At 59.4% G+C, this 57,204-nt stretch carries 55 protein-coding genes, 1 pseudogene and 1 riboswitch (1 of these 57 only partly in view); of the genes and pseudogenes, 32 read left to right on the top strand and 24 right to left on the bottom strand.

All coding sequences use genetic code 11. The features are described from left to right. From MED193_RS01455 to MED193_RS01415, 10 genes are all read right to left on the bottom strand, one after another. Positions 1-562, bottom strand: partial view of a toprim domain-containing protein gene (locus MED193_RS01455; RefSeq protein ID WP_009807846.1) — the 5' portion only. 485 nt of this gene lie to the left of the window's left edge; only the first 562 of its 1,047 coding nucleotides appear in the window; its start codon is at positions 560-562; its stop codon lies beyond the left edge, outside the window. After that, positions 559-4,956: a strawberry notch-like NTP hydrolase domain-containing protein gene (locus MED193_RS01450; RefSeq protein ID WP_009807845.1), complete on the bottom strand. Its 4,398-nt coding sequence runs from the start codon at positions 4,954-4,956 to the stop codon at positions 559-561. Before MED193_RS01450 ends, MED193_RS01455 begins: the two co-directional genes overlap by 4 nt. A 515-nt stretch (positions 4,957-5,471) precedes the next feature. Beyond that, positions 5,472-6,101 carry a hypothetical protein gene (locus tag MED193_RS01445; RefSeq protein ID WP_009807843.1) on the bottom strand — a complete coding sequence of 210 codons (630 nt, stop codon included), beginning with the start codon at positions 6,099-6,101 and terminating at the stop codon, positions 5,472-5,474. 105 nt (positions 6,102-6,206) lie between these two features. Beyond that, positions 6,207-6,683 carry a hypothetical protein gene (locus MED193_RS01440; protein ID WP_009807842.1) on the bottom strand — a complete coding sequence of 159 codons (477 nt, stop codon included), beginning with the start codon at positions 6,681-6,683 and terminating at the stop codon, positions 6,207-6,209. 1 nt (position 6,684) lies between these two features. Continuing rightward, complete coding sequence (locus MED193_RS01435) at positions 6,685-7,068, bottom strand: DUF6878 family protein (RefSeq protein WP_009807841.1); 384 nt, start codon at positions 7,066-7,068, stop codon at positions 6,685-6,687. A gap of 77 nt (positions 7,069-7,145) precedes the next feature. Continuing rightward, positions 7,146-7,442 carry a hypothetical protein gene (locus tag MED193_RS01430; RefSeq protein ID WP_009807840.1) on the bottom strand — a complete coding sequence of 99 codons (297 nt, stop codon included), beginning with the start codon at positions 7,440-7,442 and terminating at the stop codon, positions 7,146-7,148. A 116-nt stretch (positions 7,443-7,558) separates the two neighbouring features. Next, positions 7,559-7,735 carry a DUF3768 domain-containing protein gene (locus MED193_RS23185; RefSeq protein WP_254655414.1) on the bottom strand — a complete coding sequence of 59 codons (177 nt, stop codon included), beginning with the start codon at positions 7,733-7,735 and terminating at the stop codon, positions 7,559-7,561. Between the two features lie 213 nt (positions 7,736-7,948). After that, entirely contained in the window at positions 7,949-8,983 is a 1,035-nt protein-coding gene (locus tag MED193_RS01425; protein ID WP_009807839.1) for an IS110 family transposase, read from the bottom strand. A gap of 18 nt (positions 8,984-9,001) precedes the next feature. Next, a complete protein-coding gene (locus MED193_RS01420) occupies positions 9,002-9,352 on the bottom strand; it encodes a DUF3768 domain-containing protein (protein ID WP_009807838.1) in 351 nt (116 codons plus the stop codon). Between the two features lie 126 nt (positions 9,353-9,478). Then, on the bottom strand, positions 9,479-11,638 hold the full coding sequence (locus MED193_RS01415; protein ID WP_009807837.1) for a ParB/RepB/Spo0J family partition protein: 2,160 nt from the start codon (positions 11,636-11,638) through the stop codon (positions 9,479-9,481). A 298-nt stretch (positions 11,639-11,936) separates the two neighbouring features. Between MED193_RS01415 and MED193_RS22455 the strand changes: the two are divergent. Then, positions 11,937-13,003, top strand: a pseudogene (locus MED193_RS22455) (hypothetical protein). Positions 13,004-13,068: 65 nt separating this feature from the next. Here MED193_RS22455 and MED193_RS01400 read toward each other — a convergent pair. Then, a complete protein-coding gene (locus MED193_RS01400; protein ID WP_039965717.1) occupies positions 13,069-13,974 on the bottom strand; it encodes a LysR family transcriptional regulator in 906 nt (301 codons plus the stop codon). Between the two features lie 144 nt (positions 13,975-14,118). On the opposite strand from MED193_RS01400, the gene MED193_RS01395 reads away from it, so the two are divergent. Genes MED193_RS01395 through MED193_RS01385 form a run of 3 tightly spaced genes read left to right on the top strand, consistent with a single transcriptional unit; the run spans position 14,119 to position 16,399 of the window. Continuing rightward, positions 14,119-14,550 carry a DoxX family protein gene (locus MED193_RS01395; protein ID WP_009807833.1) on the top strand — a complete coding sequence of 144 codons (432 nt, stop codon included), beginning with the start codon at positions 14,119-14,121 and terminating at the stop codon, positions 14,548-14,550. Positions 14,551-14,608: 58 nt separating this feature from the next. Continuing rightward, a complete protein-coding gene (gene ygiD / locus MED193_RS01390; RefSeq protein ID WP_009807832.1) occupies positions 14,609-15,430 on the top strand; it encodes a 4,5-DOPA dioxygenase extradiol in 822 nt (273 codons plus the stop codon). Between the two features lie 12 nt (positions 15,431-15,442). Further along, entirely contained in the window at positions 15,443-16,399 is a 957-nt protein-coding gene (locus MED193_RS01385; protein WP_009807831.1) for a glutathione S-transferase family protein, read from the top strand. A 326-nt stretch (positions 16,400-16,725) separates the two neighbouring features. Here the strand turns inward: MED193_RS01385 and MED193_RS01380 are convergent, their stop codons facing one another. The 4 genes from MED193_RS01380 to MED193_RS01365 all read right to left on the bottom strand — a co-directional run bounded on the left by MED193_RS01380 (position 16,726) and on the right by MED193_RS01365 (position 20,839). After that, a complete protein-coding gene (locus tag MED193_RS01380) occupies positions 16,726-18,018 on the bottom strand; it encodes a TRAP transporter large permease (protein ID WP_009807829.1) in 1,293 nt (430 codons plus the stop codon). After that, positions 18,015-18,515 carry a TRAP transporter small permease gene (locus MED193_RS01375; RefSeq protein ID WP_009807828.1) on the bottom strand — a complete coding sequence of 167 codons (501 nt, stop codon included), beginning with the start codon at positions 18,513-18,515 and terminating at the stop codon, positions 18,015-18,017. Before MED193_RS01375 ends, MED193_RS01380 begins: the two co-directional genes overlap by 4 nt. A gap of 67 nt (positions 18,516-18,582) precedes the next feature. Then, a complete protein-coding gene (locus tag MED193_RS01370; protein WP_009807827.1) occupies positions 18,583-19,620 on the bottom strand; it encodes a TRAP transporter substrate-binding protein in 1,038 nt (345 codons plus the stop codon). Positions 19,621-19,648: 28 nt separating this feature from the next. Beyond that, complete coding sequence (locus MED193_RS01365) at positions 19,649-20,839, bottom strand: M20 family metallopeptidase (protein ID WP_009807826.1); 1,191 nt, start codon at positions 20,837-20,839, stop codon at positions 19,649-19,651. A 146-nt stretch (positions 20,840-20,985) separates the two neighbouring features. Here MED193_RS01365 and MED193_RS01360 point away from each other — a divergent pair, with 146 nt between their 5' ends. From MED193_RS01360 to benD, 10 genes are all read left to right on the top strand, one after another. Beyond that, positions 20,986-21,474 (top strand): MarR family winged helix-turn-helix transcriptional regulator, encoded by a 489-nt coding sequence (locus MED193_RS01360; RefSeq protein ID WP_009807825.1) that lies wholly within the window; start codon positions 20,986-20,988, stop codon positions 21,472-21,474. A 49-nt stretch (positions 21,475-21,523) separates the two neighbouring features. After that, a riboswitch (glycine riboswitch) is annotated at positions 21,524-21,609 on the top strand. A 100-nt stretch (positions 21,610-21,709) separates the two neighbouring features. After that, entirely contained in the window at positions 21,710-22,993 is a 1,284-nt protein-coding gene (locus MED193_RS01355; RefSeq protein WP_009807824.1) for a D-amino acid dehydrogenase, read from the top strand. Next, on the top strand, positions 22,993-23,946 hold the full coding sequence (gene bhcB, locus MED193_RS01350) for a beta-hydroxyaspartate dehydratase BhcB (protein WP_009807823.1): 954 nt from the start codon (positions 22,993-22,995) through the stop codon (positions 23,944-23,946). The genes MED193_RS01355 and bhcB overlap by 1 nt, the downstream gene beginning before the upstream one ends. Before the next feature lie 14 nt (positions 23,947-23,960). Continuing rightward, positions 23,961-25,127, top strand: coding sequence for a 3-hydroxy-D-aspartate aldolase BhcC (bhcC, locus tag MED193_RS01345; protein ID WP_009807822.1), 1,167 nt, complete (start codon positions 23,961-23,963; stop codon positions 25,125-25,127). Between the two features lie 115 nt (positions 25,128-25,242). After that, a complete protein-coding gene (bhcD, locus tag MED193_RS01340; protein WP_009807821.1) occupies positions 25,243-26,208 on the top strand; it encodes an iminosuccinate reductase BhcD in 966 nt (321 codons plus the stop codon). Between the two features lie 190 nt (positions 26,209-26,398). Beyond that, a complete protein-coding gene (locus MED193_RS01335) occupies positions 26,399-27,547 on the top strand; it encodes a muconate/chloromuconate family cycloisomerase (RefSeq protein WP_302621663.1) in 1,149 nt (382 codons plus the stop codon). Between the two features lie 71 nt (positions 27,548-27,618). After that, positions 27,619-29,007 carry a benzoate 1,2-dioxygenase large subunit gene (gene benA / locus MED193_RS01330; protein WP_009807819.1) on the top strand — a complete coding sequence of 463 codons (1,389 nt, stop codon included), beginning with the start codon at positions 27,619-27,621 and terminating at the stop codon, positions 29,005-29,007. A gap of 12 nt (positions 29,008-29,019) precedes the next feature. After that, entirely contained in the window at positions 29,020-29,547 is a 528-nt protein-coding gene (benB, locus tag MED193_RS01325) for a benzoate 1,2-dioxygenase small subunit (RefSeq protein ID WP_009807818.1), read from the top strand. A 72-nt stretch (positions 29,548-29,619) separates the two neighbouring features. Then, positions 29,620-30,642: a benzoate 1,2-dioxygenase electron transfer component BenC gene (gene benC / locus MED193_RS01320; RefSeq protein WP_009807817.1), complete on the top strand. Its 1,023-nt coding sequence runs from the start codon at positions 29,620-29,622 to the stop codon at positions 30,640-30,642. Beyond that, positions 30,639-31,418, top strand: a complete 780-nt coding sequence (gene benD / locus MED193_RS01315; RefSeq protein ID WP_009807816.1) for a benzoate diol dehydrogenase BenD — start codon at positions 30,639-30,641, stop codon at positions 31,416-31,418. The genes benC and benD overlap by 4 nt, the downstream gene beginning before the upstream one ends. 118 nt (positions 31,419-31,536) lie before the next feature. Here the strand turns inward: benD and MED193_RS01310 are convergent, their stop codons facing one another. Further along, positions 31,537-32,436: a LysR family transcriptional regulator gene (locus MED193_RS01310; protein WP_009807815.1), complete on the bottom strand. Its 900-nt coding sequence runs from the start codon at positions 32,434-32,436 to the stop codon at positions 31,537-31,539. Between the two features lie 96 nt (positions 32,437-32,532). Further along, entirely contained in the window at positions 32,533-33,408 is an 876-nt protein-coding gene (locus tag MED193_RS01305; RefSeq protein ID WP_009807814.1) for a dioxygenase, read from the bottom strand. Positions 33,409-33,458: 50 nt separating this feature from the next. Here MED193_RS01305 and MED193_RS22815 point away from each other — a divergent pair, with 50 nt between their 5' ends. The 10 genes from MED193_RS22815 (at position 33,459) to MED193_RS01265 (ending at position 42,009) form a co-directional block, all read left to right on the top strand. Then, positions 33,459-33,650: a hypothetical protein gene (locus MED193_RS22815; RefSeq protein WP_157041248.1), complete on the top strand. Its 192-nt coding sequence runs from the start codon at positions 33,459-33,461 to the stop codon at positions 33,648-33,650. Between the two features lie 3 nt (positions 33,651-33,653). After that, on the top strand, positions 33,654-34,055 hold the full coding sequence (locus MED193_RS01300; RefSeq protein WP_009807813.1) for a hypothetical protein: 402 nt from the start codon (positions 33,654-33,656) through the stop codon (positions 34,053-34,055). Next, the gene (locus tag MED193_RS01295; protein ID WP_009807812.1) at positions 34,052-34,909 is read left to right on the top strand and encodes an alpha/beta fold hydrolase; all 858 of its coding nucleotides are present in this window, start codon (positions 34,052-34,054) and stop codon (positions 34,907-34,909) included. The genes MED193_RS01300 and MED193_RS01295 overlap by 4 nt, the downstream gene beginning before the upstream one ends. A 29-nt stretch (positions 34,910-34,938) precedes the next feature. Beyond that, entirely contained in the window at positions 34,939-35,082 is a 144-nt protein-coding gene (locus MED193_RS22810) for a DUF1289 domain-containing protein (RefSeq protein WP_157041246.1), read from the top strand. A 60-nt stretch (positions 35,083-35,142) separates the two neighbouring features. Beyond that, positions 35,143-36,003 carry a 3-keto-5-aminohexanoate cleavage protein gene (locus MED193_RS01290; RefSeq protein WP_009807810.1) on the top strand — a complete coding sequence of 287 codons (861 nt, stop codon included), beginning with the start codon at positions 35,143-35,145 and terminating at the stop codon, positions 36,001-36,003. After that, positions 36,000-36,704, top strand: a complete 705-nt coding sequence (locus tag MED193_RS01285) for a CoA transferase subunit A (RefSeq protein WP_009807809.1) — start codon at positions 36,000-36,002, stop codon at positions 36,702-36,704. The genes MED193_RS01290 and MED193_RS01285 overlap by 4 nt, the downstream gene beginning before the upstream one ends. Next, the gene (locus MED193_RS01280; RefSeq protein WP_009807808.1) at positions 36,704-37,327 is read left to right on the top strand and encodes a 3-oxoacid CoA-transferase subunit B; all 624 of its coding nucleotides are present in this window, start codon (positions 36,704-36,706) and stop codon (positions 37,325-37,327) included. Before MED193_RS01285 ends, MED193_RS01280 begins: the two co-directional genes overlap by 1 nt. Beyond that, on the top strand, positions 37,320-38,528 hold the full coding sequence (locus tag MED193_RS01275; RefSeq protein ID WP_009807807.1) for a benzoate/H(+) symporter BenE family transporter: 1,209 nt from the start codon (positions 37,320-37,322) through the stop codon (positions 38,526-38,528). The genes MED193_RS01280 and MED193_RS01275 overlap by 8 nt, the downstream gene beginning before the upstream one ends. An 82-nt stretch (positions 38,529-38,610) precedes the next feature. Then, the gene (locus tag MED193_RS01270) at positions 38,611-40,878 is read left to right on the top strand and encodes an NADP-dependent malic enzyme (protein ID WP_009807806.1); all 2,268 of its coding nucleotides are present in this window, start codon (positions 38,611-38,613) and stop codon (positions 40,876-40,878) included. Between the two features lie 69 nt (positions 40,879-40,947). Further along, entirely contained in the window at positions 40,948-42,009 is a 1,062-nt protein-coding gene (locus MED193_RS01265; RefSeq protein ID WP_009807805.1) for a 3-carboxy-cis,cis-muconate cycloisomerase, read from the top strand. 83 nt (positions 42,010-42,092) lie between these two features. Here the strand turns inward: MED193_RS01265 and pcaG are convergent, their stop codons facing one another. From pcaG to pobA, 4 genes are read right to left on the bottom strand one after another with little or no spacing between them, the layout of a single operon-like run. After that, positions 42,093-42,713 carry a protocatechuate 3,4-dioxygenase subunit alpha gene (gene pcaG / locus MED193_RS01260; protein WP_009807804.1) on the bottom strand — a complete coding sequence of 207 codons (621 nt, stop codon included), beginning with the start codon at positions 42,711-42,713 and terminating at the stop codon, positions 42,093-42,095. Between the two features lie 3 nt (positions 42,714-42,716). Next, positions 42,717-43,445, bottom strand: coding sequence for a protocatechuate 3,4-dioxygenase subunit beta (pcaH, locus tag MED193_RS01255; protein WP_009807803.1), 729 nt, complete (start codon positions 43,443-43,445; stop codon positions 42,717-42,719). Then, positions 43,442-43,825: a 4-carboxymuconolactone decarboxylase gene (gene pcaC, locus MED193_RS01250; RefSeq protein ID WP_009807802.1), complete on the bottom strand. Its 384-nt coding sequence runs from the start codon at positions 43,823-43,825 to the stop codon at positions 43,442-43,444. Before pcaC ends, pcaH begins: the two co-directional genes overlap by 4 nt. A gap of 21 nt (positions 43,826-43,846) precedes the next feature. Further along, complete coding sequence (pobA, locus tag MED193_RS01245; protein ID WP_009807801.1) at positions 43,847-45,016, bottom strand: 4-hydroxybenzoate 3-monooxygenase; 1,170 nt, start codon at positions 45,014-45,016, stop codon at positions 43,847-43,849. Between the two features lie 93 nt (positions 45,017-45,109). On the opposite strand from pobA, the gene pcaQ reads away from it, so the two are divergent. The 7 genes from pcaQ (at position 45,110) to MED193_RS01210 (ending at position 51,942) form a co-directional block, all read left to right on the top strand. Beyond that, positions 45,110-46,039 (top strand): pca operon transcription factor PcaQ, encoded by a 930-nt coding sequence (gene pcaQ, locus MED193_RS01240; RefSeq protein ID WP_009807800.1) that lies wholly within the window; start codon positions 45,110-45,112, stop codon positions 46,037-46,039. A 112-nt stretch (positions 46,040-46,151) separates the two neighbouring features. Beyond that, positions 46,152-46,415, top strand: coding sequence for a DUF6455 family protein (locus MED193_RS23370; RefSeq protein ID WP_368072265.1), 264 nt, complete (start codon positions 46,152-46,154; stop codon positions 46,413-46,415). A gap of 403 nt (positions 46,416-46,818) precedes the next feature. Then, positions 46,819-47,865: a TRAP transporter substrate-binding protein gene (locus tag MED193_RS01230; RefSeq protein WP_009807798.1), complete on the top strand. Its 1,047-nt coding sequence runs from the start codon at positions 46,819-46,821 to the stop codon at positions 47,863-47,865. A 60-nt stretch (positions 47,866-47,925) separates the two neighbouring features. After that, positions 47,926-48,510 (top strand): TRAP transporter small permease, encoded by a 585-nt coding sequence (locus MED193_RS01225; RefSeq protein ID WP_009807797.1) that lies wholly within the window; start codon positions 47,926-47,928, stop codon positions 48,508-48,510. After that, positions 48,507-50,006 (top strand): TRAP transporter large permease, encoded by a 1,500-nt coding sequence (locus MED193_RS01220; RefSeq protein ID WP_039965690.1) that lies wholly within the window; start codon positions 48,507-48,509, stop codon positions 50,004-50,006. The genes MED193_RS01225 and MED193_RS01220 overlap by 4 nt, the downstream gene beginning before the upstream one ends. Before the next feature lie 14 nt (positions 50,007-50,020). Continuing rightward, positions 50,021-51,757 (top strand): FAD-dependent monooxygenase, encoded by a 1,737-nt coding sequence (locus MED193_RS01215; RefSeq protein ID WP_317961379.1) that lies wholly within the window; start codon positions 50,021-50,023, stop codon positions 51,755-51,757. Then, complete coding sequence (locus tag MED193_RS01210; protein WP_009807794.1) at positions 51,754-51,942, top strand: hypothetical protein; 189 nt, start codon at positions 51,754-51,756, stop codon at positions 51,940-51,942. The genes MED193_RS01215 and MED193_RS01210 overlap by 4 nt, the downstream gene beginning before the upstream one ends. Before the next feature lie 20 nt (positions 51,943-51,962). On the opposite strand, the gene MED193_RS01205 is transcribed toward MED193_RS01210, so the two are convergent. From MED193_RS01205 to MED193_RS01195, 3 genes are all read right to left on the bottom strand, one after another. Further along, positions 51,963-52,886, bottom strand: coding sequence for an AEC family transporter (locus MED193_RS01205; protein WP_009807793.1), 924 nt, complete (start codon positions 52,884-52,886; stop codon positions 51,963-51,965). Between the two features lie 113 nt (positions 52,887-52,999). After that, positions 53,000-54,931: an FAD-binding monooxygenase gene (locus tag MED193_RS01200; RefSeq protein WP_009807792.1), complete on the bottom strand. Its 1,932-nt coding sequence runs from the start codon at positions 54,929-54,931 to the stop codon at positions 53,000-53,002. Between the two features lie 165 nt (positions 54,932-55,096). Continuing rightward, on the bottom strand, positions 55,097-56,023 hold the full coding sequence (locus MED193_RS01195; protein WP_009807791.1) for a DMT family transporter: 927 nt from the start codon (positions 56,021-56,023) through the stop codon (positions 55,097-55,099). 358 nt (positions 56,024-56,381) lie between these two features. Here MED193_RS01195 and MED193_RS01190 point away from each other — a divergent pair. Further along, positions 56,382-57,204 (top strand): site-specific integrase (locus MED193_RS01190; protein WP_009807790.1); only part of this gene is annotated, 823 nt, incomplete at its 3' end.

The raw sequence follows: 57,204 nt of genomic DNA, 5'->3' as shown, positions 1-57,204 counted from the left end.
TGATTTTTGCGAGCAGGGCAGGGGCACTTTGCGGCGGATCGGAATCGTCCTCGCCCCGCCACAGGAATATCCGCGGGTGATAACGCAGGGCCGGACCCAGCCGCGTGATACCGCGCGCTTGCAGATAGGTGGCAGCCAAGGTGCCAAGCACCGGCTTGCCTACGGCAAAGAGCTTCCGCGCTCGCGCAATGCGTTTGCCGGAGGCGGCATCCGGGGGCTCGGGGTTTCGAGTGGCATGCGGAACGGCAGGGCAGGGGGCTTCGCCCAGGAAGGACCGAGCCTCCCTCAGCGTTTCCTTGAGCGTGACCGAGCCAAGTCGCTCATGCAGCAGGTCGATCAGGTCGCCATACTCTCCCGTCGCGAAGTCTTGCCATGACCCGGCTTTACGACCACCCTGCGCCTGCAGCCGGATGGCGAGGCTCTGGCCCTTCGCGCCCGAGGTATCGCCAACCTGCCAATAGTTGCCCTGCCTGCGCCCCTCGGGGAAATACTGGCGGCAGAAACTCTCGGCGCGATCAGCCACATCGGCCGAGAGGTCTGCGATACTGCGACGCGCGTTCATGCGGCGGTACCCGCTGCGCTGGTTCCAACCGGATGTTCGGAGAGCACCCGTGCCAACACGTCGGTGCCGTCCACAGGGATGAACACCCGCGTCTTCCACTGGATCACCTCGGTGAAACAACCCATCGCTTTCAGTGCGGGCAGGACCGCGCCCGACGCGCCGATGAGCTCAAGCCTTGGCTGTCCCATCACCAGCGACCGGCGCAGCTGGTAGCCACCAAGCAGGTTCAAGGTCGTCTTCGCATGCATCACCGCAGCAAAGACCTCTTGAGGCGTCATCTCGATCTGACAATCGAGCCCGAGCCGCGCATAAACGTTCAAGAGCTGCTCCTGGCTGACGAGACGCCCGATGGCGCGTTCCCCATCTTCGGTCTGAAGACGGTAAATGCGCATGTTGTCCGAAGGGAGCCTGTCCCAGATCGGCAGGAGAAGCCCACAGATCAACGTGATCTTCGATGTGGTAAACTTCGGCACCGCGTCGACCTCGGCCTGCCAGAGATGCTCGAACATCGCGTCATCGATCTCCTCCCAATGCGATCTCGAGAACTCGGAAAGGGCGAGGATCTCGGTGGCCATGGGTCGCAGAAGCTTCACCCGCAGGATCGGCACGCCATCCTCGTCCATGAAGGCCGGCGCCTTCACCATCAGCGCCGCACGCTTGGAGGTCTTGTTCCAACAGAGCGTCGCACCCTTCATATCGGCGCAGATTGCTTTGACGCGGGGCAGGGTCAGCGGATCGTTGCGATCCGTGCGTTCCACCGTCAGCGCAGTCGCCGTCGCCCCCGTCGCCTCGTGCTCGAAGATGACCCTGCGGTCGGTGATGACGAACTTCTCTGCGCGCAGGGTCTCTAGCCCGACATCGAGCGTGCCTGCCTGACGCGCGTCCTCGATGATCGCCGAAAGAAACCCACCAAAGGCCTCGAAAATTGCGTCCTGCATGTCGATCCTCAGCGCAAGGCAGCGGTTCAGGAACTGCCGGATCGGCGGCAGATTCTCTTTCATCGTGCCGTCCGCCTCATCGAGCGTCAGCCCGGTCATCTCCTGGAATTTGGCGTAAGAGCAGGCCTCGATCTTGCCCGCACGCAGCTTGTAGAAGAACTGCCGCAGCGCAGCGCGTGCGTAGGGACTCTCAAGGTTGTCCTCGGCGCGGAACATGTTCTGCCCGCCGGTCTCGCGTTGCCCCTTGGTGATGGCACCGAGCGTGTCGAGGCGGCGGGCGATGGTGGAGAGAAACCGCTTCTCACCTTTCACATTGGTCGCGACGGGGCGAAAGAGCGGCGGCTGCGCCTGATTGGTGCGATTGGTGCGCCCCAGCCCCTGGATCGCATTGTCCGCCTTCCAGCCGGGCTCCAGAAGGTAATGCACCCGCAGGCGCTGGTTCTTGGCCTCCAGATCGGCATGATAGCTGCGCCCGGTGCCCCCGGCATCGGAGAAGATCAGGATGCGCTTAGCATCGTCCATGAAGGCCTGCGTCTCGCCGAGGTTGGAGGAGGCGGCGCGGTTCTCGACCTTGAGCCGCCCTTCGCGCGTTTTCACGATGCGCCGCTTGCGCCCCGTGACCTCGGCCACCGCGTCCCCGCCGAAATGCCAGAGGATCTGGTCGAGCGCACCCTGCAACGGGGCGAGGGCACCCAGATGCTCGACGAGCTCATCCCGGCGCCGCTCAGCCTCGCGGCAGGTAATCGGGTTGCCATCCGCATCGAGAGCGGGGCGCGAGCGCAGATCGCCATTCTCGTCGGTGTAGGGCTCGAAGAGCTGCGTCGGGAACGAATGCATCAGGTAGTCCATGATGTTCTCCCTCGGCGTAAAATCGACCTGCAGATCATCCCAGTCCGAGGGCGGGATCTCCTCGAGGCGGCGTTCCATCACAGCCTCGCTGGTCGAGACCACCTGGATCACCGCCGCATGACCCGCCGCCAGGTCCGCCTCGATCGCGCGGATCAGCGAGGGGCATTTCATGGCGGTGATGAGATGATTGAAGAAGCGCTGCTTGTTGCTCTCGAAGGCTGAGCGCGCGGCGGATTTCGCCTGGGCGTTCAGCGTGCCGGTCTCGGAGGAAATACCCGAGGCCTGAAGGGCCGCCTCGAGGTTGGTGTGAATGATCTGATAGGCGTCGGCGTAGTTGTCGTAGATCGCGACCTGGGCGGGGGTCAGGTCGTGCACCAGCATCTCGTATTCGACCCCGGCATAGGAAAGGGACCGCGCCAGATAGAGCCCAAGCGCCTTCAGGTCCCGCGAGATCATCTCCATGGCCGCAATGCCCCCGGCCTCCATCGCGGCGACAAACTCGGCCCGCGTCACGAAGGGGAAATCTCCCGTACCCCAGAGACCGAGGCGGGAGGCATAGGCGAGATTGCCGACAACCGTCGCCCCGGTGGCCGAGACGTAGAGCACGCGGGCATCAGGAGCCGCGTTCTGCAGTGCGAGGCCGGCGAGACCTTGCTGCGACGCCTTCTTGTCGCCGCGGTCGGACTTTTCGCCGGCGGCGTTCGCCATGGCGTGGCTTTCGTCGAAAGCGATGACCCCGTCGAACCCCTCGCCGAGCCAGGACGTCACCTGGTCGAGGCGGGAGGCTTTCCCCTCGCGTTCGGCCGAGCGCAGCGTGGCATAAGTGACGAAGAGGATGCCCTCGGGCAGGCGGATATCGCTCCCCTGACGGAACTTCGAGAGCGGCACGATATCGCTTTCGCGCCCACCGAGCGCCATCCAGTCGCGACGCGCATCCTCGATGAGCTTGTCGCTTTTTGAGACCCAGGCCGCGCGGCGGCGCCCTTTGAGCCAGTTGTCGAGGATGATGCCCGCGACCTGCCGCCCCTTGCCGCAGCCGGTGCCATCGCCGAGGAACCAGCCCTTGCGCAGGCGGAATGCACCCTCGTCACCCTCGGCGGCTGCCATCAGCTGGCCTTCGATCTCGCCGCGTTTGAACCAGCCCTTCAGATGCGTCTCGTGGGCATTGCCCGCATAGATGACGCTTTCGAGCTGCGGCGCGGAGAGGAGACCGTCGGCGACAAGAGTCTTCGGCAGGACGGGGCGGTAGGTCGGGACGGGCGGCGGGACCGAGGCCATGGCAGCAGATTGCACAAGTGCAGTGGGATGCTCCACCGCGCTGTCGATCCTGATCGCCTGAAGGTCATAGGCCTCGTAGACCGTATCCTGCAATACGCCGTCCGGTTCACTCCAGGCTTTCGGCAGATAGTCGAGCGGGGCCATCTCGATGTCGTCAAACGGATGTCGCGCGCGTTCCTCGGCGAGGGCACGGGTTTCCTGGCGGGCGGCGTTGCGCAGGGCATGGAGGTTGGTGCGGGTCGGGCGGGTCGGCACCGACAAGGCCGAACTGGTAGGGCAGGGCGGGGGGCTGCGGCGCTCGGGACAATGGGTCAGCACGGCGGAGAGAAGAGCGGCCGTGGTCGCGCAGGTCGGATGATAGGCGCCATCGATGTTGACAGGTGCGGTCTCGCCTTCGCCCATCGCGCGCTTGTCGATCACCGTCAACCGGGTGTCGATCGAAGTGCCATGCCGCGAAAAGACCTTGCCGTCGATGGCGGCGGAAAACACCACCTCTGAGCTCTGGCCTATCCGCTGGAACGTCGACTGGAAGCACTTGGTGGAGGGACGGAAACTCTCGCCGGTGATGACAAGGAGACGCCCACCGGGCGCGAGGCGAGCAAGGGAAGACAGAACATGTTGGCTGGTCGCCTGCCGGAACTGACCTTCGACATGGTTCGCAGCCGAAAACGGCGGGTTCATCACGATGACCGAGGGCGTGATCGACCTATCGAGACGGTCGTCGATCGACGCGGCATCGTGATCCGAGACGACTGCCTCCGGAAAGAGTTGTTGCAGCAAATTGCGGCGGGTTTCGGCAAGTTCATTCAGCGACAAACGCGCACCTGCGATACGGGCGAAGATCGCCAGCATGCCGGTGCCTGCGGAGGGTTCCAGAACCAGGTCGTCACCGCGAAACCCCGCCGCCTGCGCAACAATGGCCGCGAGCGGAAGAGGGGTCGAGAATTGTTGCAAGCGCACGCTGTCTTCGGAACGCCGCGTGTGCGACGGCGCCAGACCGGCGAGATGTTCAATCATGTTGAGGAAGGCGTGCGGCGTGGCCGCTTGGCGTTGCATCAGCGCGCCGTAGCGCGAAAGCATCAGGATCTGGGCCACCTCAGCGGCCTCATAGGCGTCTTTCCAGACCCAGGTGCCACTGGTGTCATTTGCGCCGAAAGCCTCTTCCATGGCGGCACGAAGGGCGGCAGCGTCGATAGACCTGCCCGCTTCGAACAGAGGGAGGAGGGTTTTCGCAGCCTGCATCAGTTGCTCGGCGAAGCCTGCAGCCGCGGGCAGGGCAGGGGCTTCGGGCTCGGTTGCAAGTTGGACGGAATGGGGGTGAGCGTTCATCGGCAATCTCCGGGGTTGTGGGTTGGCCCCGAGCCCCGCGCGCACTCTCTCACCCGGGAGGGGTCACCCCTCCCGCCCTGCCTCTCGCTCTTTCATGGCCTCGAAAACTGAAGTCTTGGCAGCGAGAACTTTTCCACAAAATCTGGGGATGATGCTGTGGGCGTTGTCGCGCAAACCCATGCCAGGCTGCTGGGACACGGCCGTGCCTGCATTTTGGGCACCTCCAACGAAACGGAACCGACACAAAGCAATTTCGGGGACCGAATGGCCAACCAGGAGAAATCGCAAGAACTCAGAATGGGGATCTGCAAATAAAAAGGCGGCATCCGGGAGGAGGTGGATGCCGCCGATTATTCCGGATCGGCTCAGGGAGGAGGAGAGAACCGATCACAAGAGCAAACATAGGAGCAATGCTGCAGTCGCACAATGGGCGGGCCATGACTTCTCTGCAATGCAGCAATGCGTGCGCGCGATCGGGTGCTGCCCATAGTTCCGGTCTGTGGCGGCGAGTTATTCTATGGATATGCGGTCAATGCACCGGTCGCGGGTGGCGCATGGGGATCGGACCGAGGAACAGCATTCCGCGCCTCCGGCAAACAATGCGTCTCATAGCCGCCAACAAACCCCCAGCAAGCGTCGATCTCCTCGCCACCCTGTTCGACGACGTAACCATAGACCCTGCCGCCAAGGTAAGAATCGTAGTCGACGATCTCACCACGTAAAACGTCTACAGCCTTTTCGCGCAGGGCCTTGGTCACGCGTTTTACACCGAATTCGTTTCGCACATCTGCGAGCGTCATGTAGACAAAACCGACCTGGCCGGAATCCCAAGGGCAGTGAAACCCGATGGTGTTCATCGCGAGGCCGGAATGGTCATAGAGAAAGACGGGCAGGATGATTGCCTTGCATTCGGCGCGGTCCCGCAGACGGTCCATCGAGAGGTCGCTCTGATCCGAGACATCGGCAAGATTGCGCAGAAACGCCTCAGGGCTGTCGTGCTGATGGCTGTCACCCAGCCGATAGCGCCGGTGCCAGCAGATCAGCGTTCCGAGGTTGCACCACTCGCGCGGGCTCTCAGAATCGGGGTCGTGGTAGATCTTGATGTTGTGGCCCTGGTGGACCTCCTCGTAGACGGGGTCGTGCATGTCGATTTCCTTTCTTGAAACGCAATCGACCCGCCAAGCCGGTTGGGGCTCGAGCAGGTCGATTGGGACGTGGTCAGGTGGTTGGTGAGTTTGCCGCCCGGCGGATCAGGCGGCGGCGCGGTTCTGGCGATGCTGGACGTGCTCGACCGAGACCTTCAGAAGCCAATCTTCAAAGCCGAGAATGGTCTGGTGATTGGAGACCGCCGTGGCCCAGGCCGCACGCGGGTCGCTGCCAATCTGCGTCGGGTCGTTGTCGATCCGGCCATTGGCCATCCAGGGTTCGGGCTGAATGCGTCCGAGCCAGTCCGCCAGCGACGGGATCCGCCCCTGGCAGTCTTCGCGCACATGCTGCTCGCCGATCCAGCGGATCGGGACGACCCGGCCCGCGCTGTTGGTCAGGCTGCGACCAAACAACCGCTCAGCCTCAAAGATCCCGAGCGTGTGGTGCCGATGTGCTCTGTGAATGAAAAGACCTAGATGCTCTTTGGATGAGTCGAACCAATCATGCACATGCTGGTAATCATCTGGAATACCGCCGAATTTTCGGGCCGAGCTTTCGGCGTGATGGAGGGGGTGTGCCATGTCAGAGCCCCTCATGTTCGGTGGTGTCGGTCTCAATATAGCGGTTCGAGTGGCTGACATCGATCTTGTCGGTCTCGAGCGACCAGGTCAGTTCGCCATAGCCGCCCTCGTTGTTCTCGAAGCCGGGGCTCAGCGCATAGGCGAAGTCCCAGCCGAAGTCCTCGACGCGGCGCCGTAGCTCTTCCGTGAGGGTGATCGTGTCAGGCGTCACGACAACGTCCTCGACATTGCCGGCATCCCCATAGCCTTCATATTGCACCTCGATGCTGGTCACGCCGAGGGCGCGTAACTCGGAGAGCAGCGCCGCGCGCGTCTCGACTCGCTCTTCGGCTGCACGTTTCTGGGCTTCGAGCATCTGTGCGTAGAAATCAGTCGCTTGTGTCATGTCTTTGGTCCTTTGGAATTGACGGAAGGGGAGGGCGACCGCTCAGACAGGCCGCCCAGAATTTCCTGTGGGCGGTTTCAGGCCGCAGCGTCGCCGCGTTTCTCAGCCGTTCGGTCAACCAGGTTGAAATAGAGGTTCTCGGTCGCGCGCTTGAACCCGGGCGGTTTGCGCGGAGCGAGGCAGCGCACAGAGGCGCTACAGCTCTCACCATGCTCCATCGCGAATTGCGTCACCTTGTCGATGAGGTCGTCCATACCCGCAGCCTGGATGCGCTTTTCGGGGTAGTTCGCCATCATCTGGAACTCGGTGACGACGAAGGCGCCATCGCGATGTGCGGGATAAAGGGTGATCTGGTAGTCGAGTGTTTTGGCCATCTGAGGTCTCCTGTGGCGGGCAAGGCGCGGGTATCGCGCCCCTTGGAACCCGCCAGCGCGAAAGGACCGCCCTTTGTGCAAGGGCGGTCCGGGGCGGTGAGTAGGGATTGGAGGCGTCAGTATTCCGACGGGAGAAGCAGAGTCAGCACGCGGCGCGTCAGCGCGGGATCAGAGGGTTCGGGCGAACCATATGTGTAGTCGACGTCATATAGGTCGTGTGTGGATGCTCCCGGTTTCGCAAGGTGATTTTCAGACGGTTCTGGCTTGCGTGATCGGTACCGGTCGTGTGTCAGGCCTGTGCATGTGGCTTAGGTCTGCCACCGGCCGTTATGGTGTTCGTGAGCTCGGGGTCCAAATCGATCTTTCGGACTTTTATGTCCTTGACCTCTATATGGTTTTCCCAAAGCTGAACGTGATCATTGCGCCCATAATCGTCTGTTGGTCTCCTCACTTCACCGGTTCAGTCTGTTGCTGTTATGCAGGCCGAAACGGATCTTTGTTCTCGGTTACATCTTGGCGTATTGCACCAGACTGCCCGAGTAATCCTGCCCTTTCGTCATCATGGCCCAAAGGGCGCGCGCCATTTTGTTTGCCATCGCGACCGCCACCATCTTGGCGGGTTTGCGGGCCAACAGCCGACCCAACCAGCTTTGAGGGTCGATGCCTTTTGCAACAGCCCACCTGAGGCAGACGGTTGCACCTGTGATCAGGAGCCTTCGCATATCGGACTGTCCCATCTTACTGACACGGCCCAATCTGGTCTTGCCTCCGGTCGAATGCTGTCGCGGAACTAAGCCGAGCCAGGCAGCAAAATCACGACCCCGTTTGAAGCTCTCCATTGGCGGCGCAAACGCCAAGAATGCGGCGGCGTTGATTGGCCCGATGCCCGGCATGGTCTGAAGCCTGCGCGCCGTATCATTGCGCTTCGCTGTGTCTTTCATCTGCCGCTCGAAGGCGGCGATGGAATTGTTGAGTTGGGCAATTTGATGGAAATAAAGCCGCGCTGCTTCCAACACCAGATCGGGAACAAGGTCAGGCTCTGCCTCAAGAACCTTTTCGTAGGCGATTAGGGCCGCATTGCCCTTTGCAACGATGATCCCGTGTTCGGCCAAATGACCGCGCAGGGTGATCAGCAATTGTGACCGCTGGCGTGTGAAAGTTTGATGGGTTCGAAACAGCATGGCCTGCGCTTGTTGATCCGGGCTCTTGACCGCAACGAACCGCATGTCTGGCTGCCGCACAGCCACTGCAATCGCCGCCGCGTCATTGGCGTCATTCTTGCTGCGTTTGACAAATGGCTTCACGTAGATCGGAGGGATCAACCTGACGTCATGCCCGTGGCCCTGCGCCTCGCGGCCCCAATAGTGGCTGGTGGCACATGCCTCCATCGCTACCAGACATTGAGGATGATTGGCCAAAAGCTCGCTCAGCTTGCCGCGCGTATACTTACGATTGAACACGATGACGCCCTCGGCGGTCGTCGCACAAACCTGAAAACTGTGCTTTGCAAGGTCGATGGCTAAAATGCTAACGTCGGTCATGGATGCTTCCTTTCATTCTCACTGACTTCCAACAAAGCCAGTCTGGCACATTGCGATGCCGTTGTGGGAGGGAGCATCCACCCCATCAATCTTGAACCAGACCGTCGTGCCATCGAATTCGATGCCCCCCATTTCGTGCCATCCCTGCGGGTCGCTGTCGGCATTGAAGGCGTCAAACGCGGCTACATGGCGAGTGAGCTCCAGTTGGGCGTCGGGCCCAAGCGCCGCGACGCCGCGGGTCATCACGAACTGGCCCTGCGGGGCATCGGCAACGGGAGGATTGCCGAGGATGGAGCGGCGAAACGCATCATTCTGCGCGGCGATCATTGCGGCTTCCCGAAAGGGATCGAGATCGAGTGCGGTGGTCATGAGATGTCTCCGGGACGAGCCAGCCGATCCGGTATCGGCTGTAGGCAACCCGTCAGTCGGAAAGGGTCGCCCTCTGCGCGAGGGCGGCCCAGATTGTCTGTGGAATTCGGATAATGGCTTGCTAGATCAGGCCGCATCGCCGCTGAGGAAGGCGGGCAGGGACGACGGTTCTTCGTCCGATACGCCATCGGACATATCTGCTGCTGGTTCGGGATCAACCTGATCAGGCACCTCCACGACGTCAGAGCGGGACGCGCCAGCGAACACCATCCCATCGGGCAACCAGAGCGTGGTCTTGGCGACCGTTGCGGCGTCGAAACCTTCCGTCTCACCAGCGGTTTCTGCAAAAGCCCGCTCCATCGCAGCGGCAATGTCGCCTTTGCGCTCGCGGTTGCGCTCCTCGGCGTAGTCATCGCCAATCAGCTTACGCGCCGTGGCAACTGCATGCCCCTTGTTGACCCGGCCCCAGTAGTTCTGCGCAGTAGGGCGCCAACAGGCTGCCACATCGACATCAAGCCGCCCGCCGATCTCCTCGATGATCGCGGAGGGGCGATTGTCGGAGGAGAGCTGCGGCTTGACCGCCAGACCCGTCGCCCAGGCAAAAAGCGCCTGTTTGTCCGCAATCGGCAGTGCCGACATCGCCCGGAAGTCCTCAGGTTTCTCCAGCGTCATCCAGTCGGTGGCGAGGTCCTGTTCCAGCGCCTCGAGCATTTTCTGGGCGACGGTATCCGCATGCAGTACCTCGCGGTTTTGCGCCTGGAAAGGTCGGATCGAGATATCGAGCGCCTCGTTGTTGTAGGACCGCCCCAGAGCCTGCTCGCAGAGCGCATAGAGCATCGCGTCGAACGCCACCTCGAAATCCGCCGCCAGATGCGCCCGCAGGATGTGCTGGCGCGTGGCCCGGAGATCGTCGGCCAGGCTCGCCGAAATTCCGTCGGCTTTGCGCAAAGTCGCGGCCGGATCTGAGGTCGGCACCGGCGTCGAGGAGGTCGGCGGCGTCACGTTTGGTCGGGCAGGGGAGGCGGCCCCTCCCGCATCTTCGGTGGTCTCGTCGGGCTTAGGCGCGGCGGGAATATCCTCGGGCCTCACCAGGCCTTTCTCGACGCGCTGCGCTCCGTCATGGCCGATGGTCAGAACGACGCCAGCGATGGCGCGGTCTTCGTCCGCGTAAGGTTGCCGCTCACGTTGCAAGGCCTCGATCTCGCGAAGACGCGGCTCAATGGCGTAATATTCTTCCGTCTCTGCATCAGTCCAGTCTTCGCCGTCATTCTGCGCCGCCAGTTCTTCCTCGCGCGCGATGAGGCGGGTCTCTTCGGCGAGCAATTCCGGATCGGGATCGACATCCTGCGGATAGACCCGCCCGAAACTGCGAAACGCGCCGTAATCCACCGAAAGATGCACCTCGACCCATTTCCACGCCGCCTCGAAGGGTTTGGCCGCAGCCTGCAGCTTCTCGATAGCGAGGCGCTCTAGGAGCTCGGGGTTTTCCATATGGGCGCTGGCGCGATCGTCAAAGAGGTCGCGCAGCAGAACCCCGCCCGCCGCCTCATAGGCCTCGATGCCGACAAAGCGCCCGAGCGCCGAGTTCGCCGAATGCGCCGTCTCGGTCAGCTGGCGTTTGATGCTTTGCGGATGGATGTGATAGCCGCCCTTCACTGCGTTCCAGACCGCCAACTGGCGATCATGATCGTCGGTCAGGGTGAAGGCCATCACGCATTCGAGGGTCAGGTCGCCAGCACGGAACTGCTCGATGATCTCGGGCGCGACACGGGCGAGTTTGAGCCGACGGCGCACCAAGTCGACCGAGACGCCAAACTTCAGCGCGATTTCATCTTCACTGCGACCCTCGGCGATCATCGCCTCAAAAGCCTCGAACTGGTCGGCCGGATGCATCGCCGCGCGCTGGAGGTTTTCGGTGGTGGAGGTGAGGATGGCATTGCGCTCATCTTCGATGAGACAAGGCACCGGGTGATCAGCGGGGATGACACCGTCCTCGGCAAGCTGCTTCAACGCCTTGAGGCGACGACCGCCGGCATCGACGGCGAAACGCGTATCTGACAGCGCATGAACCACCAGGTTCTGCTTGATGCCGGTCTCGCGGATGCTGGCAAAAAGTTCTGCGTCATCGCTGGCGCTTGCCGCAACCTTGCGGACGTTAAGCGGGCTCGGCTCAAGTTGGTTGAGCGGGATCATCCGGATGTCGGCAGCGCCTTCAGGCGCGGCCGATCCGGCAGCTTCGGACTTCTTAACGGTGGTGGGTTTGGTTCGGGTTGTGGTCTTAGCCATGATTCGGATCCTTAGAAGCCGGGCCCGGATGAGGCTTTCTCTATCCTTTCAAGCCCGGCACCCGGGCTTCCCTTTCTCTGGCTCTTTACAAATCCGGAACAAGTCATCAATCGACTGTTTGTAAACGAGTGCAAGTAGGTGTTCTCTCGTCGCGCTGGCGCATAATCCCTTGGCTTCCTTGCGCTGAGCGCGATCTGAGAACTTCCGCCGACAGTCGCGCGCGCGTACAATATGAAGAGAGCGGACAATGGCCACCAAATCACTTGGGTAATGTGCAAAAGATTAGTATTTTGCACACATGAATCCACAAACATCGAATAACCCTGATTATTTCGACGATCCTCTCGTCACTACCGAGGGGGGTCAGGATGCTTCGGAGGACGACCTCTGGTTTCTTCCGGGACCCATCGAAGATGAACCGGATTACCTACCTCCCGGACCGCGGGCGGAACCGCCTGAAACGGGTGTCATCGACGAATGGGTGAATGCGGAAGCGTGCTGTGCTGCTCGCCTCGCAACAGTTGCCGGACGCTTGGGTGCGCTGGACGACAGGTTGTTGCGCGGCCCGGAAGGTTGGCGGCATCGGCTCGCACTGATCGAGGCTGCAGACCTGAGCTGGTTTGCGGGAGATCGGGTGAGTTCTGATCGCCTGGCACTTTGGATGTCCATGCGACTGTCAGGCGTTCAGGTCGATCCGGAGGACTGACTCGGGTCGGGTGGGCCGTTCGGCGCTTGACTGGTGGTCCGCGCCCGGAGATCGATTTGGCGGCCTTCCTCGACCGCCGCGATCCTGGGACCATCGAAGACAGCGCCGAGCGGCTTGAGGATCGCGCGCGCGGATGGTTGGAGGTGATGGCAGCCGCAGCCGATCTTCACCCGATCACGCGGGCTTGCATGGGCTTTCATCTCTGGAGCCTCGCGGGCCTCGGGCAACATGGAGACCGGATTGAGGCCGCTGTCACCGCAGCAAGGATCGCAGTCAGCGACGGAGACGGAGCCATCTTTGCACCGCTGGCTATGGGTGGGGCAGGGGGGCTGCGCGCCTCTGGCTTGCCACCAAAGAGGTTGACCGGCTGGCTGGATGGCATGAACAGCGCAATACTGACGGCGATGCGACATCTGAATGATATCGAGACTTGGACGTCCAAAACCGAAAAAGAGATGAGTCGGCTTTCCGGTAGAACGCCACCTGCCCTTCGCGCCGTGCTGACCGAATGGCCGATGATATCGGCCCCGATGGCCGAGAACCTGACCGGAGCTAGCCGCACTGCTGTTCAACGTAACCTTAGCTGGATGGAAGCGCAGGGCTTGATCCGGGAGGTGACTAGGCAGGGGCGTTATCGGATGTGGCAAGCTTCACATTAGATCTGCCGCACCCTGATACCGCGGGAACCGGTCTCTTCCTATCAGGACAAGCTTCCTAATCTTCGTCAAAGGGCCTGCAAGGGTTTCAACGACTTTATGTCGCTCAAAGCGAAATCGATTAGCGCTCGAACCTTGCGAGGCAGCGTGCGGCCTTCCAAATAGGCTGCGCCAACCGGGCCGCTTTCAGACCGGTATTCATCGAGAAGTGCGACGAGATCGCCGGACTTGACGGCCCCGCGCAAGGCGAAACTCGGCACGTAAGCGAGTCCGATACCACTGATCGCCAGCGCCACGGCGGCACTTGCGGAATTGACGTGAAATCGACCGGTCACATGCGCAATCGTCTCTGAGCCGCCTTTGCGAAACATCCAGCGGCGTGGGTTCCGCCGGTTCGTATCGACAATACACGCATGGTTTGAGAGCTCTTCTGGCGTCGTCGGCGTCCCGCATCTGGCCAGGTAATCCGGACTTGCGACCAGAACGCTGCGAAACTCTCCCAGACGGCGAACCTTGAGGGAGGCCTGGTCGAAGTGGCCAAGCCGGAAGGTCAGATCCAGGCCCTCGGATGCGAGGTCGAGATATTTGTCGTCGAGCCTCAGTTCAATTGACACTGCTGGATGAGCGGCGGCGAAACGGGCCAGCATGCCGACGACATAGATTTCTCCGAACGTGATAGGAGCGGAAACGCGCAGTGTTCCGGAGAACCCTTTCGAACTCTCAGTAACCTCACTCAAAACAGCGTCGAAGTCATCCAGTAGCGCGGGGGCGCGCGTGAGCAGGTCTTCGCCAGCCGGCGTTAAGCCGACCCTGCGGGTCGTGCGTTGCAGGAGGCGGACGCCGAGCCGCGCTTCCAGTTCGGCGACGTATTTGGATGTCAGCCGGTTCGAAATGCCCATCTGGTCTGCGGCAGCCGTGAAGGACCCGGTCTGGGCAGTGGCGACAAAGGCGCGGATCTGGTCGATGCGGTCCATGGCCCTATTCAGAACATTTTGAAGATAGTCATTCTCTAACATCTCAATTTTGTTGATGGTCTGCAAGGCTTAGGTTGTGGACATCAGAAACAATTCGTCACTTGTGCAGCAAGTGGCCTGATCAAACCCTTAGGAGCGACTGACATGTCCACCAATTCTGAAACTAACAATACCGATTACGCGGCACTTGTCCTTCGGGTCACAAGCGGCGTCGCCTTCCTCGCCCACGGCTGGATGAAGGTGAGCCTTTTCACCATCCCCGGCACCGTGGCCTTCTTCGAAAGCCTCGGCCTGCCCGGTTTCTTCGCTTACCTGACCATCCTCGGCGAACTGGGCGGCGGCCTGGCACTGATCCTCGGCGTGGGCGTTCGCGCCGTCTCGATTCCGCTCATCGCGATCCTGCTCGGGTCAGTTTGGGCGCATTCGGGCTTCGGTTGGACCTTCTCCAACGAGGGCGGCGGCTGGGAATTCCCACTGTTCTGGGCCGTTGTTCAGGGCGTGATCCTGCTCTTGGGCGCCGGTGCCCACGCGCTCCGACTCCCAGTCTTCGACCGCACCCTCGGCAAGTTTGCCTGAGGCCAATCACACCACCGGATCGCCTCTTGGCGGTCCGGCCCAACTCGGGAGACCTCTCATGCAAACGCAAAGCCTGCAGGACCTTCGCGACCGCCTCGCCCCCTCCGATCGGTTGCCGCTCGTTTTCCTTGGGCACGGCAGCCCGATGAACGTGATCGAGGACAATGCCTACAGCCGGGCCTGGTCTGTCCTTGGCAAGAGTCTCCCGCGACCCAAGGCCATTCTCGTGGTGTCGGCGCACTGGATGACGCGGGACACTACGCTGGTCGACGTCTCGGCCATGCCGCGCACGATTCACGATTTCTACGGCTTCCCTGAAGCCCTCTATGCGCAGGCATACCTCGCGCCCGGCCAGCCCGATCTGGCTCAGGAGGTCGTCACGCTCTTGAAGAGCCACCGGGCGCAGGAAGATGACCGCTGGGGGCTTGATCACGGGGCCTGGGCCGTCCTCAAGTTTCTCTACCCGGAAGCGGACGTTCCGGTATTCCAGGTCTCGATCGACATGAGCCGTGGGCTTGCACATCAGCTCGACATCGGTCGGACCCTGTCGGAACTGCGCAACCGTGGCGTTTTGATCCTGGGGTCTGGCAATGTCGTCCACAACCTGCGCGCCATGCGGCGCGGTGGAGAGCCTCTGGAGTTCGCGCTGGAGTTTGACGCCCTCTTTGCCGACCGCTTGGCCGACCGGGATTTCGCCGCGCTGGCGGATGCCAAAAATCTTGGCACACTTCTGCCCGCGGCGCACCCCACGGTAGACCATTATCTGCCCGCGCTGACCATCGCCGGCGCCTCAGACGCGCGCGACGACCTGACCTTCATGACCGATGCCATCGATCTGGGATCGGTGTCGATGCGGTCGTTCATCTTTCACGCAAACTGAGGGGACAGACCCATGCTTGTCGACGGGAAATGGATGGAAAACTGGCAACCGGTGCAGAAGGCCGACGAGCAAGGGCGCTTTGTGCGCCAGGTCTCGAGCTTTCGCAACTGGATCACGGCGGATGGTCGCGCCGGACCGACGGGGGAGGGCGGTTTCGAAGCCGAGCCCGGTCGATACCGGCTCTATGTTGCGCTGATCTGCCCCTGGGCATCGCGCACGCTGATCGCCCGGAAGCTGAAGGGCCTAGAGGACATGATCGAGGTGATTGTGGTAAACCCGACTTTGACCGATCAGGGCTGGAGTTTCGGCGGTTTTCCCGGCGCTGTCGAAGACCCGATGTTTGGCGCGCGTTATGTGCATGAACTCTACACCCGCGCCGATCCGAAGTTTACTGGACGTGCGACGGTTCCGGTCCTTTGGGACATGAAACGGAACGTGATGGTGAACAACGAAAGCGCGGATATCCTGCGCATGCTGGACACAGCTTTCGAGCACCTCGTGCCTTCCGAGATCCGCCTGTATCCCAAAGCGTACGCGGCAGAGATCGATGCACTCAACCCGCGTCTCTACAACCTGCTCAACAACGGGGTCTACAAGGCCGGATTTGCAACGACGCAGGCGGCCTATGACGAAGCGATGGATGGCATCTTCGCGATGCTGGACGAACTCGAGGAGTTGCTGACCGGTGACTTCCTATTCGGCGACACGCTGACGGAGACGGACATCCGGGCCTTTGTAACACTCATCCGGTTCGATGCAGTCTATCACGGTCTCTTCAAGACCAACCGCCGCGAAATCCGGGATTACCCGCGTCTCTGGGCCTATCTCGCGCTTATTGCACAGATCCCTGGCGTACGTGAAACCGTGGACATGGACCGCATTCTGCACGGTTATTACTCGATCAAGGCTCTCAATCCTTTGGGCGTGGTGTCAAAAGCGCCGGCGCATATTGCGACGCTTCTTGGGTGAGGGCGTCAACAAGAGTTCGAATTTGAGCGATCGCCCCACCATTCATAAGATTCCTTTGAATGGTTTTATGGCCATCTGTCTGGTCTTTTCTGTGTAACGCCAGAACCTCTTGCAAACTCGGGCAAGTAAGGTCGACTTTTCGTCAACTTTGGTCTGAGCTAGCCCTTCATCGGCATTCGGTAGCTTTGGCTCTTTAGAAACCATGATGTGCCTTCAAGTAGAATGTGTTTCGAGACGACGACGGGTGCTTCAAAGGTGTTGGAAACAAAGCGTACAGGCGGCAGGGAATGAATCGGGTTCATCTGCCGCCTGACTTGCGTGTCCCGCTAACCAACCGTTGTACCCAGCCAAAGAGTGATTGCAGGAAACGCCACCAGCAGCGCCAACCGCACGACATCGACCGCGATGAACGGAACGAGCCCCTTGAAGATGCGAACGACCGGTACATCAGGCAGCACAGCCTTCAAGACAAACACGTTCATGCCGACCGGCGGTGTGACGAGCGCGATTTCAGTGACCACGATCACGATGATTCCGAACCAAACCAGGTCGAACCCCTGCGACACGACGATCGGCGCGAAGAGCGGCACAAAGATCAGGATGATCGCCATGGAGTCCATCACGCAGCCCAGAACCAGGAACACCAGCATGATCGCGAAAATCAGCGCATAGCCTTCGAGACCTGTAGATTGCACCAGGGCAAGAACACCTGCCGCAAGTCCGGACAGGGTCAGAAGCTTGGAGAGCATCAACGCGCCGAAGAGGACCGTGTAGAGCGATACCGATGTGTAGGCCGTGTCGATGATAACCGTCCGCAGCACTTTCCAGGTCAGACGCCCGTGAAAGGTTGCGATCAGGATGGCCAGGCCTGCACCCATGCCAGCTGCTTCGGTTGGTGTGAACAGTTTGGCGTAGAGGCCTCCGATGATCAGGCCGAATAGCAGGACGAATGGCCAGATGCCCGACAGTGCCTTCAGCCGGTCCGGCCAAGCCGTCAGTTCGCCTTGCGGTGCATGTTCGGGATTGCGCGCGGCGACCACGCGAATGGCAATCATGTAAAGCGCAAGGCCGAGGAGCCCGGGAATGACCCCAGCAATGAACAGATCTCCGATATTTGTCTGGGTCAGGATGCCGTAGACCACCATGATGATCGATGGCGGGATCAGAATTCCCAATGTACCGCCTGCAGCGATCGTGCCTGCCGCGAGTTCGTCCGAATAGTTGTACTTTTTCATGCTGGGGTAGGCGACCTTGGCCATGGTTGCGGCCGTGGCATAACTGGACCCGCAGACAGCGGAAAAGCCGGAACAGGCGACCATCGTCGACAGCGACAGCCCGCCACGCACATGGCCAACGAAGGCATAGGCGGCACGGAAGAGGTCGTGCGCGATCCCGGTTTTTGAGATCACGTTGCCCATCAGGATGAACATGGGCACCACGGCGAGGTCATATGACAAGACTGCGTCCGAGATCGTCAGTGGAAGGAGTTGAAACGCGATATTCCAGTTGATTGCAAAACCGATCCCCGCGACCGAAACCGCCAGAAGAGAAAAGGCGAGTGGAACCCGCAGGAAGGCCAAAAGTATGGCCGAAATCATAGCGATGGAGCCGACAATCATAGCGCTTCCTCCTCATGGGTGTCTTCGGGGTCGACCATCGGGCCGGTGAATGTGACGGCCAGTGCGGCCAAGGCGGACAGGGCGCAGCTTGCGGCCATGAAGAAATAAAGTGGCCCCCGGGGAACGCGCAAAGCCTGGCTCACTTCGAAAATGCGGGAGGCGTTCAAACCGTGCTTCACGAAGAGCCATGCGATGACAGCAAGTACCACGGTCACAAGTATCGAGATCAGCACGCGCCACCACGCCATCCAGGGCTTGCTTACAAGCTTGTCGAGAAGGTCGATGGTGAGATGCGCACCAGCGGCTGTTACCAAAGGCAGCCCGGCAAATACGACCAGCGCCATCAGGTGCTCGGTGATGTCGTTTGCCCCGTAGATCGGCTTGCCCACAATGCGGCGTCCGATCACGTCGGCGAAGGTCAGTGCGACCATTGCCAGAAGGAACAGTGCCATGACCGTTTCGACCCCCCGGCGAATTTTCCATGCCATGGACTGCATGATCTTGTCTCCTCCCTAAAAAATCGGAGGCCGTTTTCCCGGCCTCCGCTAGTGCTTCACACTCGGCTCATTCGCCAGCGAGCGACTTGTAGGTGTCGTTGTAGAACGTCAGCATCGCCTGCGGATCCGCGACACCGGCGGCTTTCGCGGCTTCCACCCAGTCGGCGACCATTGTGTCGTAGATCGTATCCACCGCAGCGATCAGCTCCGGCGAGGCCTCCACGATGTCATGACCAGCTGCGCCCAGTTTCTCGGTTGCGGCAGGGTTCTGCAGGTCGAAGTTTTTGCCCCATGCCGCCGAAAGCTCTTCACCGATGATGCCTTCGATGGCGGCCTTGTCTTCGTCTGAAAGGCCGTCCCACTTGGCGCCATTCATGATGACAAAGAAGGTCGCGTCGTAGAAACCGTTCGGGAAAATCGTGTGGTGCTTCAGGCTGTCCTCGAGGCGGAAGTTCACCACGGATTCCATGGTGTGCAGGGAGCCGTCGATGACACCGCTTTCCAGCATTTCATAGGCCTTCGTCGCCGGTGCTGCGACAGGAACCGCACCAAGCGACGTCAGCAGTTTTTCCTGAATCGGCCCACCCATGCGGAACTTTACGTTGGCCACGTCCTCAGGCGAGGTCACAGTCTCGGACCCATGATGCAGTTGACCACCACCGAACATGCCGACGCCAAGCATTTTGACACCGTCAAAGGCTGCGTTGTCGGCAAGGTAAGTCTCGTAGGTTTGCCAAAGGGCACGGCTTTGAGCCTCGGCATTGGTGCCTGCATTGGGGAATTCGGCAAACCACATCGACACAAAGCGCTCGGGCTCATATGTGAAGTTGCCCCAGGTGATGTCCGCGACACCGTTGCGGGCGAGTTCCCAGTGCTGGGGCGGGCTGGCCAGCGGAGCGGGCAGGATTGTAACGGTCACACGGCCTTCGGTGACTTCGGCCACTTTCTCGGTGAAAGGCACCAGGAAATCGGTGTGGACGAAATGGGTCGGCGGCACCCAGGACGACATGGTCAGAACCTCGGCACTGGCGATCTGAGCCGTGGCGGACACGAGGGCTGTTGCGGCGACCGCGCCCTTGAGCATTTTTGTGGTGAAGTTGATCATCTGGATCCTCCCTAGGATGATATCTGATTCAGGTCAGTTTGTGAGAGTTGAGCGTCTTGCTCGTGCGGAGCTTTGCCAGATCGGCAAAGATAGCGGCTCCGACCGGGATGATGTCCGGGTCAAAGACGAATTCGGGGTGGTGCGGGGCGTAGCCGCCTTGGCCGATGAAGAAATACGCTCCGGGGACGATCGACGAGAGTTCGGAGAAATCCTCGGAGGCCATCAAGTTGCGTGCGTTTTCGACGACACGCTCCACCCCCACAACGCGAGTTGCGGATGAGACGGCAGCGGATACGCATGTGGGGTCGTTCAACGTGACGGGTGCCACCTTTTCGACGTCGATCTCAATGAGAACGCCAAACAGCAGCTCGGTCGCGCGTACAGCGTCCTGAAGCAGATCGGCGAGGCGGTCACGCACCGTTGAGGACGTCGTGCGCATCGTGCCTTCCAGCCGGACAGCCTCTGGTAGAATGTTCCGCGCAGTGCCGCCTTGAAACAGACCAAAGGAGATCACGCCTGCTTCCCGCGCATCCACCAGACGGGTCGTGGCCTGCTGGACGGATGTGATCAGTTGTGCCGCTGCGAGGATCGCATCTTCGCCGGTGTGTGGCATGGATCCATGCGCTCCGTTGGCACGGATCGTAACGTCGATATTGTCCGCCGAAGACAGAGCTGCCGTAGTAGGAATGCCTACCTGACCGGCAGGCAAGTCAGGTGAATTGTGAAGCGCGTAGATTTCATCGCAGGGGAAACGATCGAAGAGGCCGTCAGCGATCATGGCGCGGGCACCGGTCAAGAGTTCCTCGGCAGGCTGAAAGATGAAGCGGACCGTCCCGTCGAATTGCCGATGCTCTGCGAGGTAGGCGGCGGCCGTCAGCGCGGTGACCATGTGTCCGTCATGCCCACAGCCATGAAATCGGCTGGGGTCTTCGGAGGCGTAGTCTACCTTGGCCTTTTCCTGCATCGGCAGCCCGTCAAGCTCAGCGCGGAATGCAATACAGCGACCGGGTGACTCTGGTGACGCGTCCTGACCATGCAGTGTACCAACGACCCCGGTACCGGCGATGCCCGTCACAACCGTGTAACCTAATTCGCTCAAACGATCAGCTACAAAGGCAGCTGTACGCGCGACTTCGAAGCCGGTCTCTGGATGGCGGTGCAGGGTCTGCAACCAGTTCTGCGATGTTCTGCTTTGTGTCTCGTACCAGGTGGTGAACATCTTCTTAGACCTCCGGTTAGTCGCAAGATAAGAATGTTGCACGGCGATACTTGTCATGCAAGATAGTTTCTTGTTAAGACTATTTTGTGTGGAAAGCAGGGTAAGAGATGATACCTTTCCGGTATCAAAGACAGGGGCAGTGAATCGTGCAGAGCGACAAGACATTCAAAAATGAACGCCTGACTTACCGGCTGAACATCGTTGCGCAGGAGGCGATCCAAGCTAATGATGAGATTTTCCTGAGCGAGACGGGATGTCGAATTCGCGATCTGCGTGTCTTGCGACTGATTGACGACACACCCGGCACTACATTCGCGAAAATCTCAAAAATAACGGGTTTTGATAGAAGTTTGACCTCACGCATCATTCAAAATTTGATCGCTTCTGGATTGATTGAGCGCGAAAACTCTACCGAAGACGCACGCGTATTCCTGCTCTCTACAACGTCGAAGGGGAAAAAGGTTCGGCAAGTAGCCCGACGCTTGTCAGATCGATTAGAGGTAATCCTGACGGATCCACTGTCCGCACAAGAGTTGCGGGCTTTCAATGAGATTCTCGCACGTCTGGGCGCATGGGTGACCTCGGAAGACTATCAATCCGCGTTGACTCAAGAGACCAATAAAGGCTCACGCTAAAATAGTCTTGACATGAGAATACCTGCGATCTAGTGGTATTTCAGCCTACCAAGCTGTCACAGGAGAGGCCGACCCAGTCGGCGCCGAAGGAGCAACCCCCCGGCACCTCTCAGGCAAAAGGACTGTGATCAGCGCGGCGATCTGAAGTGCGTTTCGGGACAAAGCCCGTGACCTGCGACAGAGGGGATTGGACCTGCCATCCGGCAGGACGAAACCTGGGTCGCGGGAGGATACCATGACCAGAATTGCTGTAATCGGCGCCGGGATCACCGGCGTTACAACTGCGTCCAGCCTGATGGACCGGGGCTATGACGTCACCTTGTTTGATCGTAACCGCTATGCGGCGATGCAAACGTCTTTCGCCAACGGAGGCCAGCTCTCGGCATCGAATGCCGAGACCTGGACCCGCTGGTCGACAGTCTTTAAGGGCATGAAATGGATGCTGAGCCGCGGGGCACCGCTGCTGGTTAACCCAAAGCCCAGTTGGCACAAGTACAGCTGGATGGCCGAGTTCGTGGCCTCGATCCCGCAATACCGCGCCAACACGGTCGAGACGACCCGCATGGCCATTGCTGCACGTGGCCTGTTGCGCGACAAAGCCGAGCGCCACGGATTCGAGTTTGACTGCGAGAACCGTGGTATCTTGCACATTTATACCGACAAATCGGAATTCGATCACGCGACCGAGGTCAACACGCTGTTGGCCGAGGGCGGGCTGGACCGCCGCGCGGTTGCCCCCGAAGAAGTTCGGCAGATCGAACCCGCGCTCAGTGGAGAGTTTTACGGCGGCTATTACACCGAAAGCGACTTTACCGGCGACATTCACCGCTACACAACGGGCCTCGCCAAATCCATCGAGAAGGGTGGCGCGGTGCTGCGGTTCGGGACTGATGTCGAGGCGCTTGCCGTGGACAAGAAAGAGGTGCGCCTCACCTGGAGCCGGAACAACGAAAGCCAGACCGAGACCTTTGACGGCATTGTTGTCTGTGCGGGCGTAGAAAGCCGCGCCATCGCGGCGCAGGTCGGCGACCGGGTGAACGTTTATCCGGTCAAGGGATACTCGATCACCGTGCGGCTTGATGACGAAGAAAGCCAGAGCGCCGCACCATGGATCAGCTTGCTGGACGATGAAGCCAAGGTGGTCACCAGCCGCTTAGGTAAAGATCGTTTCAGGATCGCGGGCACGGCGGAGTTCAATGGATATAACATGGACATCCGCGATGACCGCATTCGCCCACTGGTGAAGTGGTGCGAACGGTTTTTTCCCGATGTGAGCACCGAGCACGCGATCCCGTGGGCGGGCCTGCGCCCGATGATGCCGAATATGATGCCCAGGGTAGGGCAGGGCGCGCGTGACCGTGTGTTCTACAACACCGGACATGGCCACTTGGGTTGGACCCTGTCCGCCGTCACCGCGGAGATGGTGGCCGAGACCGTCGCCGCGTCCAATACAGTCAACTGCTCAAAGACAACGTCGGCGAGAACGCCCACCACTCTAGCATCTCAGGGAGCCGTATGATGTACATCCCAACCTACGACGATATGCTCGCTGCGCATGTCCGGATCGCGCCGCATATCCGCCGCACGCCGGTGCGGACATCCGACTATCTGAGTGACCTGGCGGGTTGCCAACTCTTCTTCAAGTGCGAGAACTTCCAGGAACCCGGTGCGTTCAAAGTACGCGGGGCCACCAATGCGGTCTTCGGGCTGGATGACGCGCAGGCCGAAAAGGGCGTTGCGACCCATTCTTCGGGCAACCATGCGTCCTGCCTGTCTTATGCGGCAATGCTGCGCGGCATTCCCTGCAACGTGGTGATGCCGCGCACCGCACCACAGGCCAAGAAGGATACGGTGCGCCGCTATGGTGGCAAGATCACGGAATGCAAACCATCGACCACATCACGCGAGGCGACTTTTGCCGAAGTTCAAGCGAAGACAGGCGGCGATTTCGTCCACCCGTATAATGATCCCCGCGTGATTGCGGGACAGGGCACCTGTTCAAAGGAGTTCATGGAGCAGACTGACGGTCTCGACATGGTCGTGGCGCCAATTGGCGGCGGCGGCATGATCTCGGGCACATGCTTGACACTCTCAACCCTGGCCCCGCAAACCAAGGTGATCGCGGCCGAGCCAGAGCAGGCCGACGATGCCTACCGCAGCTTCAAGGCGGGACACATCATCGCCGATGACGCGCCCAAGACCATCGCCGATGGCCTGCTGGTGCCGCTCAAGGAACTGACCTGGCATTTCGTGTCAAACCACGTCTCCGAGATCTACACGGCGTCCGAACAAGAAATCATCGATGCGATGAAGCTAATTTGGAAGCATTTGCGGATCGTGATGGAGCCGTCATCTGCCGTCCCGCTCGCGACCATTCTCAAGAACCCCGACGCGTTCGAGGGCAAGCGGGTTGGCATCATCATCACCGGCGGCAACGTCGATCTGGACAAATTGCCCTGGGCATTGGGCTGACAAGGAGACTTCCCATGAAAGATTCTATTGATTTCGACGCCTACGAAGTTGGTTTCGATATTCCCGCCAAGCCCGGCATGGATGCGGCCGATATCCAGACACCTGCGTTGGTCCTTGATCTGGACGCGCTTGAACGTAACATCAAGAAAATGGGTGACTATGCCAAGGCGCATGGCATGCGGCACCGCGCACATGGCAAGATGCACAAGTCGGTCGATGTGCTGAAGCTGCAGATGGAAATTGGCGGCGCGATTGGCGTCTGCTGTCAGAAGGTTTCCGAGGCGGAAGTTTTCGCACGCGCGGGCATCAAGGAAATACTGGTCTCCAACCAGGTTCGCGATCCGGGTAAGATCGCCCGACTTGTCCAACTGCCGAAGTTCAGCGGCGGCGAAGTTATTGTCTGCGTCGACGATGTGGCCAGTGTTGCCGACCTTTCGTCGGCGGCGAAAAATGCCGGGACAGAGCTGGGCGTCTTCATCGAGATCGACTGCGGGGCAGGGCGCTGTGGCGTCACGACAACACCGGCGGTTGTCGAGATCGCCAAGGCCGTCGTCGCGGCCGACAATCTGACCTATCGCGGCATCCAGGCCTATCAGGGCGCGATGCAGCACATGGACAGCTTTGACGACCGCAAGGCCAAGATCGACACGGCTATTAGGCAGGTTCAGGATGCCGTGAACGCGCTGAAAGACGAGGGGATCGAGACCGATCTCGTGTCGGGCGGCGGGACAGGTTCCTACTATTTCGAGTCGAATTCGGGTCTCTACAATGAACTCCAGTGCGGCTCTTATGCATTCATGGACGCAGACTATGGCCGCATCCTTGACCAGGACGGAAAACGGATCGATGCCGGTGAATGGGAAAATGCCTTCTTCATCCTAACCAGCGTGATGAGCCACGCCAAGGCGGACAAGGCGATTTGTGACGCGGGTCTCAAAGCACAATCCGTCGACAGCGGACTGCCGTTCATCTACGGGCGCGATGATGTTGAGTACGTGAAATGCTCGGACGAGCACGGCGTGATCGCCGACCCCAAGGGCGTGTTGAAGGTCAATGAAAAGCTGAAGCTTGTGCCCGGCCACTGTGATCCGACGGCCAACGTGCATGATTGGTATGTCGGCGTGCGCAACGGCAAAGTCGAAACCGTCTGGCCTGTGTCCGCGCGGGGGCGGGCGTACTGAACCTGCCCGCTGGGGCAGGTCGGGCCAGCCCTCTCCCCGCTGGCCCTCCGCCCGTGCGCAACGCGATCCTCTCTGCGACAGCGTACGGGCGGATCAAGACAAATAGGAGATTGAAATGCTGATCATACCTGAACAGGAAATCGCTGATTTGATGACACGTGCGGCCGCCTTTGAGGCCGTTGAAAGTGTCTTTGCCGCAATGGCCTCTGGCGATGCCTACAATTTCTCCGTGGTCCGCGAAGCGATCGGTCACGAAGACGCGCTTTATGGCTTCAAGGGTGGTTTTGACAAAGCTGGCCTGACACTCGGGCTGAAGGCTGGAGGGTATTGGCCAAACAATCTGGAAAAGCGCGGTCTGATCAATCACCAGTCCACGGTGTTCCTGTTCGACCCGGATACCGGAAAGCCCTCGGCGATGGTGGGCGGCAACCTGCTTACGGCCTTGCGGACCGCAGCTGCCTCTTCAGTCTCGATCAAGCATCTGGCCCGTGAAAATGCGACGGTCATCGGAATGATTGGTGCGGGCCATCAGGCGACCTTTCAACTGCGCGCGGCACTCGAACAGCGCTCGTTCGAAAAGGTCATAGGCTGGAATTACCACCCGGAGATGCTGCCCAATATCGAGAAAGTGGCCCGCGAGGCTGTCTTGCCTTTCGAAGCAGTGGACCTTCCCGGCATGGTCGAGGCTGATGTGATCATCTCGATCACCAGCGCCTTTGCGCCGTCGTTGATGGCGGAACACGTCGGCCCTGGTACGCACGTCGCCTGCATGGGCACGGACACCAAAGGCAAGCAGGAGGTCGAGGCCGCACTGTTGGCCCGCGCTACGGTTTTCACCGACGAAGTGGCGCAATCGATCTCAATCGGCGAGGCCCAGCACGCGGTGGCGGAAGGGTTGATCGAACAGAGTGACATTCATCAGATCGGCGCGGTGATTAACGGGACAAACCCGGGCCGCATATCGGACGATCAGATCACGCTTTTTGACGGAACTGGTGTCGGCCTTCAGGACCTCGCGGTTGCGTCGGCTGTCGTAGATCTCGCGGTGGAAAAAGGCGTTGCGATTGAGGTGGATTTCTAACGCCGGTTGCCACCCCCAGAAAAAACCGAGATTTCTTCAGGCGTCGCGCGTTGCGGCGCCTGATGATTGCCGACCGAACTTAGGTTCTGTCATCCCAGGGTATCACCCAAGACCCCACCCATCATCGACAGAATCCAGCTTGGGCGGGCAATCTGCATCTCAACGAAACTTTGCAGATGTGGTGAACCCAGTGACCAAGATCGACCAGATCGAGACCCTGATCCTCGATATCCCGACCATCCGAGGGCACGTACTCTCAATGGCCACAATGCGGACGCAGACCGCGGTTCTGGTCAAGATCAAGTTTTCGGACGGGTCCGAAGGTATCGGCGAAGGGACAACGATCGGCGGGTTGAGCTATGGTGCGGAAAGCCCCGAAAGCATCCAGTCCGCAATTGATACCTATATCGCTCCGGCTCTGATCGGTCGCGGCGCTGACGATGTGAATGGCGCGATCCAGCTTGTCGACAAGATCGTCAAGGGCAACCGCATCGCAAAGACGGCGGTCGAAATCGCGCTTTGGGACGGATTGGGCAAACGCCTGAATGTCCCGGTGTCGCAGCTTTTTGGCGGTGCTGTACATGACAAGCTACCGGTCGCGTGGACACTGGCGTCGGGCAACTCCGACACAGACATCGCCGAAGCCCAGGAGATGATCGAAACGCGCCGCCACAACATCTTCAAGCTGAAGATTGGTAAACGGTCGGTTCGTGACGATGTGGCTCACGTGGCGCGGATCAAGGAAGCCGTGGGGGATGCCGCGAGCGTGCGCGTCGACATCAACACCGCCTGGTCGCTGCAGGATGCACGCTGGGGGCTGAAGGGTCTGCAGGACGCCGGATGCGAGCTTGTCGAACAACCCGTTCCCGCGCGTTATCGCAAGGCAATGGCCGAACTCACCAGTGGCTACGAGATCGCCGTCATGGCGGACGAGGCGCTGAATGGCCCGGAGGATGCTCTCGAAGTGGCAGCGGCACATGCCGCCGATGTCTTCGCTGTCAAGATTGGACAGTCCGGTGGACTCAAGCGCGCATCCGAGGTTATCGCGATCGGGCAGTCGGCGGGTCTTGGCCTTTACGGCGGTACGATGCTGGAAACCGGATTGAGCACCGCCGCAGCGCTCCAGCTGTTCTCAACGGTCGAAGATCTGGCTTGGGGAACGGAGTTGTTCGGCCCGCTTCTGCTGACAGAAGATATTCTCGCTGAGCCGATTATTTACTGCGATTTCTGCGTCGATATCCCCAAAGGAACAGGTATCGGCGCAACGCTCGACCCCGACAAAATCGATTTCTTCCGCCGTGACGGCGGGCGGACCATTAAGGCCGTCGCCGGACAGTAACCGAGCGACACGATATCAAACCCAGCCACAACGCACCAAAGGCGTCACGGCAGCCAGGAGGAGGACCACACATGTTTACTCAATCGAATCTCGATGAATTCGAGGCGCGCCTTGATGGCGCGATCCAGGACGACCCGGAGAACGGCATTTTCCGTTGCCGTAGGGACATCTTCACCGACGAAGAGCTGTTCGAGCTTGAGATCAAGCACATCTTCGAAGGCAACTGGATGTACATGGCCCATGAGAGCCAGATCCCGGAGCCGGGCGACTATTTCACGCTGACCATGGGTCGCACGCCCGTCGTTATCACCCGCGACAAGGACGGCGAACTGCACGCGCTGGTCAATGCCTGTTCACACCGGGGCGCGCAGCTCTGCCGCTTCAAGCGCCGCAACCAGAAGACCTTCACCTGCCCGTTCCACGGCTGGACCTTCTCGAACACCGGCAAGCTCCTGAAAGTCAAGGATCCGAAGGGCGCGGGCTATCCTGAGCAGTTCAACAAGGATGGCAGCCATGACCTGACCAAGGTCGCTCGGTTCGAAAGCTATCGCGGTTTCCTGTTCGGGTCGCTGAATGCGGATGTGAAGCCGCTGGAAGAGTACCTTGGCGAAGCCCGCAAGATGATCGACATCATGGTTGATCAGGCCGATGAGGGTCTGGAAGTGCTGCGCGGATCGTCAACGTATACCTATGACGGCAACTGGAAGCTGCAGGCCGAAAACGGTGCGGACGGCTACCACGTCTCGGCCGTGCACTGGAACTATGTTGCCACCACCGCGCACCGCACGGATGATGGCAAGGAAGACAACATCAAGGCGACCGACGCCTCGAAATGGGCCAAGCAGCGCGGCGGGTTCCACGCCTATGAGAACGGCCACATCCTGCTTTGGACCGAATGGGCGGACCCGACCAATCGGCCCGGCTATCCGCGGCTCGAGGAATGGACCGAGAAGTTCGGCAAGACCAAGGCTGACTGGATGGTTGGCGTGCTGCGCAACCTCTGCCTTTATCCGAATGTGTTCCTGATGGACCAGTTCAGTTCGCAGATCCGCGTCTTCCGTCCGATCAGCGTCAACGAAACCGAGGTCACCATCTACTGCATCGCCCCCAAGGGCGAGAGCCAGGAAGCGCGCACCCGCCGCATCCGCCAATACGAGGATTTCTTCAATGCCTCCGGCATGGCGACACCTGACGACACAGAGGAATTCCGGGCCACGCAGCGCGGCTATGCCGGGGCATCCCATGCAAAGTGGAATGACCTGACCCGTGGCGCAACCCAATGGATCGAAGGCCCGGATGAAGACGCCAAGGCCCTGGGCATCAACCCGGTCATGTCCGGTGCCCGCACCGAGGACGAAGGTCTCTTCGTCATCCAGCACAGCAACTGGTCCGAGCGCATGGGCGAAGCCATCGCCAAGGAACGCGAAACAGCACCCGGCGCGGCTGTCGCGGCTGAATGAAGAGGAAACGACATGAATACCGCAACACTTGAACGCAATGACGCCGCCACGGCCATGAGCTATGACGAAATACAGGCTTTTCTCTTCGCAGAGGCCCGTGCTTTGGACGATCGCGAATGGGACACCTGGCTGACCTTCTATCACAAGGACTGCCCGTTCTGGATGCCGGCGTGGGATGACTACGACACGCTGACGGAAGACCCGCAGAACGAAATGTCTCTCATGTATTACCCCAACAAGCAGGGGATTGAGGACCGTGTTTTCCGGATCAAGACAGACCGGTCGTCGGCGACCTCTCTGCCGGAGCCGCGCACCAACCACTACCTGTCGGGCATCGAGGTGCTGAGCCGGGAAGGCAGTGAAATCAAGCTACGTTTCAACTGGCAGACGCTGAGCTATCGCTATGGCAAGACCGACCAGCACTGGGGCACGTCGTTCTACACGATCGACACCAGCGGTCCCAAGCCACTGATCACCGACAAGAAGGTGGTCCTGAAAAACGATCACATCCACCACGTGATCGACGTTTATCACACCTGATCCCGGCAATCCGGAACAGATCAAATCCCCGCGCACCCGTTCAGGGGTGCGCGGCAAAGGGAGGAGCACGCCATGACGACCTACAACATTGCCCTGAATTTTGAAGATGGTGTGACGCGCATCATCCAGTGCGATGACGATGAGAAGGTGACCGATGCGGCCTTCCGTCAGAAAATCAATCTGCCGATGGATTGCCGCGACGGCGTCTGCGGTACCTGCAAGTGCTTTGTCGAGAAAGGCGAGTACGAGCTGGAATTCTACATGGACGAATCCATGAGCGACGAGGAAGCCGAAGAGGGCTATGCGCTCACGTGCCAGATGACGCCTGAAAGCGATTGCGTCGTGCGCGTCCCGGCCTCGTCTGCAATCTGCAAAACCGCGCCGGAAGCTGTCGAAGCTGAAGTGCAAGGTGTGGACCAACTCTCCGAGACCTCTTTCGGCCTTCGGGTGAAGTTGTCCAAACCCATCGGCTTTTTGCCGGGCCAATACGTGAACCTGACGGTTCCGGGAACGGATAAGCATCGGTCTTACTCTTTCTCGTCTGCGCCGGGTGCCGACGAAGCGACCTTCCTGATCCGCAACCTGCCGGGTGGTGTGATGAGCAGCTACCTCGGCGGGCAGGTCAAAGCGGGTGATGCATTGACGGCAACCGGCCCCATGGGTGCTTTCTACCTGCGCCCGATCGAACGCGCACAACTGTGGCTCGCGGGCGGAACGGGACTGGCGCCATTTCTGTCGATGTTGGAACAGGTGGCGGAGCAGGGCTCTGACCAACCCATTGTCCTCTACTATGCCGTGACCCGCGCCGCTGATCTTGTGGAACTTGACCGCGTCAACGCGCTTGCTGAAAAGATCGGCAATGTCACTGTGATAACAATCCTTGCGGCCGAGGAAGACGCCCACGAGCGCAAGGGCTTCGTCACCGATCACGTGACGGCCGAGGATTTGAATGACGGCGATTGTGACGTCTATCTGTGTGGCCCGCCTCCGATGGTCGACGCAGTGCGCACGCATTTCGACGAACTTGGCGTAGCGCCCGCCAACTTCTTCTATGAGAAGTTCAACCCGACCGAGGCCGCTGAGGAAGCCGCATGACACGTCGTTTCGAAGACAAGGTCATGGTCGTAACCGGTGCCGCGCAAGGCATCGGTCGCCGCGTTGCAGAACGCGCAGCCAGTGAAGGTGCCAGCGTGCTGATCGTAGACCGTTCGCCCGCCCGCAAGGACGTGGTCACCGCGATCCGAGACGCGGGCGGCACGGCCGAGGCGATCTCGGTCAATCTGGAAACATGGGCTGGGTGCGAAAAAGCCATGCAAAAGGCTGTGGACCTGTGGGGCCGGATCGACATTCTGGTGAACAACGTTGGCGGCACGATCTGGGCCAAGCCATATGAGCACTACGAGCCGAAACAGATCGAAGCCGAAGTACGTCGGTCGCTTTTTCCAACGCTGTTCTGCTGCCGCGCCGCGATCGAGCATATGTTGCCATGCGCAAGCGGTGTGATCGTCAACGTTTCGTCGATCGCCACGCGCGGTTTGAACCGCGTCCCTTATGCTGCGGCAAAGGGCGGGGTCAACGCGATCACGGCAAGTCTTGCCTGGGAAGTGGCCGAACGCGGGATCCGCGTTGTTGCGACAGCGCCTGGCGGCACCGAAGCGCCTCCGCGCGTCGTTCCGCGCAATCCGAATGCGGAGGAGGAACAGCGTGAGGATTGGTACCAGACCATCGTCGACCAGACCATCCAGTCCTCTTTGATGAAGCGCTACGGCACGCTTGACGAGCAGGTTGGGCCAATCCTGTTTCTGGCGTCGGAAGATGCGTCTTACATCACGGGCGTCACTGTTCCTGTTGGCGGAGGGGATCTCGGCTAGATCCGGAACTGTCTGGAAAAGATGCAACGACCTGCAACTTCTGCTTTTGGGGCTGGCGCGGATCTAATTGACCCTCGCCAGATGGTATTTGCAGGTTTCTGATCCGTCCGACCGGAGGCTATTTCTTCACAGGGCTCTTTCGCGCCACTTTCTGTGCGATGTTGACGAAATTCTTCACGTGTACACCCTGTTCATCGACACGGTAATTGACCGATAGCTCGGTGCGCGCGATCTCCGGCTCGATGTTGAGGAACTTCATACCTTTGCGCGGCGCGTTGGAGACGGACTCCGGAACGATGCATACCCCTTCTCCGACCGCGACGAGGCTCAAGGCGGTTTGAAGATCCATGCACCACAGGCGCATCGGTGCCTTGAAGCCCGCATCTTCAACAGCTTTGATCACCATATCCGCATAGCTCGGACGGGGGCGTTCTGGATAGAGGATCAGATTATGGGTCATGAGGCGTTCGAGTTTCGCGACCGTGCGGTTACCCGTGTCAACGATATCTGGCAAAGCGAGGATCAGTTTTTCCTCGACGAGATGTTTTGAAAGGAACTCGGGGTCCTTGAGCGTCGGGCGTGCAAAAGCCACGTCTATTTCACGAGAGACGAGCGCCCTGTAGAGTTGCGCGTTGTTCATCGGAGTAAGGCTGAGATTCATCTCCGGGTAATTCGCGCGGTATGACCGGATGATGTTTGGCAGAATTCCGAATGTCGCCGATCCGACGAAGCCGATCCGAAGGCGGCCTTCCGCTCCCTGGCCCAGCCGCCGCACTTCGAGCCGTGTATCCTCCAACTGCGCCACGATTGCCTTTCCCCGCTTGAGGAGGCGTTCGCCGGCCTGTGTCAGAGTGATCGCGCTGCGCCCCCTATTGAAGAGAATTGCCTCCAGTTCGTCCTCGAGCTGCTTGATCTGTCGGCTGAGTGGCGGTTGCGCCATATCGAGGCGCTCGGCGGCGCGCCCGAAATGCAGTTCTTCGGCGACCGCTATAAAATAGGTCAGCTGTTTGAAATTCATTTTTACTGCCCTCCCAATATCTTAGGTTACGCCAAACCTCGAAACGAAAAAAGGCCCCCACATAGTGGGGGCCAGTCTTCAGGGAGGCATCGGGGATTATTCGGCGGCGACGGCCTGCTCGGAGACGCCTTCCTTGAGCACGAAGTCGAATTCGAAATGCAGGTCGGTGCCCAGGTCCTTGTCGGCAGGCTTGAACTTGCCGATCAGGCTTTCTTTGACGGCGAACACGCTGTCTTCGTCCAGCCACGCGCTGTCTGCATCATAGATCTGGCTGATCAGCGGGCGGTAACCGTCTTTGGAAATAATGAAGTGCATGTGGCCGGGGCGGTTCGGGTGGTGACCCATGAAGCGCAGCAGCTCGCCAGCAGTTTCATCATCCGGGATCGGATAGGGGACCGGGCGGACTGCAACAAAGGCGTAGTGGCCGTTCTCGTCGGTCTCGAAACGGCCCCGCAGGTTGTATTCTGGCTGATCCGGGTCGAGGTTTTCGTAGATGCCGTTTGGCGCATCTTCCCAGACATCGAGCGTCACGCCTGCGATGCCGTTGCCGTTCTCATCCTTGATGTAGCCTTCGAAATAAGCGGTTTCCTCATTGTCGAAGTGCTTCTGGATGGTCGACGCACCTTTGGGCAGGACCGGCGGGTTCTCACGGTAGAATGGGCCGAGCACGGTGGACTCGCTTTCGCCACCTTCGACCGGGTTGGTCATCATGTCGACCAGAACCTCGATGCCGAGAATATCGCCCAGAAGGATGAATTCCTGGCGGTTGTCGTCGCAAAGCTTGCCGGCGCGGGCAAGGTAATCGCAGGCGGCAAGAAACTCGTCGTGCTGCAGTTTCACGTCCTTCACGAAGGCGTGCATGTGCTTGATCAGGCCGGTTGCGATCTCACGCTCGCGGTCAGTGATGTCGCCATGCTTGCCGAGGCTGTCGATCACGACGTCGGTGATGTTGTCTTGGTTGACGATGCCCATGGGTATTTCCTCCTCCTGGCAGTCTGAATGTCCGGTAGCGAGGTGCGTCAATGCCCCTCGTCGCAAAAACAGACTTCACCGAATCCCGTGCTTACCCAATGCCCGCTGCGGTATCGGGTGATACCGCCAGTGAGCTGCTCGTTGCGCGATTACAAAAACCCTGCGGTCAGCAACGTAGAGTATTGAGCCATACCCTCTATGGCATGGCACCGGCGCGGCTGATCGTGGCAGCTATGGGATAGCTTATGAACGCATGGGAGACCAAGGTGATCAATACCTTCAAGCAAATTCAAACGCGCCTTGAGGCAACGCCGCATTTGCAGCGCCTTGGCCGGTTGTTTTCCGAAACGGTTCTGATCGAGATCGACGGGAACGAATACTACCTGACCTTCGAGAAAGGTCACATCGTGTCCGTCGTCGAAGGTCCCAGCCGCAAAACGCCTTGGCGCTTTGCGTTGCGGACAGATGCAGAAGCGTTGGACAAGTTCTGGCAGGCGCGTCCCGAACCCGGTTTCCACGACATATTTGGCCTGGTGAAGATCGGCCGTGGCCGGATCGACGGCGACATCCTGAGCCTCGTGAAAAACCTGCGTTTCTTCAAGGAAGTCTTGGGCCTTGCCCGCGCGAAAGAGGAGGTGGCAGCATGAGCATCGAACCCATCACTGGCCGCTATGTCACCGTCATGATCGAAGGGGCCCCCCGTCGCATCTATTTCGAAGAGGCGGGACAAGGCCGTCCCGTCATCTGCCTGCATACTGCGGGCGCGGATACCCGCCAGTGGCGTCACCTGATGAACGATGCCGAGATCACGACGTCGAACCGTCTGATCGCGTTCGACATGCCATGGCACGGCAAGTCGCTGCCGCCCGAAGGTTTCGAAACCCAGGAATACCTGCTGACGACCGAAGCCTACATCGAGACGATTCTGGCTGTGATCGACGGGTTGGGTCTGGACCGTCCCGTGCTGGCGGGCTGTTCGATGGGTGGGCGCATCGCCCTACAGCTCGCGGCGCTGCATCCTGAGAAATTCAGTGGTTTCATCGCGATCGAGGCGTCGGATTTCCAGCCCGCCTGGTATGACATTGACTGGTTCCATCGCCCTGACGCTCACGGCGGCGAAATGGGCGCGGCACTCGTTTCCGCGAATATCTCGCCCTATGCGCCCGCTTCCGAGCGCTGGAACACGCTGTGGATGTTCATGCAGAGCGGACCCGGTGTCTTCCGGGGCGATCTGAGCTTTTACACCAAGGACGACAGCCTGATCCCGCGCTTGCCGACCATCGATACGGCACAGACGCCCGTACACATCATCGTCGGCGCGTACGACCTGACCTGTACGCCGGAAGACGCCGAGCGCACGGCCAAGGCAATTCCGGGTGCCACTTTGTCCGTCATGGATGAACTGGGCCATTTCCCGATGAGCGAACATCCCGAAGGGTTCCGCCCGTTTTTTGTCGAAGCCCTGGAAAAAATGCCGAAGCGGGCGGCGGAGGCTGCCTGACCGATCAACCCTGCACGGGAGGAGGAGCCATGTGCAAGAACGCGAACAACCCATGCCCTGGATGCAAGAGACACAATAAGGCCGATGTCGTCTGGATGTTCTTCACGGATGAAGAGCGCCAGGCTGCCGAAGCCTCGACCACCGCGCCGAGCCTTGTGGATGAACACTCCTGAGCCCTGATAGACCCAGACACTCCGGACTCCTGCCTGGAGTGTCCAACACGGACGACGATCATGACCAATCCCTGCATTATCTGTGTGGCGATCACGGGCAGCCTGCCCACGAAAGCCAACAATCCGGCTGTTCCGATCAGTGTATCGGAACAGGTGGAATCGACCCAAGAAGCCTTCGAGGCCGGAGCGACCATTGTTCACGCGCATGTGCGCAATGACGATGAAACCCCGTCGTCGGACCCGGACAAGTTTGCCGCTCTGAAGGAGGGGATCGAAAAGCATTGCCCCGGCATGATCATCCAGTTTTCCACCGGTGGACGGTCGGGCGCGGGTCAAACCCGTGGCGGGATGTTGTCGCTGAAACCTGACATGGCCTCCTTGTCGGTTGGATCGAACAATTTCCCGACACGCGTCTATGAGAACCCACCGGATCTTGTCGACTGGCTGGCCAGCGAAATGCTGAAATACGACGTCAAGCCCGAGATCGAGGCCTTCGACCTCAGCCATATTCTCAAGGCCAAAGACATGGCCGACAAGGGCCAGCTCGCCGGAACCCCCTACGTGCAGTTCGTCATGGGTGTGAAGAACGCGATGCCGGTCGATCGCGACGTGTTCGACTATTACATCCACACGGTGCACCGCCTGTTTGGTGACGACGCGCCGTGGTGCGCGGCCGGCATCGGAGCCAATCAGCTCAAACTGAACGAATGGGCCATCGCTGCGGGTGGTCATGCCCGAACGGGGCTTGAGGATAATGTCCGCCTCGACCGCGATACGCTGGCACCTTCGAATGCCGCCCTCGTGCGCCGGGCCGTGGAGATTTGCAACAGAAACAATCGCCCGGTGGCAAGCTGGCAAGAGGCGCGCCGCATTCTCGGACTGCGCCTGTCCGAGAGTGCAGAGAAAGGACACGCAGCATGAAGAAAGTCTATGGCACGGCGGCAGAGGCGCTGGATGGCCTTTTGCATGACGGCATGTTGATTGCCGCCGGGGGCTTTGGGCTCTGTGGCATTCCAGAATTGCTGATCGACGCGCTGGTCGACAGTGGCGTCAAGAATCTGACCGTGGCGTCGAACAATGCCGGAGTTGATGACTTCGGTCTCGGAAAGCTTCTCGCAACCCGCCAGATCAAGAAGATGATGTCGTCCTATGTCGGCGAGAATGCCGAGTTCATGCGCCAGTACCTGGCAGGCGAACTGGAGCTGGAGTTCAACCCGCAAGGGACTCTTGCCGAGCGCATGCGCGCTGGCGGTGCGGGGATCCCGGGCTTTTACACCCAGACCGGGGTTGGCACCCAGATCGCCGAGGGCAAGGAAGTGAAGGTGTGGGGTGAGAAGGAATATATCCTTGAGGAGGGAATCTTTGCCGATCTCTCCATCGTCAAGGCGTGGAAGGCCGACGACACGGGCAATCTGATCTTCCGCAAGACCGCCCGCAACTTCAACCCGCCCGCCGCCATGTGCGGCAGGTTCTGTGTGGCCGAGGTTGAGGAGATCGTTCCGCGCGGGTCCATCGACCCGGACCACATCCATCTTCCGGGTATCTATGTGCACCGCTTGATTCAGGGCGCGCATGAGAAACGGATTGAACAACGCACCGTTCGCAAGCGGGAGGACGCATAATGCCCTGGGATCGCAATCAAATGGCGGCGCGCGCCGCGCAGGAACTCGAAGACGGCATGTATGTGAACCTCGGGATCGGCATCCCGACGCTTGTCGCCAACTATGTGGGCGACAAGGACATCACGCTACAGTCGGAAAACGGCATGCTCGGAATGGGTCCGTTCCCCTTCGAGGGTGAAGAGGATCCAGACCTGATCAATGCTGGCAAGCAGACAATCACCGAACTTGCGCGTACGTCCTATTTCGACAGCGCCACCAGTTTCGGAATGATCCGCGGTGGCAAGATCGCAGCGGCCGTGCTGGGCGCGATGGAAGTGTCGGAGAAAGGCGATCTGGCGAACTGGATGATCCCCGGCAAGCTCGTGAAGGGCATGGGCGGCGCGATGGACCTCGTTGCCGGCGTGGGCCGGGTCATCGTGGTGATGGATCACACCAACAAACACGGTGATAGCAAGGTGCTCAAGGAATGCACCTTGCCGCTAACCGGCAAGGGTGTGGTCGACCGCATCATCACCAATCTCGGTGTGCTCGATGTCACCAACAAGGGTCTGCACATCGTGGAATGTGCGGATGGTGTCAGCCGCGAAGACATCGTCAAGGCAACCGAGGCCACGATTGTCTGATGCGATCGGATATCGGCGACCGCGCCTGAGTGACATCTCCGGTTCCGCAATCGGAGCCGGATTTCTGGCCGTCCTCGTGTCCTATGCAGGGCCGCTTCTCATCTATCTAAGCGCTGCCGAGGCCATGGGCATCGGGAAGGAAGCCTTCTCGTCCTGGGTCTTTGCGATCTCAGTGGCAGCGGGCCTCTCGAGCATAGGTCTCAGCCTGTGGTTTCGCGTGCCCATCGCGATGGCGTGGTCTGCCCCGGGCACAGTCCTGTTGATTGCTCTGGGAACGTCGCTGTCGCCCGCAGAGATGGTTGGTGCCTACATTGCTGTGGCAGCGGTTCTCGTGCTGATCGGTGTGTCGGGGGTGTTCGAACGGCTCGTGCAATTCCTGCCACCGTCCGTGACCAATGGGATGATGGCCGGCATCCTTTTTGGCTTCGGCCTTAAAGCCGCGGGTGGCTTGGCCAGTGACCCAGCAGCAATCGGGCTTCTCATTGCGGTCTTCGCCATGAGTGCCGTCATCTTTCCCCGCTACGCCATGCTTGTCCTGCTCGCCTCGGCTCTGCTCATCAGCGCAGTCTTCTACGACGCCTCGGTAGGCACGGTGAGCCTCGCCTTTGCAAGCCCAGAGGTGACCGGTGCCACCTTCTCTACAGGCGCCATGCTCAGCCTCGCGCTCCCTTTGCTGATCACAACTTTGAGTGGTCAGTACCTTCCCGGTATGGCAATCCTGCGTGCCAGCGGTTTCTCAGTCTCTGCCAACCCGATCCTTATCGTCGGGGGCCTCGTGTCTGTTGCAGGCGCGTTCCTGGGCGGGATCACAACCGCCTTGGCGTCAATCACCGCGGCCTTCTGCGCAGGGCCAGACAGCCATGAAGACCCCGACCGCCGCTATGTCGCGGGCGTGGCGTGTGGCGTCTTCTTCTGTCTCGGCGGACTTTTTGCCGGAAGCATCGTCGAGATCCTGATCCTGTTGCCTTCGGCCCTCATCGCCCTTCTGGCGGGTCTGGCCCTGCTACAGCCAATCCTGAAGTTCACGAGCGCGATGCTGGCTTCGGATGATGTGCAGGCGGGTTTGCTGACCTTCATATTCACCGCATCAGGCGTGTCCCTGTTCGGGATCGGCGCTGCGTTCTGGGGTGTCGTTGTGGGGATCGCCGTCCACTTCCTGACAAAAGCAGTGACGGCTTTGAAGAACGGCACAAAGACCTGAACGAAAGAACATTCATCAAGAGATAGCCAGTTTAGGAACGACAAATGATCGTCCTGACCATTTGGCTCGACGAGGGAATACCATGACCACCGATCTAAAAACCGAAGCTCTGGATTATCACGCGCGTGGACCGGCGGGGAAGATGCAGACACTGCCCACGAAGCCGATGACGACCCAGCATGATCTCGCACTGGCCTACAGCCCGGGCGTCGCCTACCCTTGCGAGGAGATCGCGGCCGATCCGGCGACGGCGGCTCTGTATACCGCCCGCGCGCACACGGTCGCGGTGATCACAAACGGGACGGCGGTTCTGGGCCTCGGCAACATCGGCGCTCTGGCCTCCAAGCCTGTGATGGAAGGCAAGGCCGCGCTCTTCAAGAAATTCTCAGGCCTCGACTGCGTCGACCTGGAGGTCGATGAAACCGACCCGACCCAGTTCATCGAAGCGGTCGCACGACTGGAGCCCAGCTTCGGCGGCATCAACCTTGAGGACATCAAGGCCCCCGAATGCTTTGTCATCGAAAAGGCTTTGAAACAACGCATGGGCATCCCGGTGTTCCATGACGATCAGCATGGCACGGCCATCGTCACCGCCGCAGGCATTCTGAACGCGCTTCGGCTTGTCGAAAAGCGTATCGAGGACGTCCGGATCGTTGCCAACGGTGCAGGGGCGGCGTCTCTGGCTTGTCTTGACCTTTTGGTGAGTTTTGGCGCTTCCAAGGACAACATCATCGTTTGTGACAGCAAGGGGCCAATCCACACGGAACGGGACAATCTCGATCAATACAAAGGGGCGTATGCGGCCAAGACCAACGCACGCGATCTGGCCGAGGCCATGGTTGATAGCGATATCTTCCTCGGGCTCTCCGTTGCTGGTGCGGTGACCAAGGAGATGGTTGCCAGCATGGCTGACCAACCCATCATTTTTGCGATGGCCAACCCCGAACCGGAACTACGCCCCGAGCTTGTGCGGGAGGTGCGGGACGACGCGATCATCGCTACAGGCCGCAGTGACTATCCCAACCAGGTGAACAACGTTCTCTGTTTCCCCTTCATATTCCGAGGGGCGCTTGACTGCGGTGCCACTGAAATCAACGAAGAGATGAAGCGCGCCTGTGCCATCGGCATTTCCGAAATGACGCGGAAGGCCGCGCCACACACGGTCCTGGCGGCTTACGGCATCGACAGTCTGAAATTCGGGCGTGATTACATCATTCCCAAACCGTTCGATCCGCGTCTCATCATTGAGATCGCACCGCTTGTCGCCGAAGCCGCGATGAAGAGCGGTGTGGCCGCAAGACCGATCGAGGATCTCGACGCCTACCGGGAAGAGCTGCGTCGGCATGTGTTCCGGTCCGGTCTTCTGATGAAACCGGTCTTTGACCTCGCGATGCGTAATCCCGTTCGGATTGCATTCGCGGAAGGTGTCGAAGAGCGTGTTCTGCATTGTGCAGATCAAGCCATCCGTCAGGGCATCGCCAAGCCAGTACTGATCGGATCAGTCGAGCGGATCGAGGCGAAGATCAAGGACCTTGGATTGAGCCTGGCGAACGGGACGGACATTGAAATCGTCGACCCGCACACGATGGATCGCAGTGCGCTGTCAGAGGACCTGCACAAGCGAATTGGCCGCGACGGGATCAACGTGGTCGAAGCCGAACGCTGGGTCAGAAACGACCGCACCGTGCTGGCGAACCTTCTGCTCGCGCATGACAAGGTCGACGCGGTCATCTGCGGCACCGGCGGACGGTTCGGACACCAGCTCGGCATGGTCGAGAAGATCATTGGCCGAAGGGACGGCGCGCGTGCGCTGTCGACGCTGAACGCCCTAGTCATGGCCAAGGGTACGATCTTCATTGCCGATGCTTATGCAAATCTCGATCCGACGGCAGAGGACATCGCCGAAATCGCCATCCTTTCGGCACGTGCTGTCCGAAGGATGGGTGTCACCCCACGCGCGGCGCTGATCAGCCACGCCAATTTCGGAGATCGACCCAGCCCGTCTGCCGTCAAGATGCGTCAGGCGCTCGATCTCTTGCGCGGGACATCTGTCGACTTCGAGGTTGATGGAGAAATGCACGTCAACGCGGCCCTCGACCCCGCGCAGCGCGAACGTGCCTATGCACATTCCACGCTTAAGGGCCCGGCAAACCTTTTGGTCATGCCCAACGCGGATGCCGCGCATATAGCGCTCAACCTCCTGCGTGAAATGGGTGAGGGTGTTTCTGTTGGGCCGATCCTTGTTGGAGCCGCCAAGCCGGTTCACATCGCATCGCAGTCAGTGACTGTGAGGGGACTGTTGAACTTGACCGCCCTAGCGGCGGTCGATGCTGCAAAAAACAGTGCCTGAGGTCCGCATCGCAATACCCGCGAGGAGAAGGTTCTGGGCGATGGCGTCTTTTTTGGTAACAATCACAGCATGACGAACCCGTTTCTTCAATCCGGCCTGTTCGGCACCTTGTTCCGTGATCAAACCATCGCGGCTGAATTCGGCGTCGATGCATTTCTGGCCAGGATGTGCCGCTTCGAGGTCGCTTGGACGCGGGCTTTGGAGGCAGCCGGGCAAATCACCCGCTTCGAAGCAGATGCTGCGGTTGAGGTGATTGCCCAGTCCTCTTGGCGCGACTACTCAGCAGCGAGCGACAAGGATGGACTGCCTGTCCCCGGCCTGGTTGCGTCCTTGCGGGAGGGCCGCGAGACGCGTGTCGCGAGTGCAATTCACACGGGCGCCACAAGCCAGGATGTCATCGACACAGCCATGGTTCTCACTTGCCTGAATGTTCTGGACGAGTTGGAAGATCGACTGGCAACTCTGGTCGATCGGTTGGAAACCCTGCTTGATGCGTCGCGCGACCTGCCGCTCATGGCACGAACGAGGATGCAAGCCGCCGTCCCTGCAACGGTTGGCTTGCGCGTGTCATCCTGGCTGCGCCCATTAGTGGACCATCAGTCCCGGATACAGGCGCTGAGACAGGACCTTGCGAAAGTGCAGGTTGGTGGAGCCGTCGGGAAGCGTGACACGCCAGCCGATCATGCAGAGTTGGTGGCCGAACACGTCGCCCACGCCCTTGGACTGTCTCTTGGACCGGTGTGGCACACAGATCGGACGTCTTTGGTTGGCTTTGGTCACTGGCTCACTCTTGTATCTGGCAGCCTTGGCAAGATCGGTCAGGACATTGCCCTGATGACCCAGCAGGGGGTCGATGAGATCGTTTTGGACGGCGGTGGTGGATCATCGGCGATGCCGCACAAACAGAACCCCGTTCTGGCCGAGGCCATTGTCGCATTGTCGCGCTTTGTCGCGCATCAACAGGGGCTGCTGGCTCAGTCGATGATCCACGAACAGGAACGCTCCGGGTCGGCCTTGGCGCTGGAATGGATGACCTTGCCCGCCATGGCAGAAGCAACAGGAGCATCCTTGCGTCACACAGACGGCCTGATCGCGTCAATCAAACGGATCGGCAGTCAGCAAACAGCGTAAATGACCGCGATGGGCATGGCCGTTTTGCGACCACAGCGGCGTTTGGCATCCGTCGTAAGAGCGAAAGATGCCAAACGGGTTTTTCAAACGTCGAAGAAGACCGTTTCGTCCTCGCCCTGCAACGTGATGTCGAAGCGGTAGACCAGCACACCATCCCGTTCGCTTCGCTTGGCAACAAGGGTGGCCCGCCGGTGTTCCCATTCGATCAGGTTCAGCACCGGATCCTTGGCGTTGGCCTCGACCTCGTCGTCGAAATACATCCGGGTGTTCAGGCCGATATTGATGCCGCGCGCCACGATCCAGAAGTTCAGATGCGGCGCTTGCGTTCCGACGTTGCGCCCCCGGGTCTTGCCCGGCTTGACCGTGTCGAAGCCCCATTCACCGGTCTCGAAATCGGTGATGACGCGCCCCCAGCCACGGAAGCCGTCTTCGACCGGGCCGCCGCCCTCCGGATGGGCATGGTGGCCCTCCGCATTGGCTTGCCAAACCTCCAGCAGCACATCCTTGATCGGCGCGCCCATGCCGTCGATGACCCGCCCCTCGACGCGGATGCGTTCGCCCTTGGCATTCGGTCCCGCGATGTCCCAGCCCAGCTCCTGCTTGTAGATATCGAAACCCGCCGCGCCGGGTGCCAGGCCGATATGCACATATGGTCCAGCGGTCTGCGATGCGGACTCCTTCAGGTAATTCAGTTGCTCCGACATGGTTCAGTTTCCTTCCAGACGGTTCTCGAAAAGTGTGGACCGGCGCCCGCGCAGCACGATGTCAAACCTGTAGGCGATTGTGTCGAGCGGGATGCTTGCCTTGAGATCGAGCTTGGCTGTGAGTTGTTCGATGGCATCGGGATCCGGAATTGTTTGCACAATCGGGCAGATCGGAATGAGCGGGTCGCCCTCGAAATAGCACTGCGTGATCAGGCGCTGGACGAAGCTCGAGCCAAAGACCGAGACATGCACATGCGCGGGCCGCCAGTTGTTGACCATGTTGCGCCAGGGATAGGCACCCGGCTTCACGGTGCGAAAATAGTAATAGCCGTTCTCGTCCGTGAGCGTCCGGCCGCAGCCACCGAAATTCGGCTCGATGGGGGCAAGGTAGGTGTCCTTCTTGTGCCGGTAGCGTCCGCCAGCATTGGCCTGCCAAACCTCGACAAGGGTGTTCGGCACGGGTTTCACGTTCTCATCCAGCACCCGTCCGTGCAGGATGATGCGTTCGCCGATCGGGCTTTCGCCCGCCTTGGCGTAATTGGTCAGCAGATCGTTATCGCCCGCGTCAATATCGTTGTGACCGAAGACCGGGCCGGTGATCTCCGAGACCGAATTTTGCAGACTGATCAGCGAATAGCGTGGGCTGCGTGCGACAGATGTCTTGTAGTTCGGGGTCAGGGCTGGCGGATGCACAGACCGGTCCCGTTGGTAGAACTCTCCCGGTGTCGTCATGATGTCATTTCCTCCATTTCCGCGTAGGTTGATTTGGCCAGCTTGATGGCATGATTGGCTTTTGGCACGCCGGCGTAGATTGCGACGTGTAGCAGTGCCTGCATCACATCGTCTTTTGACGCGCCGGTATTGGCCGTGGCGCGAATGTGCATCGGGATTTCCTCGAAATTGCCCGTGGCCGCCAACAGGGCGAGCGTCAGCATCGACCGCTCCCGGCGGCTGATGCTGTCATCGGCCCAGACCGTGCCCCAGGCGCCTTCCGTGATGAGCGTTTGAAACGGAAGGTCGAAATCTGACTTTGCCGCCTCTGCGCGGTTCACATGGGCATCGCCCAGAACGGACCGCCGGGTCGCCATGCCTGTGTTATATCGATCAGTCATCTAGCTGCCTTTCGGTTCAGATCAGTAGGGCAGGCCGACGTAGTTTTCGGCCATCGCCTGTTGCGCGGCCTTGTTGCTGCGCAGAAATTCGAGATCGGCAATCTGCATCTTCAGATCGAACTCGGACTGGTGCGGATAGCGGTGCATCAGCGATGAGAACCACCAGCTGAACCGTTCCGCCTTCCAGACGCGCTTGAGCGCTTTCTCGGAGTAGCTGTCGATGCCCTCGCGCGACCCGGTCTCGTAGAACGCGCGCAGACCATTGTAGAGATAATGCACGTCCGAGGCCGCCGTGTTCAGCCCCTTGGCCCCGGTCGGCGGTACGATGTGGGCGGCGTCCCCACAGAGGAACAAATTGCCATAGCGCATCGGCTCGGTGACGAAGGACCGCAGCGGTGCGATGGATTTCTCGATTGAAGGACCGGTCACAAGTTTTGCGGCCTGGTCTGCCGGAATGCGCCGTTTCAGTTCTTGCCAGAAAGCCTCGTCAGTCCAGTCCTCCGGTTTGTCGCTTAGCGAACACTGGATGTAGTAGCGGCTGAGGTTTTCGTTGCGCATCGAGCAGAGCGCAAATCCACGGGTCGAGTTCGCATAAATGAGCTCGTGGTTGACAGGCGGCGTTTCGCTGAGAATGCCGAGCCACCCAAACGGGTACACTTTCTCGTATTCCCGGCGCACATCGAGCGGGATGGTCTGACGGCTGATCCCGTGGAACCCATCGCAACCAGCCACAAAATCACAGTCCACGCGGCGCGGCTCGCCGCCGACAGTGTAGGTGATATAGGGCGCGTCGCTGTCGGCGTTGTTGATGACGACGTCTTCGACCTCGTATTCGATGATACCACCAGCCGCTTCCCGGGCGGCATAGAGATCGCGGGTGACCTCGGTCTGACCGTAGACGATCACCGGCGTCCCCGTGTGTTCGGTAAAATCAACGCGGAACATCTCGTCGCCGTAAGACACCAGCGTGCCATCGTGCACATAGCCCTCGGCATGGAGCCGTTCCGCGCACCCCGCTTCCTCCAAAAGCCGCACCAGCCCTTGTTCCAGCACACCCGCTCTGATCCGGCTCAGGACGTAATCCTTGGTTTTGCGTTCCAGAACGATGCTCTCGATGCCGCGAGTGTGCAGCAGTTGCGACAGCAGAAGACCCGAGGGGCCGCCGCCAATAATTGCGACTTGGGTTTTCATGACACTCTCCTCATGTTCTCCAGCATATTCTCATGTTGAAAACGGCATGAAAAATGAAGAAAAGTGGTTTTGAGTTTCTTTTATGGGAAAGTAATGGACCGACGCATCAAATTCCGGCATCTCGACACCTTCAGCGCAATCGCCCGCGCCGGCAGTTTCAAGAAGGCCGCTGCCGAGCTGAACCTGTCGCAACCTGCCATCTCCAAGGCGCTCAAGGAACTCGAGGGGATCTTGGGCACCGACCTCATGGAGCGAGACAGGTCCGGCATCAAATTGACCCAAAAAGGTGAGGTATTCCTGCAATTCGCAGAGCAATCGACGGCCGCCCTGCGTCATGGACTTCGCAGCGTGCGAACAAGTGGCGATGCCAAGGAACACCTCAATATAGGGGTTCTGCCAAGTGTGGCCTCTGGCCTTCTGCCGGCCGCCGTTTCTGCCTTCCTGAAAGGGAACCCCGATACACTCCTCGAGGTCCACGAAGGACCCCACACCGACCTGACGTCTCGACTCAGAAGCGGCAAGCTTGATCTGGTGGTCGGGCGGCTTGGCCGACCCCAGTCCATGCAAGGGCTGGTGTTTCGACAACTCTGCTCCGAGGAGGTTGTTGTGGTCGCCGCTCCCCAGAGCAACGCCAGGTCGATCCATCGGTTCGAAGACCTCGACCGGTTCAGGGTACTATATCCTCCACAAGACTCGGCCATTCGTCCGCTTGTGGCACGCATGTTGATCTCAAGAGGCATTCCCCTCTTTCCCAACCGCATCGAAACCGCATCCGCCGCATTCGGGCGCGCCCTGACTCTGGCGGATCCAAATACTGTTTGGATCATCAGCCGCGGCGTTGTTCTTGGCGACATCGAAGAGGGGAGACTGGTTCGGTTGGAGGTCGACACGGGACCAACCGTTGGTGCGGTCGGCATCATGAGCATTGCAGACGATGTTCCAACACCTGCAATCCGGGCGTTCTCCAGCGCGTTGATACGAGCTGCAAACCGGGGCGCAGAAGCGAATGCAAACTCCGACTAGCCGGTAAAGATCGTCTCTTCCGATACAGTGCGCATCCTCGTGCTCGAGAACCAAAACCGAATTGACCTGAATCAAAGTAAGTATGCGTATCAAATGCCATCATTAAGGTCTGATGATATTCCTATCTTTTGGAGGCAATGCCATGATGCTCGAGAAACTCGAACAAAGCTGCGCCCTGATTCACGGAATGGCCGACCGCCTCGGATGTGATATTCCAGGTGCGGTCGCGAGCGACCCCGTGAGTCAGGCAACCGCCTATCGCTCCGCTGTCCTGCGCTGCAATGCGTGCCGACACCATGACGACTGTCAGCAACTGCAGAACACAAACGACAGGTTGGACATAGCTCCAGATTACTGCCGCAACAGTTGGGACTGAGACCCTAAAGAACGAACCTATGCAGACAAGACGGTGGGCTGGTGCCAAGGCTCACCGCTGCAAATAGACATCGTGGACTGGCCTGAGACCTATTCCTGTGCCATGCGTGCTCCGCGTGACGCGCCCCGACCCGTGACAGTTGTTTTAAAACCCCTTTCTTGAGCTGTAGCGGCGCTTCAGTTGCGTCGAATAGCCTCAACCGCTCTGTGCGAAAACTCACACCCTGCGGGCGCACACACCACTCAAAAGGTATCACCCGAGACCGTGACAGGTTCCCTTGGTCAGGGCTTATCTCCCTTCAGTTTTCGCGATCTGGGAGGCACTCGCGAACGCGTCTTCGGGCGCGTGTCGAAATGACGGACAAAGAATGCTGCCTCGATAGGGGTCAAAGGGAGGAACTCATATGACCATGCTGAAAAAAACCCGGAATCTATTGCTTGGTTCTGCCGTCGCGGCTATGGCGGCAACAGGTGCACTGGCTCAGGAAGTCACGCTCAAACTTCACCAGTTTCTACCGGCTCAGGCCAACGTCCCGAAACTCGTTCTCGACGTCTGGGCCGACAAGGTCGAAGCCGACTCGAACGGCCGCATCAAGGTCGATCGTTTCCCCTCGATGCAGCTGGGTGGTAAGCCCCCGGAGCTGTACAGCCAGGCCGTCGATGGAATTGCCGACGTCATCTGGACCGTGGTGGGCTACACGCCTGGCCGCTTCCCCACAACCGAAGTCTTTGAGCTGCCCTTCTTCGTCCAAGATGCCCGCGCAGCTTCGTGCGCTTTCTGGAAGATGCACGAGGAGCACACGCGGGACGGTGAATTCAAGGACACCAAGATCCTGGCGACCTGGGTCCATGGCCCCGGCGCTTTCCACACGTCTGATCCTGTCGAAAGCCCGGAAGATCTGCAGGGTATGAAGATCCGTGGCGGTTCTCGCCTTGTGAACAAATTGCTGGAACAAGTTGGTGCGACGCCTGTCGGTCTGCCGGTGCCCTCGATCCCCGAAAGCCTGTCGAAAGGCGTCATCGACGGAGCAACCATTCCATGGGAAGTTACCACCGCACTTAAGGTTCCGGAACTCGTCGAGTTTCATACCGAGTTCGAAGGCGCAGGCCTCTACACGCTGACTTTCGTCGTTGCCATGAACCAGGCCAAATACGACTCGCTGCCAGATGACCTCAAGGCCGTCATCGATGCAAATGCGGGTCTTGAATTCTCGGTCTTCGGCGGTGGAACGCAAGCCGACGCTGATGGCCCGGCGCGGCAGATCGCTGTCGATAACGGCAACGAGATCTACACGGTCACCGACACTCAGCCCTGGCTCGATGTGGTCGAGCCAGTTTATGCCGAATGGGTAGCCGACATGGACAGCAAGGGCATCGATGGTCAGGCACTGATTGATCAGGCGCGCGCGCTGATGTCCGGCGAATGCGCCGGCGCCAACGCCAAGTTCTGATTGCCAATCGCACCGCCGGAGCGTTTTCCGGCGGTGCTCACCTGCCTGGGGAGGAGCACCATGCATACGTTCTTTGACGGTCTGGCGCGGACTTTCGCCAGGCTGGGTGGTTATGTCCTGACGATTCTCATCGTTCTGACATGCCTTTCAATTCTGGGCCGATCCTTGAACACCATACTCAATGGAGAGTTTATCCAATCGGTCATGCCCGGGCTTGCAGCTGCCTTGTTGAATACAGGGGTCGGGCCGATCAAGGGCGATTTCGAAATTGTCGAAGCCGGAATGGCTTTTGCGATTTTCGCCTTTTTGCCGCTGTGCCAACTGAACGGTGCGCACGCATCCGTCGATATCTTCTCTTCGAAATTGCCTTTGCGGGCGAACCGGCTGCTTCGCGCAGTCATCGAAGTGGTGTTCGCTGCCGTCCTCATTCTCATCGCGTGGCAACTCTTCGAGGGCATGCAAAGCAAGCGCAATTCGGGAGAGACGACATTCTACCTCGAGTTTCCCATCTGGTGGGCCTACGCCGTCAGCCTCGTGGCTGCGATCGTGGCCGCCATTGTTTCAATCTACGTGGCAACAATGCGGGTCGTCGAAAGCGCGACGGGTAACCGCGTGCTGCCGCCCGAACTGGAGGCGGACCATTGAGTGATCTCATGATCGGGCTGCTATCTTTCCCGGCCCTTCTTATTCTGATCTTCCTTCGCGTTCCGATCGGCCTTGCGATGTTTCTTGCGGGTCTGGTGGGTCTCGTCGCCGTGACGGGCGATACCACTATTCCCTTTGCGCGGCTCAAGTCGGAGACCTTCGGAACCTTCTCCAATTACTCACTGTCAATCGTTCCGATGTTCCTTCTGATGGGCTATTTCGCGACCCTTGGCGGCATGAGCCAATCGCTGTTCAAAGCCGCGGAAAGTTGGCTTGGGCATCGAAAGGGCGGTGTTGCGATGGCGTCTGTGGGGGCCTGCGCCGGGTTCGGTGCAATCTGCGGATCATCCCTCGCAACAGCGGCCACCATGAGCCGCGTCGCGTTGCCCGAGTTGAAAGCCTATGGTTATGCTGGCGGTTTTTCCACCGCCACACTCGCCGCTGGTGGCACTTTGGGCATCTTGATTCCACCATCCGTTGTGCTGGTGATCTATGCCATTCTGACCGAGCAAAACATCGCCAAGCTGTTTCTCGCGGCCTTCATTCCAGGCATTCTGGCTGCGGCCGGATACATGATCACAATTGCGATCTACGTCCGTATCAACCCGGCCAACGGCGGCACTACGCGCGCGCGGATGCCTTACCTTGATCGCTTTCGAGCTCTGTTCGATGTATGGCCTGTGCTTCTGGTGTTCTTCCTTGTTGTCGGCGGCATTTATCTTGGTTGGTTTACACCGACCGAAGGCGCGGCCGTCGGAGCCTTCGGGACCGGATTGATTGCCTGGCTTGCTGGCGGACTGACGCGAACAACCCTTTCCGAAAGCTTTTTCGTGACCGCTCGTGCCTCCGCGATGATCTTCTTCATCGTTCTTGGGGCAGCATTCTACAACGGTTTTCTGGCCTTGACCCAGCTACCACAAGAGGCCGCTTCATGGGTTGGAGGGAGCGGTCTGAGCCCCTGGTTGATCTTGATGATCATCCTCGTGTTCTACCTTCTGCTTGGGTGTCTCATGGACAGTCTGTCGATGATCCTCCTGACCATTCCGATCTTCTGGCCAATCATGCAGGAATTGGATTTTGGCTTGGTCTCGATGGTCGAGTTGCAGTCCGCCAAGCTGGATGATCTTGTCGCGAGCGGTGCAGAGATATCGGCATCTGTCTTGCAGGAAGCTCAGGCGCTGCTGGCAAGTGGGCAGGAGCTTTCGCGTGAAATGACGCGTGAGCTTGGTCTGCGCGGTGTGAACCAGGGCGCACTGAACCGTGTCAATGTCGAATACACGGCAATCTGGTTCGGGATCCTTGTTCTGATCGTGGTCGAAGTCGGCCTCATCACACCTCCCGTAGGCATGAACCTCTTTGTTATCAACGCGATGGACAAGAAGACACCGATGGTCGATACCTATAAGGCTGTGCTCTATTTCGTCGGATCGGATCTTATCCGGGTGATGATCCTTGTGGCATTTCCCTTCATCACACTGGCATTGTTGCCTCTTTAATCAGCGAAAATCACTTGACCCCTTGGTATGCCACGCCGAGGGGTCGAGAACTCTGCCTCCTTTGGTCTGGCCGCCGAAGAAAATTCGTATCTTTTTCAAATCCTGGGGAGAACCGGAAATTGAGACCATCAGGCCGAAGCGAGACAGATTCTCTTTACTTCACGTATCCGGAATTCGACGCACCTGATGTTTCTTGGAGGAACGCCGAGCGCAGCGCGCCGGTGGCAATTGTCGGCGCAGGACCAATCGGCATGACAGCCGCGCTTGCGCTTGCCAGGGAAGGCATCCGTTCCGTCGTTTTTGACAACAAGTCCACGTTCAACGACGGCAGCCGGGCGATCTGTATCGCGAGGCCCAGTTTCTATATCCTGGAGCAGATCGGTGCCGTTGAACCGTTTTTGGAAAAAGCGCTAGGCTGGACAACCGGCCGGTCTTTCTTTCGCGGCGACCAGATTCTGGAATTCCAGATGCCGGACAGTAAAGATGAGAAATATCGCCCGATGTACAATCTGCAGCAGCAGTATATCGAGCAATTCTTATGGCAGACCGTCGAACGCAGTGATCTGATTGAAGTCCGTTGGCAAAGCGAAGTCATCGGTGTCGAGGATACCGAGACGGGCGCGCGCCTGACCGTCTCTGACCCGCATGGGGATTATCCGTTCGAGGCGACCTGGATCCTTGCATGTGACGGTGCAAGAAGCCCGATGCGCAAGATGCGCGGCCTGCGTCTCAAGGGAGAAAACTTCGAAGGCCGGTATGTCATCGCCGATATCCGAATGGCGCACGATTATCCAACGATCCGTCGTGCCCTGTTCGATCCGGAATGTCGTCCAGGCGGGACAGTCCTGATCCACAAACAACCCGATGACATCTGGCGCATCGACTACCAGTTGGGCGACGACGAAAACACCGAAGACGCGATCAAAGAGCAGACCGTGCGCGATAGTGTCACCTCCGTCCTGCGCGATATCGGGCATGATGGTCCGTGGGAACTAGAGTGGTGGAGCGTCTATTCCGCCAACACCCTCGCGCTTGATGATTACCGCGACGGTCGGGTGTTTTTTGTGGGCGACAGCGCCCATATCGTGCCAATCTTCGGTGTCAGAGGGTTGAACAACGGACTCGCGGATGCAGCGAATATTGGTTGGAAGCTTGGCTGGGTACTGAACGGCAAAGCGAGTGAGGCGTTGTTGGACAGCTACACGCCTGAACGGCGCGGCGCGACATTGGATGTTTTTGCGAATGCATCAAAAAGCGCGCGTTTCATGACGCCCAACACGCAAGGCTGGCGGATCATGCGGGATGCCGCACTTTCCCTGGCGTTGACCAAGCCATTTGCCGGAGAGCTGGCCAACCCGCGCCAGATGACCGCGTTCACCTATGCAGACAGCCCTGCCGTACTCCCCGACGATCCAGCATTCACCGAAGGCCCCAGCGTCGGCGCACTTATGCCGGACATGCCGCTGGGGGGAGCCTTCTTATCAGACCGCCTGGGAGCAGGGTTCAACGTAATTTGCTTCTCGCAGGAACTGAAAGAGCAGCTCGCTGAGCTGTTGCCATCTTATGACGCTTTGTGCGTCATGTGCCTGCCGTTCCCTTGCGCAATATCAGATAAATTGGGAGCAGGGAAAATGACGGCCTACCTCATTCGGCCCGACATGCATATCGCTGCACGTTGGAAGGAGACCGGCGCTGAAACGATTTTCAACGCGCTACTGTCCGTCACTTTCACAAAGGGCACCGGGCAATGACACAGCAAGAGCTTGAAGATGTTTACGCGGCTTTGGCGCACAGGATTGACGCGGTTGGCCCCGACAACTGCCAGCTGTTTTTGGCGAAACTGTCTCTGCTTTTGGCCTATGAAAACGGCGATGCAGAAAAGGTCGCGGATTGCATAGACGCAGCAGCAGCTTCACTGTCGCTAAGGGACATCTGAAGCGCTACTGCATCGCTGTTTCAGAAAAGAAAGCCCAAAACGACCGGGACAGTGACAGCACCAAGCAGGGTGGACATCACGATCGCGGATGCACCCACGTCTCCCACGGAGTGCCGCCCGCAGAACGCAACAAACGATAGGAAAAGCGGCATGCAAGCGAAGAGAATTGCGTCGCGGGTTACAGGGTCCGCCCACCCAAAGACAGCCCAGAACGCGACCCCCACGACCAGCGGATGTACGACAAGCTTCGTCAAAGTAACAGCCAGGACCCGCGGGCCGCTTCGCGACATTCGAAACTGCAGGATGCTGCCGCCTATCACGAAGAGCGCGACGAAAGGGGCGGCAGAGACGATCGAGGTTACGACCTGATCCCCCCAACCCGGAAGCGAAAGCCCCGTTGCGAGAAAGGCAAAACCCCCAAGGAGACCTAGCACGACAGGGCTCCGGAATAGCGCCTTGAGTGCGGTTGATAGCGCGTTTCCTTCGTGGCGTTCCTCGGCCAGCAGCGCAAGCGTTGTGATCAACGGCATAATGATTGCAACCTCAGCAAAAACGACCCAGGCAAAGGCTTCCGCAGCGCGGCCCGGAATGAAAGCCGATGCGATCGGGAAACCCAGAAATATGGTGTTCGCGGTCGCACCACCCAAAGCAAGGATGACGCTTTGAGGCTGCGCTTCCCGAAAGCCGTACCGCAATAGCACCCAAAGAAACACGACCGACCCAAGCGACCCGGCGGCGTAAGTTACCGAATTGAGCCAGGAGAAATCCGAAAGCGACTCGCCATTGGTAATCGCGGAGAACAGCAGAACCGGAATGCAGGCATTCATGACGAACTTGTTCAGGACCGGCAGTCCCTCTGTCGGAAACCACCCGCGCCACACGAACAAACTGCCGATGGCAATCATGGTGAAGATGGGAAGCATCAACAGAACTACATCGGTCATGGTCTCTCGCCTTAAGTGATGAAAAGCAGGATCGGTCAGGGCTGCATAAACACTCGAAAAATGGAGTGCGCCGCGCTTGAGCCAAGCGCAGCGCGGATGGATCCTTCGGCCGTTTACGCTTCGTCTCGTGGTTTGAATACTCCGTCAAAGAACGCCGTCAGGTCGTCGAAGGCATCCAGTGGCAGGATATGAGCGACATATTGGTCAGGGCGAACGACGATCGTGCAGCCTTTCGTCCGGTCGATCCCGCGCATGTCGTAAATGTCGTCTCCAAGCTTGTGATCGACGCAAAAGACCTTCTCGAAATCGCGCAGGCCGTAACGACCCTTCGCAGGACGCAGGAGGGACGGCATCGCTTCGTAATTCAGCGACTTGAAGTCCTGCTGAAACACAGCGCGCAGGTCGATGAGACCGTCGATGTCCTCGGTCTTGCGCGTGAACCGCTGCACCGGCGAGGCAGGATCGCTTTCCAGCCACGCGCAGAGCCGATCAATGGCGCCACCCGAGGTTCCCACATCGTCCTTCCCCGCGAAGGCATATAGGCGCCAGCGCCCGTCAGCCTGGGCCACATGACCCAGGTGCAGGGGCTTTGCATCGGAAAGCCGAAGCACAGGGGCCGAATGAAACCGTTTCCCGATGATCTGACCTGTCGCAAGCCGCTGATGCTCCGTCTCAGCAATGATACGCGACGGATCGTAGTGCACGGCAAGCCCGCCGGTGAATTCGAGGTTCTCGATGAACTGTTTCTGAAAGCGGGGCATGTCGGTGCCATCGAGTTCGGATTCGCCCGGAGGCGCACTCATCACCCGCGCCCATTTGTGATCGGTCTCGACGAGGCGCTTTGCCTCTTCCAGACGCTCGGCGGAATAGCTGTGCAACAGGCTGGCGTCGGCCCGGCCCGTCAGCACATGCGCCAGCTTCCAACCAAGGTTGAAGGTATCGCCCATCGACACGTTCATGCCCTGGCCGGCCTTGGGGCTGTGGGTGTGACAGGCATCACCCGCCGTGAAGACGCGCGGATTGCGTGTGGCGGTTTCGCCTTCGGGCACATCGTCGAACTTGTCCGTCAAGCGGTGACCGATCTCGTAAACTGACCACCAGACCACTTCTTTCACGTCGATAGTGTAGGGCCGCATGATCCGGTTCGCGGCGGCGATGATGTGGTCTGACGTCAGGTTGCGGTTCGAAACCCGCTCATCCGGGTTGAGCTTGTCGAGTTCTACGTACATCCGGAACAGGTATCCGCCCTCACGCGGGATGATCAGGACATTGCCCTCTTTGGCCGACTGGATCAGGCATTTGCGGCGCAGGTCCGGAAAATCGGAATTGGCGAGAATGTCCATCACACCCCAAGCCTGGTGCGCGGCGTCTCCATGCAACTTGCCGCCGATGGCTTTGCGCACATTGCTGCGCGCGCCATCACAGCCGACGACGTAATTCGCCCGCAAGGTCAGCGTTTCCCCTGCACTGCCGTCTTCTTTGACCCGCTCAAGCGTCACGGTCACTGGGTACTCCTCCGCGCCCGTGTCGATCTCAATGTCCAGAACGCGGAGGCCGTAATGCGGTTCGAGCCGTGTCGGCGATTTTCTCATGACATCGAGGAAGAGCTGGTGAATGCGTGCTTGGTTCACGATGGTGTGCGGCATTTCCGACTGATCGTCGGCGACATCTTGAGCAATCCCGACGCGCGTGATGTGGTCGGAATTGCCCGGGTCGGGCTTCCAGAAGGTGGTCTGGTTGACCCAGTAGGCCTCACGCTTGACCTTCTCAGCGAACCCAAACGCCTGGAACATCTCCATCGAGCGGACATTCACTCCGTCAGCTTGTCCCTTTTCCATCGGGCCATGCTTGGGCTCGACGATCATCGTGGTAATCTCGGAAAATCCCGCCAATTGCGCCGCAAGGCAAAGGCCGGCCGGGCCGCAGCCCGCAATCAAGACGTCGACTTTGTCTGGAATTGCACCGTTTAGAGACCGATCACGACCGGGGGCAGGGGCTTTGACGTCAGGATCGCCGGGCCTGAAGCCATCGACATAGTATTGCATCGGTTTCCTCCACTTTGGCAGCTCGCAGCTTTAATTAGTATCTATACTTACTATATGAAAGCTAGATGGGGTCCTTTGCGGTATGGGGCGAAATGACACTCTAAGCATTTTCGGCTATGCCGACGTTCATCCACAGCGCGGCGGATTCAACGATCGAGCCCGAACTTACTTTTTGGGCTTTCTCGCAATAACTGTTGTTACAGTACGCGTCTTCCGGCTTCTGGTAATCGCTATCGCGCCCAAAACCAGGGCGCAGGCTACGGCTTGGTGCATTGTGATCACCTCATCAAATGCAATAACTCCAACCGCAAACATCGTCGGCAATTCGATGCTTCCGACGACCGCAGTTTGGGAAGCGCCGATCAGGGGCGAACAGATCGTGTAAACGAGCTGCGGCACAAGTGCCGTGATCAAACCAATTCCGACAATTAATACCCAGTCGGACTGCCCCGCCGGGAGCAACTCTGCGATGTCGGCACCAGCCATCAGCGGCAAAAGCCCAAGAACCGATCCCAAGGAAACGGAGGCAATGCGTGCAAGCGGCGGGATGCGGGACAGCCTGTGGACCAAAACACAAATACCGAAGCCAAAGCCGAAGGGGGCTGCCAACGACAACAAAAGCATAGGAATGTGCTGCAGGGGCACCGATGCAGGCGAGCCTGCTATAATGGCCGCTACCGTAATGAGGCCTGAGGCGAGCAAAGCGCGCTTCGTAGGTGCATCGGAGAAGAAAGCCCAGGCAATGACCAGCGTGAAAACCGGGTAGGTCATGTAAAGCACGCCCACTGTCGATGCGGGCAGTGTCTCCAGAGCCATCACATAGCCAATCCACCCCAGCCCCATCACCGCCCCAGCTGAAAGACCCCAACTAATTTCGCTCCACGCTTGACGGTGCTTAAAGAGAACAGGCAGCAGCAGAATTGCAGCTACGATGTAGCGATAGAATGCGACGGCATATGGTGCGATGCCCTGCTCGGTCAGCCCCCGGCTGAAGTAGGGAACCAATCCAAAACAAACTGATGCGAACAGAACACCGGCAATCGCTAGCGCGTACGGTATTGCTGGTCTGCTTTGTGTTGATGCCGTTGCCATGCGCAAGAGTTAACACGGGTTTGTGTTTCTTGCAGCGGAGATTCATCGATCGGTCGTTTTGTCCCGCCTCACTGCTAGTCCAAGCCCGACCAGGTGAAGAGCCGCGGTCTCGGAGATCAGCCATTCACGCCTAGCGCGGCGAACTTGCGGTGTGAGCCCAAACTAACCGAGTGAGGGACGGAGGACTTCGCAATTGCAGCATAAGCCGATCCGGCAAGAACGGCCCGAGGACTAAGCCGCTCCGCGGCAATGGCGCTTGCGGCTGATGGATTGAGCCCTCCGTAACAGCGCGCATTTTGCGATCTGACTGACTTGTCTGACGATTGGGGCCTTCTCAATCAACCGACAGGAGGTTCCCATGACAGAGGAGAGAGTAACCCCGCTGCGCCAGCGGATGATCGATGACATGCGCATCCGTGGGATGGGCGAGAAGGCGCAGAAGTCCCACATCCGGGCGATCAAGGACTTCGCGGCCTTTCTTGGGCGGCCACCCGACACGGCGACACCGGAAGATCTGCGCGCGTATCAGCTGCACATGACAGACAGCGGGGTGACCCCGTCGACGTTCAACGTGCGGATCGTGGCGCTGCGGTTCTTCTTCAGCATGACCTGCGGGCGGGAGGAGATGAAGCGCTACATGCAATTCCGCACCGAACCGCGCAAGCTGCCCGTGGTTTTCAGCGTCGAGGAGGTGTCCGACATCCTGATGGCAGCACCCGGACCGGGGCTGAAGTATCGGGCCGCGCTCAGCATCTCTTACGGCGCAGGACTTCGGGCGTCCGAGGTCTGCAACCTAAAGATCAGCGATATCGACAGCGACCGGATGCTGATCCATGTCGAGTTGGGCAAGGGCCAGAAGGACCGGAAGGTGATGCTGTCACCCGGCTTGCTGGAGTTGCTAAGGGCCTGGTGGCGCGAGGCACGTCCCGAAGGCTGGCTGTTTCCCGGCAAGCCGAAGATCAACCCGATTTCGCCGCGTCAGTTAAGCCGCGCTTTCACCTCAGCCAAGCATATGGCAGGGGTCAAGAAGCCGGCGACATTGCACACGTTGCGACACAGTTTTGCCACCCACCTTTTGGAGCAACACCGACGTGCGGGTTATTCAGTGCTGCTCGGCACCCAGCTGACGACACTGCGCGATACACTCATGTGGCACAGACGATCCGCGACACTGTCAGCCC

The organism is Roseobacter sp. MED193, from assembly GCF_000152965.1.
GTDB lineage: Bacteria > Pseudomonadota > Alphaproteobacteria > Rhodobacterales > Rhodobacteraceae > Pseudophaeobacter.
Note: the sequence above shows the minus strand (reverse complement) of the source record. Positions and strands in the feature narration are given on the sequence as shown.

Bases quoted from the DNA above. Each gene is read 5' to 3' on its own strand.
- MED193_RS01305 (WP_009807814.1), bottom strand. From the start codon at position 33,408: ATGGGCATCGTCAACCAAGACAACATCACCGACGTCGTGATCGACAGC.
- pcaG (WP_009807804.1), bottom strand. From the start codon at position 42,713: ATGTCGGAGCAACTGAATTACCTGAAGGAGTCCGCATCGCAGACCGCT.
- MED193_RS01290 (WP_009807810.1), top strand. From the start codon at position 35,143: ATGACCAATCCCTGCATTATCTGTGTGGCGATCACGGGCAGCCTGCCC.
- MED193_RS01225 (WP_009807797.1), top strand. From the start codon at position 47,926: ATGCATACGTTCTTTGACGGTCTGGCGCGGACTTTCGCCAGGCTGGGT.
- MED193_RS01400 (WP_039965717.1), bottom strand. From the start codon at position 13,974: ATGGACCGCATCGACCAGATCCGCGCCTTTGTCGCCACTGCCCAGACC.
- MED193_RS01230 (WP_009807798.1), top strand. From the start codon at position 46,819: ATGACCATGCTGAAAAAAACCCGGAATCTATTGCTTGGTTCTGCCGTC.
- MED193_RS01210 (WP_009807794.1), top strand. From the start codon at position 51,754: ATGACACAGCAAGAGCTTGAAGATGTTTACGCGGCTTTGGCGCACAGG.
- MED193_RS22810 (WP_157041246.1), top strand. From the start codon at position 34,939: ATGTGCAAGAACGCGAACAACCCATGCCCTGGATGCAAGAGACACAAT.
- MED193_RS01205 (WP_009807793.1), bottom strand. From the start codon at position 52,886: ATGACCGATGTAGTTCTGTTGATGCTTCCCATCTTCACCATGATTGCC.
- MED193_RS01195 (WP_009807791.1), bottom strand. From the start codon at position 56,023: ATGGCAACGGCATCAACACAAAGCAGACCAGCAATACCGTACGCGCTA.
- MED193_RS01365 (WP_009807826.1), bottom strand. From the start codon at position 20,839: ATGTTCACCACCTGGTACGAGACACAAAGCAGAACATCGCAGAACTGG.
- pcaC (WP_009807802.1), bottom strand. From the start codon at position 43,825: ATGACTGATCGATATAACACAGGCATGGCGACCCGGCGGTCCGTTCTG.
- benB (WP_009807818.1), top strand. From the start codon at position 29,020: ATGAATACCGCAACACTTGAACGCAATGACGCCGCCACGGCCATGAGC.
- MED193_RS01270 (WP_009807806.1), top strand. From the start codon at position 38,611: ATGACCACCGATCTAAAAACCGAAGCTCTGGATTATCACGCGCGTGGA.
- MED193_RS01415 (WP_009807837.1), bottom strand. From the start codon at position 11,638: ATGGCTAAGACCACAACCCGAACCAAACCCACCACCGTTAAGAAGTCC.
- benC (WP_009807817.1), top strand. From the start codon at position 29,620: ATGACGACCTACAACATTGCCCTGAATTTTGAAGATGGTGTGACGCGC.
- MED193_RS01445 (WP_009807843.1), bottom strand. From the start codon at position 6,101: ATGCACGACCCCGTCTACGAGGAGGTCCACCAGGGCCACAACATCAAG.
- MED193_RS22815 (WP_157041248.1), top strand. From the start codon at position 33,459: ATGCCCCTCGTCGCAAAAACAGACTTCACCGAATCCCGTGCTTACCCA.
- MED193_RS01385 (WP_009807831.1), top strand. From the start codon at position 15,443: ATGCTTGTCGACGGGAAATGGATGGAAAACTGGCAACCGGTGCAGAAG.
- MED193_RS01310 (WP_009807815.1), bottom strand. From the start codon at position 32,436: ATGAATTTCAAACAGCTGACCTATTTTATAGCGGTCGCCGAAGAACTG.
- bhcB (WP_009807823.1), top strand. From the start codon at position 22,993: ATGTACATCCCAACCTACGACGATATGCTCGCTGCGCATGTCCGGATC.
- MED193_RS01300 (WP_009807813.1), top strand. From the start codon at position 33,654: ATGAACGCATGGGAGACCAAGGTGATCAATACCTTCAAGCAAATTCAA.
- MED193_RS01370 (WP_009807827.1), bottom strand. From the start codon at position 19,620: ATGATCAACTTCACCACAAAAATGCTCAAGGGCGCGGTCGCCGCAACA.
- MED193_RS01355 (WP_009807824.1), top strand. From the start codon at position 21,710: ATGACCAGAATTGCTGTAATCGGCGCCGGGATCACCGGCGTTACAACT.
- MED193_RS01285 (WP_009807809.1), top strand. From the start codon at position 36,000: ATGAAGAAAGTCTATGGCACGGCGGCAGAGGCGCTGGATGGCCTTTTG.
- MED193_RS01295 (WP_009807812.1), top strand. From the start codon at position 34,052: ATGAGCATCGAACCCATCACTGGCCGCTATGTCACCGTCATGATCGAA.
- MED193_RS01430 (WP_009807840.1), bottom strand. From the start codon at position 7,442: ATGGCCAAAACACTCGACTACCAGATCACCCTTTATCCCGCACATCGC.
- MED193_RS01450 (WP_009807845.1), bottom strand. From the start codon at position 4,956: ATGAACGCTCACCCCCATTCCGTCCAACTTGCAACCGAGCCCGAAGCC.
- ygiD (WP_009807832.1), top strand. From the start codon at position 14,609: ATGCAAACGCAAAGCCTGCAGGACCTTCGCGACCGCCTCGCCCCCTCC.
- MED193_RS01375 (WP_009807828.1), bottom strand. From the start codon at position 18,515: ATGCAGTCCATGGCATGGAAAATTCGCCGGGGGGTCGAAACGGTCATG.
- bhcC (WP_009807822.1), top strand. From the start codon at position 23,961: ATGAAAGATTCTATTGATTTCGACGCCTACGAAGTTGGTTTCGATATT.
- pcaQ (WP_009807800.1), top strand. From the start codon at position 45,110: ATGGACCGACGCATCAAATTCCGGCATCTCGACACCTTCAGCGCAATC.
- pobA (WP_009807801.1), bottom strand. From the start codon at position 45,016: ATGAAAACCCAAGTCGCAATTATTGGCGGCGGCCCCTCGGGTCTTCTG.
- benA (WP_009807819.1), top strand. From the start codon at position 27,619: ATGTTTACTCAATCGAATCTCGATGAATTCGAGGCGCGCCTTGATGGC.
- MED193_RS01280 (WP_009807808.1), top strand. From the start codon at position 36,704: ATGCCCTGGGATCGCAATCAAATGGCGGCGCGCGCCGCGCAGGAACTC.
- MED193_RS01420 (WP_009807838.1), bottom strand. From the start codon at position 9,352: ATGACCACCGCACTCGATCTCGATCCCTTTCGGGAAGCCGCAATGATC.
- MED193_RS01265 (WP_009807805.1), top strand. From the start codon at position 40,948: ATGACGAACCCGTTTCTTCAATCCGGCCTGTTCGGCACCTTGTTCCGT.
- pcaH (WP_009807803.1), bottom strand. From the start codon at position 43,445: ATGACGACACCGGGAGAGTTCTACCAACGGGACCGGTCTGTGCATCCG.
- bhcD (WP_009807821.1), top strand. From the start codon at position 25,243: ATGCTGATCATACCTGAACAGGAAATCGCTGATTTGATGACACGTGCG.
- MED193_RS01380 (WP_009807829.1), bottom strand. From the start codon at position 18,018: ATGATTGTCGGCTCCATCGCTATGATTTCGGCCATACTTTTGGCCTTC.
- MED193_RS01425 (WP_009807839.1), bottom strand. From the start codon at position 8,983: ATGACCGACGTTAGCATTTTAGCCATCGACCTTGCAAAGCACAGTTTT.
- MED193_RS01200 (WP_009807792.1), bottom strand. From the start codon at position 54,931: ATGCAATACTATGTCGATGGCTTCAGGCCCGGCGATCCTGACGTCAAA.
- MED193_RS23370 (WP_368072265.1), top strand. From the start codon at position 46,152: ATGATATTCCTATCTTTTGGAGGCAATGCCATGATGCTCGAGAAACTC.
- MED193_RS01440 (WP_009807842.1), bottom strand. From the start codon at position 6,683: ATGGCACACCCCCTCCATCACGCCGAAAGCTCGGCCCGAAAATTCGGC.
- MED193_RS01395 (WP_009807833.1), top strand. From the start codon at position 14,119: ATGTCCACCAATTCTGAAACTAACAATACCGATTACGCGGCACTTGTC.
- MED193_RS01435 (WP_009807841.1), bottom strand. From the start codon at position 7,068: ATGACACAAGCGACTGATTTCTACGCACAGATGCTCGAAGCCCAGAAA.
- benD (WP_009807816.1), top strand. From the start codon at position 30,639: ATGACACGTCGTTTCGAAGACAAGGTCATGGTCGTAACCGGTGCCGCG.